The 57,671-nt window shown below is 58.4% G+C and carries 46 protein-coding genes (1 of these 46 running past the window's edge); 15 read left to right on the top strand and 31 right to left on the bottom strand.

What is annotated here, in order from left to right:
- From J2Z75_RS28875 to J2Z75_RS28835, 9 genes are all read right to left on the bottom strand, one after another.
- A protein-coding gene (locus J2Z75_RS28875) for an HlyD family type I secretion periplasmic adaptor subunit (RefSeq protein WP_209857385.1) crosses the window boundary here: on the bottom strand, positions 1 to 1,354 show its 5' portion. 56 nt of this gene lie to the left of the window's left edge; the window shows 1,354 of its 1,410 coding nt (coding positions 1-1,354); its start codon is at positions 1,352 to 1,354; its stop codon lies off the left edge, out of view.
- A complete protein-coding gene (locus J2Z75_RS28870; RefSeq protein WP_209857384.1) occupies positions 1,351 to 3,495 on the bottom strand; it encodes a peptidase domain-containing ABC transporter in 2,145 nt (714 codons plus the stop codon). Before J2Z75_RS28870 ends, J2Z75_RS28875 begins: the two co-directional genes overlap by 4 nt.
- A 31-nt stretch (positions 3,496 to 3,526) precedes the next feature.
- The gene (locus tag J2Z75_RS28865; protein WP_209857383.1) at positions 3,527 to 3,835 is read right to left on the bottom strand and encodes a hypothetical protein; all 309 of its coding nucleotides are present in this window, start codon (positions 3,833 to 3,835) and stop codon (positions 3,527 to 3,529) included.
- Positions 3,836 to 3,866: 31 nt separating this feature from the next.
- Positions 3,867 to 5,081: a GTP-binding protein gene (locus J2Z75_RS28860; RefSeq protein ID WP_209857381.1), complete on the bottom strand. Its 1,215-nt coding sequence runs from the start codon at positions 5,079 to 5,081 to the stop codon at positions 3,867 to 3,869.
- A 22-nt stretch (positions 5,082 to 5,103) separates the two neighbouring features.
- Complete coding sequence (locus J2Z75_RS28855; protein WP_209857379.1) at positions 5,104 to 10,278, bottom strand: DUF4082 domain-containing protein; 5,175 nt, start codon at positions 10,276 to 10,278, stop codon at positions 5,104 to 5,106.
- Positions 10,279 to 11,333: 1,055 nt separating this feature from the next.
- On the bottom strand, positions 11,334 to 12,569 hold the full coding sequence (lhgO, locus tag J2Z75_RS28850; RefSeq protein WP_209857378.1) for an L-2-hydroxyglutarate oxidase: 1,236 nt from the start codon (positions 12,567 to 12,569) through the stop codon (positions 11,334 to 11,336).
- A gap of 89 nt (positions 12,570 to 12,658) precedes the next feature.
- Positions 12,659 to 13,969, bottom strand: coding sequence for a UDP-N-acetyl-D-mannosamine dehydrogenase (gene wecC / locus J2Z75_RS28845; RefSeq protein ID WP_327791312.1), 1,311 nt, complete (start codon positions 13,967 to 13,969; stop codon positions 12,659 to 12,661).
- Complete coding sequence (locus tag J2Z75_RS28840; RefSeq protein ID WP_209857377.1) at positions 13,908 to 14,738, bottom strand: WecB/TagA/CpsF family glycosyltransferase; 831 nt, start codon at positions 14,736 to 14,738, stop codon at positions 13,908 to 13,910. The genes wecC and J2Z75_RS28840 overlap by 62 nt, the downstream gene beginning before the upstream one ends.
- Before the next feature lies 1 nt (position 14,739).
- On the bottom strand, positions 14,740 to 16,029 hold the full coding sequence (locus tag J2Z75_RS28835) for a hypothetical protein (RefSeq protein ID WP_234937647.1): 1,290 nt from the start codon (positions 16,027 to 16,029) through the stop codon (positions 14,740 to 14,742).
- Between the two features lie 455 nt (positions 16,030 to 16,484).
- Here J2Z75_RS28835 and J2Z75_RS28830 point away from each other — a divergent pair, with 455 nt between their 5' ends.
- Both J2Z75_RS28830 and J2Z75_RS29630 read left to right on the top strand, forming a co-directional pair.
- Entirely contained in the window at positions 16,485 to 17,351 is an 867-nt protein-coding gene (locus J2Z75_RS28830) for a glycosyltransferase (RefSeq protein ID WP_407692826.1), read from the top strand.
- A 571-nt stretch (positions 17,352 to 17,922) separates the two neighbouring features.
- Positions 17,923 to 20,055, top strand: a complete 2,133-nt coding sequence (locus tag J2Z75_RS29630) for a calcium-binding protein (protein WP_327791311.1) — start codon at positions 17,923 to 17,925, stop codon at positions 20,053 to 20,055.
- Between the two features lie 272 nt (positions 20,056 to 20,327).
- Here the strand turns inward: J2Z75_RS29630 and J2Z75_RS28820 are convergent, their stop codons facing one another.
- The 7 genes from J2Z75_RS28820 to J2Z75_RS28790 all read right to left on the bottom strand — a co-directional run bounded on the left by J2Z75_RS28820 (position 20,328) and on the right by J2Z75_RS28790 (position 28,467).
- A complete protein-coding gene (locus tag J2Z75_RS28820; RefSeq protein ID WP_209857375.1) occupies positions 20,328 to 21,227 on the bottom strand; it encodes an FkbM family methyltransferase in 900 nt (299 codons plus the stop codon).
- 385 nt (positions 21,228 to 21,612) lie between these two features.
- Positions 21,613 to 22,104, bottom strand: coding sequence for a transglutaminase-like cysteine peptidase (locus J2Z75_RS28815; protein WP_209857374.1), 492 nt, complete (start codon positions 22,102 to 22,104; stop codon positions 21,613 to 21,615).
- A gap of 315 nt (positions 22,105 to 22,419) precedes the next feature.
- The gene (locus J2Z75_RS28810) at positions 22,420 to 23,253 is read right to left on the bottom strand and encodes a Hint domain-containing protein (RefSeq protein WP_234937645.1); all 834 of its coding nucleotides are present in this window, start codon (positions 23,251 to 23,253) and stop codon (positions 22,420 to 22,422) included.
- A gap of 367 nt (positions 23,254 to 23,620) precedes the next feature.
- The gene (locus tag J2Z75_RS28805; protein WP_209857372.1) at positions 23,621 to 23,977 is read right to left on the bottom strand and encodes a hypothetical protein; all 357 of its coding nucleotides are present in this window, start codon (positions 23,975 to 23,977) and stop codon (positions 23,621 to 23,623) included.
- A gap of 404 nt (positions 23,978 to 24,381) precedes the next feature.
- Complete coding sequence (wecB, locus tag J2Z75_RS28800; RefSeq protein WP_209857370.1) at positions 24,382 to 25,584, bottom strand: non-hydrolyzing UDP-N-acetylglucosamine 2-epimerase; 1,203 nt, start codon at positions 25,582 to 25,584, stop codon at positions 24,382 to 24,384.
- A gap of 83 nt (positions 25,585 to 25,667) precedes the next feature.
- Positions 25,668 to 26,459, bottom strand: a complete 792-nt coding sequence (locus J2Z75_RS28795) for a CpsD/CapB family tyrosine-protein kinase (RefSeq protein WP_209857368.1) — start codon at positions 26,457 to 26,459, stop codon at positions 25,668 to 25,670.
- Positions 26,446 to 28,467: a GumC family protein gene (locus tag J2Z75_RS28790; RefSeq protein WP_209857366.1), complete on the bottom strand. Its 2,022-nt coding sequence runs from the start codon at positions 28,465 to 28,467 to the stop codon at positions 26,446 to 26,448. Before J2Z75_RS28790 ends, J2Z75_RS28795 begins: the two co-directional genes overlap by 14 nt.
- Before the next feature lie 140 nt (positions 28,468 to 28,607).
- Here J2Z75_RS28790 and J2Z75_RS28785 point away from each other — a divergent pair, with 140 nt between their 5' ends.
- Positions 28,608 to 29,531, top strand: coding sequence for a glycosyltransferase (locus J2Z75_RS28785; RefSeq protein WP_209857364.1), 924 nt, complete (start codon positions 28,608 to 28,610; stop codon positions 29,529 to 29,531).
- A 480-nt stretch (positions 29,532 to 30,011) separates the two neighbouring features.
- Positions 30,012 to 30,692, top strand: coding sequence for a sugar transferase (locus J2Z75_RS28780; RefSeq protein ID WP_209857362.1), 681 nt, complete (start codon positions 30,012 to 30,014; stop codon positions 30,690 to 30,692).
- 152 nt (positions 30,693 to 30,844) lie between these two features.
- Here the strand turns inward: J2Z75_RS28780 and J2Z75_RS28775 are convergent, their stop codons facing one another.
- The 3 genes from J2Z75_RS28775 to J2Z75_RS28765 all read right to left on the bottom strand — a co-directional run bounded on the left by J2Z75_RS28775 (position 30,845) and on the right by J2Z75_RS28765 (position 33,310).
- Positions 30,845 to 31,645, bottom strand: coding sequence for a LuxR C-terminal-related transcriptional regulator (locus J2Z75_RS28775; protein WP_209857360.1), 801 nt, complete (start codon positions 31,643 to 31,645; stop codon positions 30,845 to 30,847).
- 202 nt (positions 31,646 to 31,847) lie between these two features.
- Positions 31,848 to 32,108: a hypothetical protein gene (locus J2Z75_RS28770; RefSeq protein WP_209857358.1), complete on the bottom strand. Its 261-nt coding sequence runs from the start codon at positions 32,106 to 32,108 to the stop codon at positions 31,848 to 31,850.
- 290 nt (positions 32,109 to 32,398) lie between these two features.
- Complete coding sequence (locus tag J2Z75_RS28765; protein ID WP_209857356.1) at positions 32,399 to 33,310, bottom strand: right-handed parallel beta-helix repeat-containing protein; 912 nt, start codon at positions 33,308 to 33,310, stop codon at positions 32,399 to 32,401.
- Positions 33,311 to 33,768: 458 nt separating this feature from the next.
- Between J2Z75_RS28765 and J2Z75_RS28760 the strand changes: the two genes are divergently transcribed.
- Positions 33,769 to 34,689, top strand: coding sequence for a glycosyltransferase family 2 protein (locus J2Z75_RS28760; RefSeq protein ID WP_234937644.1), 921 nt, complete (start codon positions 33,769 to 33,771; stop codon positions 34,687 to 34,689).
- A gap of 45 nt (positions 34,690 to 34,734) precedes the next feature.
- On the opposite strand, the gene J2Z75_RS28755 is transcribed toward J2Z75_RS28760, so the two are convergent.
- Positions 34,735 to 35,991 (bottom strand): glycosyltransferase family 4 protein, encoded by a 1,257-nt coding sequence (locus J2Z75_RS28755; protein WP_209857352.1) that lies wholly within the window; start codon positions 35,989 to 35,991, stop codon positions 34,735 to 34,737.
- A gap of 376 nt (positions 35,992 to 36,367) precedes the next feature.
- On the opposite strand from J2Z75_RS28755, the gene J2Z75_RS28750 reads away from it, so the two are divergent.
- Genes J2Z75_RS28750 through J2Z75_RS28725 form a run of 6 tightly spaced genes read left to right on the top strand, consistent with a single transcriptional unit; the run spans position 36,368 to position 41,883 of the window.
- Entirely contained in the window at positions 36,368 to 36,871 is a 504-nt protein-coding gene (locus J2Z75_RS28750; protein WP_209857350.1) for an acyltransferase, read from the top strand.
- Positions 36,871 to 37,908: a Gfo/Idh/MocA family protein gene (locus tag J2Z75_RS28745; protein WP_209857349.1), complete on the top strand. Its 1,038-nt coding sequence runs from the start codon at positions 36,871 to 36,873 to the stop codon at positions 37,906 to 37,908. The genes J2Z75_RS28750 and J2Z75_RS28745 overlap by 1 nt, the downstream gene beginning before the upstream one ends.
- Positions 37,905 to 39,011, top strand: a complete 1,107-nt coding sequence (locus J2Z75_RS28740; protein ID WP_209857348.1) for a DegT/DnrJ/EryC1/StrS family aminotransferase — start codon at positions 37,905 to 37,907, stop codon at positions 39,009 to 39,011. The genes J2Z75_RS28745 and J2Z75_RS28740 overlap by 4 nt, the downstream gene beginning before the upstream one ends.
- Entirely contained in the window at positions 39,001 to 39,705 is a 705-nt protein-coding gene (locus J2Z75_RS28735; protein WP_209857347.1) for an acyltransferase, read from the top strand. The genes J2Z75_RS28740 and J2Z75_RS28735 overlap by 11 nt, the downstream gene beginning before the upstream one ends.
- 16 nt (positions 39,706 to 39,721) lie before the next feature.
- A complete protein-coding gene (locus tag J2Z75_RS28730) occupies positions 39,722 to 40,699 on the top strand; it encodes an NAD-dependent epimerase/dehydratase family protein (RefSeq protein ID WP_209857346.1) in 978 nt (325 codons plus the stop codon).
- Positions 40,696 to 41,883: a DegT/DnrJ/EryC1/StrS family aminotransferase gene (locus J2Z75_RS28725; protein ID WP_209857345.1), complete on the top strand. Its 1,188-nt coding sequence runs from the start codon at positions 40,696 to 40,698 to the stop codon at positions 41,881 to 41,883. Before J2Z75_RS28730 ends, J2Z75_RS28725 begins: the two co-directional genes overlap by 4 nt.
- Positions 41,884 to 42,017: 134 nt before the next feature.
- On the opposite strand, the gene J2Z75_RS28720 is transcribed toward J2Z75_RS28725, so the two are convergent.
- The 6 genes from J2Z75_RS28720 to J2Z75_RS28695 all read right to left on the bottom strand — a co-directional run bounded on the left by J2Z75_RS28720 (position 42,018) and on the right by J2Z75_RS28695 (position 48,297).
- Entirely contained in the window at positions 42,018 to 43,526 is a 1,509-nt protein-coding gene (locus tag J2Z75_RS28720) for an O-antigen translocase (protein WP_209857344.1), read from the bottom strand.
- A gap of 7 nt (positions 43,527 to 43,533) precedes the next feature.
- Positions 43,534 to 44,451 carry a dTDP-4-dehydrorhamnose reductase gene (gene rfbD / locus J2Z75_RS28715; protein ID WP_209857343.1) on the bottom strand — a complete coding sequence of 306 codons (918 nt, stop codon included), beginning with the start codon at positions 44,449 to 44,451 and terminating at the stop codon, positions 43,534 to 43,536.
- Positions 44,448 to 45,512 (bottom strand): dTDP-glucose 4,6-dehydratase, encoded by a 1,065-nt coding sequence (gene rfbB, locus J2Z75_RS28710; RefSeq protein WP_209857342.1) that lies wholly within the window; start codon positions 45,510 to 45,512, stop codon positions 44,448 to 44,450. The genes rfbD and rfbB overlap by 4 nt, the downstream gene beginning before the upstream one ends.
- Positions 45,509 to 46,087, bottom strand: coding sequence for a dTDP-4-dehydrorhamnose 3,5-epimerase (gene rfbC / locus J2Z75_RS28705; RefSeq protein WP_209857340.1), 579 nt, complete (start codon positions 46,085 to 46,087; stop codon positions 45,509 to 45,511). The genes rfbB and rfbC overlap by 4 nt, the downstream gene beginning before the upstream one ends.
- Positions 46,084 to 46,962 (bottom strand): glucose-1-phosphate thymidylyltransferase RfbA, encoded by an 879-nt coding sequence (rfbA, locus tag J2Z75_RS28700; protein WP_209857338.1) that lies wholly within the window; start codon positions 46,960 to 46,962, stop codon positions 46,084 to 46,086. The genes rfbC and rfbA overlap by 4 nt, the downstream gene beginning before the upstream one ends.
- An 87-nt stretch (positions 46,963 to 47,049) precedes the next feature.
- Positions 47,050 to 48,297, bottom strand: a complete 1,248-nt coding sequence (locus J2Z75_RS28695) for a polysaccharide biosynthesis/export family protein (protein ID WP_327791310.1) — start codon at positions 48,295 to 48,297, stop codon at positions 47,050 to 47,052.
- A gap of 507 nt (positions 48,298 to 48,804) precedes the next feature.
- Here J2Z75_RS28695 and J2Z75_RS28690 point away from each other — a divergent pair.
- On the top strand, positions 48,805 to 49,560 hold the full coding sequence (locus J2Z75_RS28690) for a helix-turn-helix domain-containing protein (RefSeq protein WP_234937642.1): 756 nt from the start codon (positions 48,805 to 48,807) through the stop codon (positions 49,558 to 49,560).
- 62 nt (positions 49,561 to 49,622) lie between these two features.
- Here J2Z75_RS28690 and J2Z75_RS28685 read toward each other — a convergent pair whose 3' ends face one another.
- Positions 49,623 to 49,892, bottom strand: coding sequence for a hypothetical protein (locus tag J2Z75_RS28685; protein ID WP_209857334.1), 270 nt, complete (start codon positions 49,890 to 49,892; stop codon positions 49,623 to 49,625).
- 242 nt (positions 49,893 to 50,134) lie between these two features.
- On the opposite strand from J2Z75_RS28685, the gene J2Z75_RS28680 reads away from it, so the two are divergent.
- Entirely contained in the window at positions 50,135 to 50,725 is a 591-nt protein-coding gene (locus J2Z75_RS28680; RefSeq protein ID WP_209857388.1) for an ankyrin repeat domain-containing protein, read from the top strand.
- A gap of 46 nt (positions 50,726 to 50,771) precedes the next feature.
- Positions 50,772 to 51,299, top strand: coding sequence for a YHS domain-containing (seleno)protein (locus tag J2Z75_RS28675; protein ID WP_209857332.1), 528 nt, complete (start codon positions 50,772 to 50,774; stop codon positions 51,297 to 51,299).
- 30 nt (positions 51,300 to 51,329) lie between these two features.
- Here J2Z75_RS28675 and J2Z75_RS28670 read toward each other — a convergent pair whose 3' ends face one another.
- From J2Z75_RS28670 to J2Z75_RS28655, 4 genes are all read right to left on the bottom strand, one after another.
- Positions 51,330 to 53,546 carry an adenylate/guanylate cyclase domain-containing protein gene (locus J2Z75_RS28670; RefSeq protein WP_209857331.1) on the bottom strand — a complete coding sequence of 739 codons (2,217 nt, stop codon included), beginning with the start codon at positions 53,544 to 53,546 and terminating at the stop codon, positions 51,330 to 51,332.
- A 669-nt stretch (positions 53,547 to 54,215) separates the two neighbouring features.
- On the bottom strand, positions 54,216 to 54,815 hold the full coding sequence (locus J2Z75_RS28665) for a Crp/Fnr family transcriptional regulator (RefSeq protein WP_234937641.1): 600 nt from the start codon (positions 54,813 to 54,815) through the stop codon (positions 54,216 to 54,218).
- Between the two features lie 379 nt (positions 54,816 to 55,194).
- Positions 55,195 to 55,482: a hypothetical protein gene (locus J2Z75_RS28660; protein WP_209857330.1), complete on the bottom strand. Its 288-nt coding sequence runs from the start codon at positions 55,480 to 55,482 to the stop codon at positions 55,195 to 55,197.
- A gap of 420 nt (positions 55,483 to 55,902) precedes the next feature.
- Complete coding sequence (locus J2Z75_RS28655) at positions 55,903 to 56,103, bottom strand: hypothetical protein (protein ID WP_209857329.1); 201 nt, start codon at positions 56,101 to 56,103, stop codon at positions 55,903 to 55,905.
- 543 nt (positions 56,104 to 56,646) lie between these two features.
- Between J2Z75_RS28655 and J2Z75_RS28650 the strand changes: the two genes are divergently transcribed.
- Positions 56,647 to 57,671 (top strand): calcium-binding protein (locus tag J2Z75_RS28650; protein ID WP_234937640.1); only part of this gene is annotated, 1,025 nt, incomplete at its 3' end.

Below are 57,671 nucleotides of genomic sequence, written 5' to 3'. Positions count from 1 at the left end.
AAATCACCGTCCGACGCCCGACCTTGATTTCCGCGGAAACCGTCATCCCTGGAAGCAGCCGTATGGGCTCTTTGGAGGCGCCAAGCCGAGTATCGGCGATCAAGATGCGCGCCTTGAAGAACGGAACCGCAGGCTGGCCAGCCGCCATACCCTCCTGAGTGGGAGTGAAAGCGTCGCGACTGATGGTTCTGAGCGTGCCGGAGGCGGTACCGAATTTCTGGAACGGGTAGGCATCGAACTTGATCCGCGCTTCCTTGCCAACCGCGAGGCGACCGATATCGCTTGAGCCGATCGAGACCTCCGCTTCCAGCGGGACATTGAGGGGCACCAGCGTGACCACAGGCTCCGCCTCGCGCACCACCGAGCCGATGGAACGCTGGGCGAGATCCAGAACGACAGCATCGGCAGGCGCGGTCAGCGTGACCATGTTGCGGCGCAATTGCATCTTCTTCAGCTCTTCGCCAGCCGTGTCGCGCTGATTGCGCAGTTCGACGAGTTGCTCCATCGATGCGCGCCGGAAGTCCTCGATGAAAGCCTGCCGGTCGGCGGTCAGCTTGGCGAGAGAATGTTTTGCTTCCGCCGCCTTGCCATGCAGCGCCGAGAGGTCCGAATCGACATCCAGGCGCGCATCGCGCGAACCGAGGAAAGCGACCAGCGAACCGGTATCGTTCTTGTAGAGGGTCTCGCGGGCGTTTTCGATCAGGATCAGGTTTTCGCGCCGACTGGTCAGCACCGCTTCCTGATCCTTGCCGGCCGTGATCGCCGCGGCCTGACCCGCGATCTGCTGCCCGAAATTCTGAAGCTGGGCCAGGTAGAAGGCGCGACGCTGTCCAAAGAGCCGCACCTGCAGCAACTCGTCCGAGGAATTGCCGGCCAGCTTTGCGTAGTCGGCGCCGGCGAGCTCCGCCTCAATCCGCTTCACCTGCGCGTCCAGCGCCACAAATTTCGTGTGCTGCTGATCGACATCCGACTGGCTGAATGTGGCATCGAGCGTCGCAAGCGTCTGCCCTGCACGAACCTCCTGGCCGACGGCAACATCGATCGTGCGGACAATCGAGGTTTCGAGCGGTTGAACGACAATGGTCGGCTGGGTTGTGATCAGCTTGCCCGGTGCAATGACGACCTCGTCGATCTTGGAGACCGAGGCCCAGAAAATCGCGATACCGATGAGCGCCGTCACGCCATAGAGCGTCAACCGGGCGATCTTCGGAGGCACGCGTTCTTCCAACTCCACCGCGTCGGACTGGAATTCGGCGATGACGGGCGGTAGAACGCGTTTGACGACAAGCGCGGTCCCGGCCTTTGCGATCGGAACAGGCAGATTCTCGTGAACTATTTCCGGGCGGGCGTTCATGCGGATTGCCTTGTTTGCTGCGACCACAGGTGGCGATACGTAATGCAGCGCGAGACGAGCTGATCGTGACGGCCGATATCGGCGATCTTGCCGCGGTCCACCACGAGGATCACATCGGCATCGACCAGCGTGGACAGGCGGTGGGAAACGATAATGACTGTGCGCCCCGCGGCGATCTTGCTCAAATTCTGCCGCAGGATGGCCTCGCTGTCGGGGTCGAGCGCGCTGGTGGCCTCGTCGAGAATGAGCAGTTTCGGATCGGTGATCAGCGCGCGGGCGATGGCGAGACGCTGCTTCTGGCCGCCGGAAAGGTTGGAGGCATTCTCCTCCAGCATGGATTCAAAACCGCGTGGCAGCCGCTCGATGAATTCTTCGGCGCCGGCAATACGCGCGGCCTCGATAACCTCCTCGATGCTGGCATCGGGCTTTGCTGCTGCAATATTCTCGCGAACCGAGCCCCGGAACAGGAAGTTGTCCTGCAGCACGACGCCGATGCTCGTCCGAAGATGGGCGAGGTCGATTTCTCGGCTGTCATACCCGTCGATCCGCACAAGCCCCTGTTGGTTCTGATAGAGCCCCTGGATCAGCCGGGTCACGGTGGTTTTGCCCGATCCGCTTTTGCCGACGATGCCGAAGACGGATCCTGCGGGAACCGTGAAGGAGACGTCATCAAGCGCCGGCGCGCCGTCAGGCCCGTAGCGGAACGTGACTTTGTCGAATTCGATGCGCCCCTTCAGCTGTGGCCTGATGCCTCGTCCGCGCCCGAACTGCTCAGGGCGCTGGTTCATGATCTCGCCGAGCATGCGAACGGAAAGCGCCACTTCCTGATATTCATGCACCATGGTGACGATCTGGACGAGCGGCCCGGAGACCCTTCCAGCCAGCATGTTGAACGCAACAAGCGCGCCGATCGTCATGGAGCCGCTGAACACGTCAAGCGCGCCGAGGCCGATGATGGCAACGCTCATCAGTTTCTCCAGAAGCCCGGTCAGTGCCTGTGCGACGGTGGAGATCTTATCGACGCGGAATCGCACGGAAATCGCCTGGGCGGAGCGATCGTCCCAGACCTGGCGCTGACGGGGTTCGAGAGCGAGCGACTTGACGGTACGCATTCCATGGACGGTTTCGACCAGCAGAGCCTGCCGCTCGCCTTCCGCCTGATAGAGAGCGTGGAGCCGCCTCTGGAAGGGGCCGACCAGCACCATGACGACGAGGCCGACGAGCGCGGCAAAGCCCAGCACCACGCAAGTGAGCTTGACGCTGTAGAGAACCAGGATCGGGATGAAGACCAGAAGCGACAGGGCATCCAGAAGGGTGAGGAAGAGCCGGCCCGTCAGAAATTCGCGAATGCGCCCCGTTTGCTGCATGTGTTTCACGAGAACGCCGGCGGAGGCCTGCTCGAACAGCGCGATCGGCAGATTGAGCAGGTGCCCGAAGGTGCGCGTCGCCACCCTGATATCGATCTTGTTGGTCGCGTATAGCAGGAGATAGCGTCGCAGGAAGGTGAAGGCAGCGTCGAAGATGAGCGCGATGCCGATGCCGATGGTCAGAACTGCGAGCGTCGCGTAACTCTGGTGAACCAGGACCTTGTCGATCACGAGCTGGAAAAAGATCGGCGTGGCAAGTCCAAGCCCGTAGAGAACGAAGGCGGCCAGCGCGACGTCGCGAAGGAGGCCGCGCTGGCGCACGATTTCCGGTACGAACCAGCGAAAGCCGAACGGTTGATCATCGTCGGCAAGACGATAGCTGCGCTTTATCAGCACCACCGACCCGCGCCAACATCTGGAAAATTGCTCTTCGTTCAGAAGGATGAATTCCGGGCGCTGTGCCAGCGGGTCGAGAATCCGGATTATCTCGTCCTCGCCGCTGCCCGTGGCGCCGGCGATAACGACCCAGTTGCCGTTTTCAAGCTCGGCAAGCACCGGGTAGGCCTCGCCCATCTGAAACAGCGACCGCCACGTGAGGTTCAGGCTCCGGGCACGCAGCCCGGCGTCCTTTGCCATGCGGAGGAGTTGCCGGGTGGGGACCGGTTCATCGCCGATGGCATAGTCGTGCAGCAGCCTCTCGGGTGACAGATCGACACCATGATGGCGGCCCACCAGAGTCAGGCATTGCAGGTTTGTATGCGGAAATGCGCTCATCGCCCCACCTGAGACATTGCAGCCCTTTCACTCAGTTGAAATTCGGCGATACGTTCGCCGATACCTGAGCCTGCGGCGCCGCATCCGCGGCCTGAATTGGCTGGATATCGCCAATGCGGCGCACAGCACCTGCTTCGACCAGGCCGCCGAGCGCCTTTTGCATCAGGTCCACGGCATTGGCGAATGCGTCCACCGGCATGATGATCCGCTGGCGAAACACCGGTCTCGGATTGTTGCTCGCGTCGCGCTCGGTGGCGGAGAGAGACATGAGGTCGATCCGGACGATCGTTCCGGTGACGGTAATTTCGCCGATGCCGTCGGCATAGAGTTCATTGGTCATTGTCTTCTCCATGGTTGATGATCGAGGTTGGTCATGCGGCGTGCACGTGCTCCCAGGGCGGGAATGGATCGTACAGATCGCGGGCAATCCGCGGATCGAAGCCGCTTTCGTGCCCGATGAGACAGGCGTCGAGCGCTTCGCGGATGGCATCTTCGGCAAGGCCTGCACCGATGAAGACCAGTTCCTGCCTGCGGTCACCCCAGACGGCGCTCCAATTGCGATCAAGCAGTGAAAGGAATTGCGGGTGACGTGGCCAATGTGCCCGTGGAACCGTAACCCACCACAGGCCTTTTGCTTCGGTGCGGCGCTGCACGCCGGCAATCGAAAGCAGCCCGATCCAGTCTGGCCGGGTGGCCAGCCAGAAATGACCTTTCGCGCGGATGAGGCCGGGCCATTCCCTCGCAAGGAAATCCTCGAGTTTGGAGGGGTCGAAAGGGCGGCGCGCCCGATAGACAAAGCTCGATATGCCGTATTCCCCGGTTTCGGGCACGTGGTCTCCCCACCCGTACAGTTCCTTGTACCAGAGCGGATGCTTGGCCGATTTCGCCTCGCTGAAAAGGCCGGTATCGAGAATGTCGGAGAGCGGCAGCTGGCCGAAGTTCGTTTCGATGACGCGCGCATCGGGATTGAGCGCGGCGACGATGCGGCGCAGCGTTTCCCGTGTTTCGATCGTCACTTCGGATATCTTGTTGATGACGACGACGTCGGCGAATTCGATCTGCTCGACCAGAAGATCGACCAGCGTGCGCTTGTCGTCATCGTCGCGTGTCTCGCCACGGTCGCGCAGCAGGTCGCTGCTGGAATAGTCTGAAAGCAGATTGGCCGCATCGACAACCGAGACCATCGTGTCGAGCCTGGCGATATCGCAGAGCGCGGCACCCGCTTCATCCCGGAAAGAAAATGTCGCGGCAATCGGCAATGGTTCGGCAATGCCGGTCGCTTCTATCAACAGGTAATCGAACCGTTTCTCCGCCGCGAGCCGGCGGACTTCGCCAAGCAGATCGTCACGCAACGTGCAGCATATGCATCCGTTGCTAAGCTCGACCAGGGTTTCAGTCGTGCGGGACAGATCGGCGCCGCCATCGCGCACGAGATCCGCATCGATGTTGATCTCGCTCATGTCATTGACAAGGACAGCGACACGAAGGCCATCGCGATTGCACAGGACATGGTTCAGTATCGTTGTCTTGCCTGCGCCGAGAAACCCTGCCAGCACCGTTACAGGGAGCCGTGTATCGCTTGTCATCCGCGCCCCTCATGTCCCATTTTCACGCTGCCAGTTGTCTGAACGCCACGTCCACATAGTAGTTCGTGCTGTTGTAGGTGTTCGTCGGAAACAGCCCGCTCGATCCGTATGCGTAGACGCCGTTGCCGCCGCTGAGCGCCGACGAAAGCGCGTGCAGGTTGCCGTTCGTCAGTTCGGAATTGAAGAAGTTGCTTGTCGCCGAATAGTTTCCATTGGTGCTGTAGGAGACGACGTAGGTGGTGTTCGCCTGGATCGCGACGTCCTGGGCGAGATTGACCGATTGCCAGCCGCTGGCGCTCTCGCCACCGAAGGTCGCGCTTGCGAGCAGCGTGCCGGTCGATGACCAGAGATATCCGGTATGCGAACCGGTGTTGCCGGCGCCCTTGTAGAAACGGATTCCGGAGATCCAGCCTGCTGCGTCCGCCTGGAACTTCATGCCGAGGTTGACCGGATTGTTATCGTTGACCGAGATGATCGTCGGCGTGCTGCCAGCACTAAAGACGTTCTGTGTGGCTGCTGGCGATGCAACGGTGAGGGAAACCTGTGCCGAAGCCGTGCCGCCCCTTCCGTCGGAGATGGAATAGGTAAAGCTCGCCGCTCCGGTATAGCCCGTTGTCGGAGTGAACGTGACCGTGTTGGTCTGGCTGTTGAAGGACGCCGAACCGTTGACCCCGCCGCTCACACCCGTGATCGTGAGCGTATCGCCATCCGGATCGCTGTCATTGGCAAGCAGTGCGGAGGCCTGGATGGTAAGTGGCGTATTGAGGATTGCGGAATAGCCCGGGTCGGCAACGGCGACCGGCACGGTGTTCTGGGTCGATTGCTGGTAGAGTACATCGACCCAGTAGTTCGACGCATTGTAGGTTGACGATGGAAACAGGCTGTTCGCCCCGTAGGCGTAGACGCCGTTGCCGCCGCTGGTGCTGCTGGACGGGGCAGTGAGCCCGCCATTGGTGCGGCTGCTGGCGAAATAATTCGCGGTTACCGCGTAGTTGCCGTTGGAATGATAGCTGGCCACGTAGGTCGTGCCGGCTGCGATGGTGAGCGGCTGGGAGAAGGTCACAGTTTGCCAGCCGCTGGTGCTTTCGTTGGTGAAGGTCGCGGTGGCAAGCCGGGTGCCGGTGCTGCTCCAGATGGAGCCAGTATGGGTCCCGGTATCCTGGGCGCCCTTGTAGTAGCGCATGCCGGTGATCGTGCCGCCGGCGGAGGCGACGAACTTCATGCCGAGTTCAACGGCGTTCGGGTCGTTCACGGATGTGACGGCCGGCGTATCCGACAGGCTGAACAGGCTCGTTGCCGTCGATGGTGGCGTGACCGTCAGGTTGACGGTGGCCGAAGCCGTGCCGCCCCTTCCGTCGGAGATGGAATAGGTAAAGCTCGCTGCTCCGGTATAGCCCGTTGTCGGGGTAAACGTGACCGTATTGGTCTGGCTGTTGAAGGAGGCCAAACCGTTGACCCCGCCGCTCACGCCCGTGATCGTGAGCGTATCGCCATCCGGATCCGTGTCATTGGCGAGCAGCGCGGAGGCCTGGATGGTAAGTGGCGTATTGAGGGTTGCGGAATAGCCGGGATCGGCAACCGCGACCGGCGCGGCATTCTGCGTTGACCGCTCGTAGAGAACATCGACCCAGTAGTTCGACGCATTGTAGCTGGATGCCGGGAACAGGCTGTTCGTTCCGTAGGCGTAGACGCCGTTGCCGCCGCTGGTGCTGCTGGATGGCGCGGTGAGCCCGCCATTGGTGCGGCTGCTGGCGAAATAATTCGCGGTTACCACATAATTGCCGTTGGAATGGTAGCTGGCCACGTAGGTCGTGCCGGCTGCGATGGTGAGCGGCTGGGAGAAGATCACCGTTTGCCAGCCACTGGCGCTTTCGCTGGCGAAGGTGGCAGTGGCAAGCCGGGTGCCGGTGCTGCTCCAGATGGAACCCGTGTGGGTGCCGGTATCCTGGGCACCCTTGTAGTAGCGCATGCCGGTGATCGTGCCGCCGGCTGAAGCGACGAACTTCATGCCGAGTTCAACGGCGTTCGGGTCGTTGGAAGTGGCTGCCGGCGTATCCGACAGGCTGAACAGGCTCGTTGCCGTCGACGGTGGCGTGACCGTCAGGTTGACGGTGGCCGAAGCCGTGCCGCCCCTTCCGTCGGAGATGGAATAGGTGAAGCTCGCGGTGCCGGTATAGCCGGCCGTAGGGGTGAAGGTAATTGTGTTGGTCTGGTTGTTGAAAGAAACCGAACCGTTTACCGCGCCACTGGCTCCTGTGACCGCGAGCGCGTCGCCGTTAGGATCCGTGTCATTGGCAAGAAGGGTGGCAGCGGCGATATTCAAGGCCGTATTCTGCACCGTTGCGTAGCCGTTGTCGTTGACGGCGACAGGCACGCCATTCACCGTGGAGGGGTTGAATACGACGTCCACCCAGTAGTTGGCGCCGTTGAAACTGTTGCCGGGGAAGGTCCCGGCATTACCATAGGCATAAACGCCGCCGCCCTGAGCAACGTTCAGCGGGCCTTTGGTGTAGGCGGAATTGAAATATCCATCGGTGGATGAATAATAGCCATTGGTGTGGTAGGAGGCGACATAGGTCGTCCCAGCCGTGATCTGGATCGCACTGGAGAACGTCACCGTCTGCCACCCCGAAATCGACTCTCCTGTCGATATACCGGTCGCAAGAAGCGTCCCGTCGGCCCTCCACAGGCTGACCTTGTGTTCGCCGATATTGTAGAAACCCTTGTAGAAGCGAATTCCTTGCACCGAGCCGGCGGTGCTCGCCTGGAAGCGGACGCCCAGTTCCACGCCATCCCGGTCGATCGTGGTTTCCTCGGCCGGTTTGGTGACCATCGTCCAGAGGCTGGATGTCGATGGCAGGTTGATTGTCACCTGTTTTCCGGTCGAAGGTGTCTCCAGGTTGACGCTGTCATCGACCGCGCGCGACATGATCGTATAGTTTCCGCTTGCCTGCACGACCCAGTTATAGCTCCAGTTTTCCCGACCGGTCGCCTTGAACCAGGACTGGCCGCCGTCAGTGGAGACTTCGATGCCGGCGATGATGCCGCCGCCGGAATCCTGTGCCGTGCCGGTGACGGTGACATGTTGGCCCTCAATGAAGCTTGCGCCGAACGATGGAGACGTAATCGTCGATGTCGGCTTGACGTGGTCGGGCGATTGCGTCGCAAGGATCAGGCTGGCGTCGATCGTCGTGGGTTGAATGCCCATGTCGGCGAACATATTGATCATCGCCTGCTGGACATTGCGGTCGGTCGGGGTTGCTGCGCCATCATGCTGCGCGTTCAGCCCCCACGACCAGAATACCGTGCCGGCTCCGAAGACCAGTGCCCCGCTCTCGGCCCGGTACATGGTCAGGCTGTGGGTTGCATCGGCGCTTCCGATGGTAGTGCCGTAGTCGCGGAGATAAGTATCCACCGAGACGTTCGACAGTGAAAGATTGACGAGTCCGGCCGGCCTGAAACCGTTCTCGACGTCGGAATCCCATTCATAGCCGAGAAGGTTTTTGACAAGCTCGAAGCTTTGGCCCGGCAGGATGTTCGCGACATCCGTGTTGCGCCAGAAGCGAAGATTGGAAAAGTCGTAAGGGATCGAAATCGAGTCTTCGCGGTAGCTATCGACCGTGAACATGGTGCCCGTCAGCGCATTTTCCGGCTTTTGCCCGGGATCCGCATAGCGCGGGTCGCGCCAGGTGCCCGTGCCGATATTGCTCGGATCGGTGCTTGTGCCCCACGTTTCCTTATAGCAGACCATGGTGCGATACGGCGTGCCACTGCCGTCGATGCTGTTTTCCCAGCGCACCTTCCAGTAACATTCGTTGCCACTCCAGAAAGCGAGGTTGACCCCCGCGTCACGCGCCGCCTCGACATTGGTTCGCTGCTCGGCCGACCAGTACTCATCATGCCCGACGGAAAGAAAGGCCTGGTGATTGAGCAATTGGCTGCCGTTTCGGGTGGCGTCGACGCCGGAGATATAGGAGACGTCGTAGCCGTTCTGCTCCAGCCACTGGATCGCGGAATGCTCGACGCCGAAGACGTAATCGTGCGTGCCGCCGTAGGAGCTGGTGTTGGTGACGATGGGGCGATTGTAGCTGATCGCCGAGGCACGACCGATCGCGTTGACGGCGCAACTGCAATTTGGCGGTAGCCAGCCGATCAGGTCATTGGGATCGACTGGGACCTCGCCGACATAAAGGCTGGCGCCGCCCCAGGCGTTATAGGCCTGCCAAGTCGTGTCGGACGTCTGGAACACGATGTCGCTGGTGGAGCCGTCATCGCGAACGATGAAGGGAACGATGCTCTGCCCGTCGGTACCGTCCTCGCGGACCAGCTTTGCGAAGTAGACGCCCGAAACGGCGTCCTGCGGAATTGTCCAGCTGGCCGAGACCGACCAGTTGCCGGCATCGATCAGCCCGAGGGACATGTCGACGATGGGGTGAGGCTGAATCTGCGCGGTGGTGAGCGACTTGTCGATCGTCGCGACCTTGCGGGCGCCATCACCGCCGTAATAACCCATCCGGTAGATGTCCAGACGGTAATGCGTCGAATCCGTCGCTATCTTGAAGTCTACCGTCTGCCCTATGTTCGAGCTGATTTGCGTGGCGAAACCCTGGATATTACCGTCGCCGTCGCCGTCAATGCCCCATTCGCTGCGCGGATTGCCCTGCTTCATATTTTCAAGGGCGATCTTGTTGGGAACCGCGTTAGCCGGAGCTGCGTCCGTTGCCGTGATATCGGGCGCTTCAGAAATGGTTCTGGCGACGACCGGCGGGGCTGCAAAGCCCGATGACAGGGAGGATAGGGAATCGGATTGAAAACTCATCACACGGCCATTCGGCGAAAGCGGCAGGGTGCCGCTTTCGATGGAGGATGTGTTTGCCGAAAGTACCAGCGAAGCATCCTTGCCGTCGACCGTGTCGGTCTTTTCCGAGGGGGCGAGATCGAGGGGCGACGATCGCTCGTCGAGCGAGGAGCCGGCCTTCGTAAGGCCGGGCAAAGCATCCCCGGAAATTGCCGCGCCATTACTCGTACTCGGCGACAAATCCGTCGACGGACGGTATGCGACCGTTACGACATGGTGGGACGGCGCAGTGACCGCCTTTGATGACACCGAGGTCCACGCAGCCAGCGGGCTGTACACGCTGCTCGCTCCACCGGACACGCTCAAATATTGATCGCTCTTGATATGAATTCTTAGCATGCGGCACCGCCCCGTTTGAGACTGATTGACGAAGTCCCCAGACTTGCATCTTGCCAATTTTCTCACCTCAGCGAACCACACCAATCGGTGGTATGCTTCGCGGTGGCCCCATCCTCCTATGTGATTAGGCCGGTCGACTCACAAAGAAGGTCGAGATTGGTCGGTGCGGACGGAGCTCATAGCCTGGGCGAAAATAGCGCGCCGCCAAGCCTGAGGTCACGTTGTGCCGAGCTCGGCGGCTCGAAGCTAAATCGTCAAGGTTGAATAAGCCCGTCAGCCAGAGCGTTTGAAGATGAAGCGCTCTAGATCATGTTAAATCTGGAACGGCAAAACGTCATGGGCTGCTTCGCTACGAATGCGCTCTTGCCCATTATGACCGGAAGACGAAAAGGCTGTTTTTCATGGGTGGCGTGAAGTTAATCACCCTACCTAAAGAACCAAGCCCCTTACTCCATTTGTCGCAATATCCATCGTCGCCGGACGCGATATGCTCAAGCCTCATCCCGCCCGGGATGAAGTGGAGCCAAAGTCCCTGGACGCCTTTCTTCGCGTAATTGAAGAGAGGCGTCTTTTTCACTCATGGCTGTTGAACTCCGCTTCCAAACTTTGGCCCCAGTCGCCGGAGTTTGCAGGCAATACAGCACTGCCCTATGCCGACCGGCGAGCCCGGTCTCAAATCGGTTATTTCAGTTGAGAGAGGATTTGCTGCGGGGCTTTACCAGGTGAAGCAGGCGTAGCCAACTGCGGCAATCGCCAGCAAGGACGCAATGACCCGCCAGCGCGGGCGGGATCTGTGCGTGTTTGGATCACCGATGTTGCCCTGGTATCCGAACGCACGGTGATCCTCGGCAAGCGCGGAATTCAGGTAGTCATCACTGAAGGCGTTGATGGCAGTCTCCTCCCACAATTGCAATCTGGCGTCAGCGATGCGGTTCCAGATGGATGGCGATTGGCGACAAGGGTATTCCAAAACATCGATCGATCCAGATATCACTTCGGTGGTGGTAGAGGGGTACTCCACATCCCCGCAGCGTCGACGAGGCTGGCTCCATCGCTCAGTTCAGCGATTGCAAACGGCCGAAATGCGCATCGGCGATATCCGCGATATATCTGCCGATCGGCAGCGCCGAGGTGGCCGCAGGTGACGGTGCGTTGAGCACATGGATCGTGCGTGCCGTGCGTTCGATCAGGAAATCATGGAGGAGGCGACCATCGCGGCTGACCGCCTGGGCGCGGATGCCTGCCGGATGTGAATGCAGGTCCGACAATTCCAACTCCGGGCAATAGCGTCGGCACAAGGCGAGGTAGCGGCGGCGACTGAGCGAATTGGCCATTTCGCTCAGTCCATAGCGTATGTTGTCTGCCACGACGCGGCGAAATCCGGGAAAGCGAACCATCTCCCAGAGATCCTTGGGGTCGAGGTCACCGAAGCTATATCCATTGCGGGAAAATGCGAGCACGGCATTGGGCCCGACCGTTACGAACCCGCCGACCATCGGCGTCAGATGCACACCGAGGAATGGCAGCGACGGTTCCGGAATGGGATAGATGAGATGTTCAACGATGCGGTCCTTGTCGGCGCCAAGGCGAAAATATTCGCCGCGGAACGGGATGATGGCAATATCCTTTGCAAGGCCGCACATCCGTGCAAGTCTGTCTGCGTTGACGCCGGCGCAAGCGACGACATGCCGGGCGCTGAGCAGCATACCGGTGTCGAGGGTGATCTCGACACCATCGGCCTGTTCGTTGATGTGGGAAGCTTCAGCATCGGTCATGATCGTGCCGCCGGCTTCGATAAGGAGCGCGCCCATGCACCGCGTTATCTCGCCATAGTCGACGATTCCCGAGGCTGGAATGAAGAGAGCCGCGAGACCTGCAATATGCGGTTCGCGTTCAGTCAATTCATCCTTGCTGATCCGGTGAACCTCAAGCCCGTTGGCGACGGCACGCTCGTGGAGCTTTTCCATGCGCGGCAGCTCTTCCGAACTGGTGGCGACAAGCATTTTTCCACGCCGTTCGAAGCGGATGCCGTGCTCTTTGCAGAACTGCATCGTCGCGGTGCTGCCGTCGCGGCAGAACTTTGCCTTCAGGCTACCGGGTTCATAATAGACGCCGGCATGGATGACGCCGCTGTTGCGCCCAGTCTGGTGGCTGGCAAGCATCGGCTCCTTTTCCAGAACTGCGATGGCGAGACCCGGAAAACGCTGCGATAGTTGCATGGCTGTCGACAGTCCGACAATACCACCGCCGATCACCACGATATCGAAGTCCGCTGCCCGCCCGAAATTCATGCTGCCCGGTTCCCATCGCGTGAACCGGTCCGGCATGGGCCGGCCAGTCATATCCGCAGAAAGCGATATCTCGCCACGCGCCGTTGACTTTAATGCCAGGCGCCGCGCGTGTCGTAGATAACTTTGCCTCCGAGGCGCGTGTGCCTCATCGCTTTGAATGGTTCGTGCTCGACGAGAAGAACCACGATGTCGGCGCGCTCCACTGCCTGATATGCGCCCTCAAGGTGGAGATTGCCATATTTGGCCAGCAGTGCTGGCATCACGCTGACATAGGGGTCCGCCACAAGAATTTCGACATCCGGCAGCGCTTTGGCGATGAGCCCGACAACTTCTATCGCGGGGCTTTCTCGCACGTCATCGACATTGGCCTTGAAGGTCAATCCGAGGCAGGCGACCGTCGGAGTGCGGAACCTTTTTGCCTTCTCGACAACCTGCTCTGCAACGTGATGCGGCCGATGATCGTTGACCTCACGCGCTGTACGGATCAAACGCGAGAGCCGCGGCGCTGCGGAAACGATGAACCAGGGGTCTACCGGAATGCAATGCCCGCCGACCCCCGGCCCCGGACTGAGGATGTTGACACGTGGATGCCGGTTGGCAAGGCGGATCACTTCCCAGACGTCGATGTGAAGAGATTCACTGATCAAGGAAATCTCATTGGCGAAGGCAATGTTGACATCGCGATAGGCATTTTCAACGAGCTTCGCCATTTCGGCGCTTGCCGCATCGGTCAGCAGAATTTCGCCCTGAGCGAACAAGCGATAAATGGACGCCGCCTTTTCCGCGCATCTCGGCGTCAAGCCGCCGACAACGCGGTCGTTGGTAATCATCTCGATCATGATGCGGCCGGGAAGAACGCGCTCAGGGCAGTGGGCAACGAATATATCCGCGCCGGTTTCGCCGTCCCGTGGCATCCTCAGATCCGGTCTCAGAGCTCCGATCCAGTCTCCCACCTTTTGCGTTGTGCCGGGAGGGGAGGTTGACTCGAGAACCACAATGTTCCCGGACTTCAGCATTGGAGCAATCTGCTCGGCAGCCGCTTTCACATAGGACAAATCCGCCGTTCGATCTTCATTGAAGGGTGTCGGAACGGCGATGATGAAGGCGTCTGCCGCCGGAGTCTCGGTCGTCGCCGTCAGTCGCCCCATGGCAACGGCACCGCTGACCCCCACGGCAAGATCGGGCTCGACGAACGGCACCTCGCCGCGCGACAAGGCTGCGACGGTGGCCGGATTGATATCAACGCCTATCACGTCGATTCCGCGCGTCGCGATTGCCACAGCTGTGGGCAAACCGATATATCCCATGCCCAGTATGGCCAGTCTGCCCTTGAAAACTTCAGTCATCGGCAATGCTCCGAAGTTGCGTGCCCGGGATCCGGACTCTGGTGGGCGCCACATTTCTGTTTGCACCAACCCTGAAGGCACGCGCGGGATGAAGCATTTCGCGGATGGTGAGTTGGAGGAAGCTGGTGTTGGTCTTCAGATAGCGCCACCAGAGCCGTCTGGGCTCCTGCAGCAGTCTGTAGGCCCATTCCATTCCAGCTCTCTGCCAGGCGATTGGTGCACGCTTCGTGAGACCGGCCATGATGTCGAAGGAGCCGCCGACGCCATGCAGCACGGGAACGTCAAGGGACGAACCATAAGATCCCAGAAATATTTCCTTTTTGGGCGAGGTCATTCCAAGAAAGAGCATATCGGCGCCGGATTCTCGAATGTCGGCCGCGATCTGACCTGCTTCTGCGGCCTCATAGTATCCGTGATGGCTATAGGCGATCCTCAGACCGGGAAAGCGCTGGGCGATAACGCGCTGCATTTCCGCCAAAACATCGGGTTTGGCGCCCAGCAGAGCAATAGACCGGTCATCGCGATGCGCGAGAAAAAGAAGACGCGTGAATATATCGATGCCTGCCACGCGCTCCGGCAAGGGCCGACCGAGCAACTTGCTCGCCCAAACGATGGACTGACCATCCGCCAGCAAAAGATCGCATTCCATTAACGATTCGCGCAGGAGTGCATCCCTGTGAAGCTCGACAACCTTTGCGGCATTGAGCACGCCCAAAAGGATTGGTCGGCGCGTGGCGAGGGCCGTGCGGCACCGCTCGATGACATCATCCATGCACATGGCATCCATATACATGCCGAATAGAAGCTGACGTTGCCTTTGCATATCAAATCTCCTTAAAGGATGCGGGCATGTCCCCCACCGGGCTGGAGGTCAGCCTTGCGACCACTCCTCCAGAACACCATGCGTAAATGAGCCATCCGAGTTCATAGGGCCGACATTCGTAGTCCACCCGGATCGGTGGAAAGAGCATATCAAGTCCCGGGATATGCAGCCCCGGCATCAGTGCTGTCGTCACAGCCGATATTGCTCTCACAGCCTTGCGGGGTTCGCGGCGCGCCACCTTGCGCCAGATCACACCTTTTTCTGAGGCGACGAGCGGCGCCGAGGTCTCGGGATGTTCGTCGAGCCACCGCATGCCTTTGATGATCGCTTGTGAATGGTCGCGGCCGCCGGCTTCCCGAAGGTCGAGCAACGCCATCGGAGCCATCGCATGCTGATGAACGCTGTAGACCGGGTAGCCCTCGACCACACCCCCGTTGCGCGTATCGTAGTGCCACCACCATTGGCCGGACGGTCCCTGCAATGCGCAAATGCGTTCGGCACAGGCTTCGGCTGCCGACAGGGCCATGGCGTTGGGCTGAGCAGCGTGAAGACGGGACAGCGCCTGTATCGGGTAAACCTGGTCGGCAAAGCATCCGATATGCGCGCGCAAGCGCCCGCTCGCCGATGCCGGCAGCATATGCGGAAACAGGCCTGATGAAGACAGTCCCGACATCAGCCGTTTCGTCGCCAGAGAGACCACATCCCCTGTGTCGCCGAATTGTTGCGCTGCCAGACCGGCGCTGAGCGCCCACGCGCAGTGAACCGTGGCGATAGGCGCATCCGAAGCGAGCAGCTGAGCAAGCTGGCGAAAGAGCGGAACGGCATGAAAGCGTCCCGCCTCCGCGGCAGCCCAGGCGGCAAGCGCGATCGCGCCCATGTCTGCGGATGTCGCTGCACGGGCGGCGCATGTATGCGCCAGATCAAAGGCCGTGTCGCCGCTCAGTATCCGTTGCTGCGTTGCCTTGTCGACATAGGATAAGCCGAGAGCGACGATCGACGCATAACGAAGGCTGTCTCCTTCGAGCCGTTCCGTCCAATGCGAATTCTCTTTGACCGCACGCAGCGTATGACCGAATGCGCAGCTTTGGTGCATGCGCGGCAAGCCTCGCTTTGCAATGTCCAGGAAGCGATCGGCCTGAGTTCGTGTCGCGCGCGAAATCGATTCAATGGTCTCCAGCCTGTCGAACGTGCCCGTGCGGCCTTGCTCAGGAGGATGTCTCCGATGTTCGCTGCTGCCCGATGGTGTATTTTGCGTTCGTGATGACAATGAATGCTGAAAATCAATCGGCATGAAAGCTCCTGATACGTTGCCGTTTCAAGGGAAATGGCGGTTGACCAAGGGTTGGGGCAAACGCGTCCTTGAGAGGTGCAGAATTAAGGTCGTCGATTTCTGCCGACATGCTAGAAAATCCCCACAGATATTCCAGCGCACTCAAAGACTTACAGAATCGACATCCGGCATGTCGGCAATGGTAGCGGCATGCGCCGATTGGATTACTTGAATTGCACTTCACTCAGCTTTCCGGATTAGCGGTCGATCCGAACTGGGCGCGGTCTACCTCTCTCTGCAGTCTTTCGGCGCGGGCGCTTTTGCGACAAGGATTGCCGAAGTCCCGTTCACGGGTGTGGCCGGATAGAGAGCGCGAAATGGACACATCGATAAAACAAGCTTCAAATCGGCGAAGAGAGCCTTTGAACGACAACGCCACTGCGGTCCGACCGTCAGGGGCGCGAAGACTTGCGATTGTGACCGTCGCCTACAACAGCGCTTCCGTTTTATCGGGCTTGCTCGATTCTCTGCGTGCGGGTCTCGAGGGAATCGAACACTATGAAGTCATTGTCGTCGACAACGACTCGCACGATCACTCCGTCGATCTGGCGCTGGCCCATCCCATAGGAGCGAGGGTTATTCGAACGGGCCGCAACGGTGGCTATTCTGCCGGTATCAATGCGGCGACCGCAACGATCGCCCCCTCTGCCGATGTGCTTGTTCTCAATCCTGACATTCGCCTGCTGCCCGGCTCAATCCGCAACCTTTATGCTGGCCTGAGCAGTTCTTCGGTCGGGGTGGTGGTGCCGCAGGTCCGGGGCGAGAATGGCGCCGTTTCCAAGTCGATCCGCCGGGAGCCATCGATAATGACCGCGTGGACGGAGGCGCTACTGGGCGGCACGCTGGCTGCGCGCATGGGGCTCGGCGAAATCGTCCACAATCCGGCGCTCTATAAGGACGGGGGGCCGATCGAATGGGCCACCGGTGCGATATTGCTGATTTCTGCCGAAGCGCGCCAGATGATCGGTGATTGGGATGAAAGCTTCTTTCTCTACAGCGAAGAGGTCGACTATCTCCAGCGCGTTCGCGCCGCCGGTCTTGAGGTGCTGTACGCTCCCAAATCCCAGGCGGTCCATATTGGCGGCGATTATCACAGCAGCGACTTTCTTACCGCACTCATGACTGCCAATCGCATCGAATATCACCGCCGGCACCACGGTGCTTTGGCATCTGCCCTGTTCCGATCGGGCATCATTGTCGGAGAGGCGATGCGGCTGGCCATCGGATCAGGCCGTCGCTCAGCGCTTGGCGCCGCGCTCGGCCTTTGGCACCGCCACCAATAAACCATTCCCCCATCTACCGATCGTCATCTCAAACCCGTTGTGCGCTCCTGTTTGCGAATCACACGGGTGGAGAAGTGCCGCGTCCTGCTGACGATTCCCCGCCCAATATCCCTGAAAAACGGTTGAACCAAGTATTCTCAAGGCCTTACGGTTGCGCAGAATAAATTTTAAGAAAAAAAGATGCACGTGCTGCTCTTTTTCTGATTTCGCGGCGAATTGAACACTCCTTCAAAAATTTTTGTAAATCTTTTCAGGGTCCTAGTGGAACTTCAGGTTGCAATTTTGTGCGGGAGTTTAAAAATTTTACGAAAATTTAGTTTCCATTGAATCGCTGAAAATTCGTCAAATATTTCAGAATGAAGCAAGCGATTAAGTATTTTGTGGCAACAGTAAGACCGAAATGGGGCGGCGTGCCCAAATATAATTCACTGTTCTTGCTGCATTGCACCATGTCGGAAGTTGCATTACTGCTCCCTATTGTAGGTCTGGCTCATCTAAAAGAGGTAGCCAGATTTGGTAGTAGGACATTCTTGAAACGGGGTTCAAGGCTGAGGAGAAAGGCAATAGTACAGTGGCACGAACATTACTGAATGCAACCGAAAGTGGTTTTCTGGCGAACGATTACCTGGAGGTCAATCCTCTTGGCATCATCGACCAGGACAAAGCAAACGAGTCTCATGAGGCAACGGTTCCAACCAAAGGTACGCTGAATAGTTCCTTCGACACCGCCGATCACGATTTTCATATCATGGAAGGGTTTGGCGCACGCGACGTCCGCCACGAGGACCGCGTGTCCGACGACAGGCTCGTCAAGCTCGCCTCCACTTCATCGATATCGACTGACGACAGCGCAACTATCGACGCTGCGCGTGCCGGCATCTCCCAGGCGGGCAACGAGCAGAGCGCATCCGGAACGACTCTTGCCAAAACGGCTCTGAGCGCGGAAGGCACCGAAGGTTTTCAGGCGGCTGCGAAATCCGCCAATGCCACCAGCACGCTGAGCACAGCCGTAGCGGCCGATGCCGTGGCCGCCAGCGCGGTGAGCGCCGAAGCGGCAGGCTTTCCCGATGCAACCAACACAGGCCTCAAGGCCGGGGTAGCCCTGACCAAGTATAACGGCACGCTGCACATCACGCAGGACAACGCCGTCATCAGCAACATGGACATCACGGGCGATGTCATCATCGATGCCAAGAACGTCACGATGAGCAACGTCAAGGTGTCGTCCAATGGAGCATGGACAGCCATCAAAGTCATGGACGGCGCGACCGGTTTCACGCTGCAGGACAGTGAAATTGACGGCGGCGCGGGTGGTAACGGCATCTACGGCCATGGGACCTTCCTGCGCAACGATATCCACGACGTCGAAAACGGTATCAATGTCAGCGGTCCGTCGGAAATCGGCGACAACTACATTCATGATTTCCGCGGCAGCAGCGAAGCTCACTATGACGGTATCGAGGTCAATGCCGGTCACGACATCCACATCTTCCACAACACCGTTATCGTCGATCAGAGCCAGACCTCGGCGGTGATGCTCGACAACTACTTTGGCGGTCTGTCGAACATCACGGTCGAAAACAACCGTCTGGCCGGCGGTGGTTACACCGTCTATCTCGACGGCCGTTTCGGCGGCGGCCCGGTGGACGATTCGACGATCAAGATCATCAACAACCAGATCGGCGATGGCGCTTACGGTGATTTCGCCTTCTTTGACAATAAGCCGGTCGTCTACGGGAATACCGATCTCGACACGCTCCCGACGATGCCGACTGTCTATACGGGCACCGCGGGCGATGACGTGTTGCCCGTTTCCGGAATGGCCAATACCGCCAGCGAGACCTATAAGGGGCTCGCCGGCGATGATCTGCTCAAGGGCGGTGCCGGTGCGGATGTCCTCGAGGGGGGCGCCGGAACGGATACGGCAAGCTATGCAGGATCGACGGCCGTCAAGATCAATCTTCAGACGGGGGTTGTATCTGGGGGGCATGCGGCAGGCGACAAGCTGACCAGCATCGAAAATCTGCTCGGCTCCAGTTCAGCCGATACCCTGACAGGGAGCTCCAGCAACAATGTCCTGAACGGAGGGGCCGGCGCCGACAAACTCGACGGTGGGGCAGGAACGGACACTGCCGCCTATGCGAGCGCCTCCGCTGGAGTGACCGCAAGTCTCGCCGACGCTTCCGTCAACACCGGCGATGCCAAGGGCGATGCCTATGTTTCGATCGAGCGGCTGACAGGTTCGACCCACGCCGACAAACTCTACGGCAATAGCGCTGCCAATCTTCTTAGCGGCAGCTCAGGCAACGATCTCCTGAACGGCGGTAGCGGCAATGACACGCTTTATGGCGGCAGCGGCGCTGACGATCTGACGGGCGGCGCGGGCGCAGACACCTTCGTCTTCAAGGCGGCGTCACAGACCACCGTCGCCTTGGCTGGTCGTGACTCGATCTTCGATTTCTCGGGCACCGGCGGCGACCGGATCGATTTGTCGGCCATCGACGCCAATACGACGGCCTCCGGCAATCAGGCATTCACGTACCTGGGCACCGGAGTCTTCACCGGCAAGGCCGGGGAACTGCGCTATATCAAGGACACCTCCGACACCTATGTCTACGGCGACACCAACGGTGACAAGAAGGTCGATTTCGCCATTCATCTGGATGATGCGATCTCGCTTTCGAAGGGATATTTCCTACTGTAACACGAAAAGGCCGCTCGATGCGGCTTCCAGCCAAAGGCGACCATCGGCCGCCTTTGGCTTCCCGCTCTAGCATTGTCGGAATGGCACCGGTCGATGAAGAGCTTGTCGGCCTACGCCGCAAGGTTCCCTCCCGCGACGCGACATCTCGATCCGTTACCGAAATGAGATCGAGCAACTGGCCGTAGCAGTCGGACGCAAAACGCTCTGCCCATCGGCTCAACGCGACCGTTATGGGAACACAGATCCGGGCGGGTCTCTCCGGAAAAAACGCGCTAAATCCCGCGAACAGGAAATCTCGTGCCGAGGATCGGTTCCACGGCCGCCTGGTGAATGGCAATGATATTGCGGGCAGGCCAGGGGCGGTGGGCAAGCACCGAGTCCGCGTCGAAGGCCGTGACCTCGTAGAGTACATTCTCAATTGGATGGAAATAGAAGAATCGATAACCGTAAGTGGCAAGCTTCGCATACCACGGCAGTGATGCCAGCCCGAGTAACAATATCAATATGTCGGCGCCGCCTTTGGCCAGAAAAACGTCGGCTCCCTCGATGACCTGAGGCTCGAATCCCGCGACATTAATCTTGAGGATTGAGACGTGATCCAATCCCCGTCTCTGAAAGTCATCGGTCAATTTGCGAACCGATACAAGCTCGGTCCCGGTTTCACTGATCCCGCTCAACCACGTGCTTGCCGTGGTCTCGAAATACGCTTCGGACTCAGCGTTTGAGAAAGCGAGCCTATGGACCTCTACCCTGTCGCTTACGCCGTTTCGGAGGATGTTTCTCGACAGAGCGGCGACATTTGCAGAACTCGGCTCGAAGGCGTGGACCTTGGCAGCCGGCAACGTCGCGGCAAATATAGCAAACTGTCCAATCGCAGCGCCAACGTCTGCAACGATCCACCCGGGGTGATAGATCTTGCGGAGCAATGCGAATTCCGGATCGATGAAATCCCCGAATGCCAGGAGTGCGCGGGGAACCTGGCTCGGGAAGGCGAATTCGAGAATCTGCCCGGACCGCAATCGAATTTCGCTTCTGCTCGGTCGGCGCACGTATAAATAGCCTATTCTCATTGCGCCTCTCGCGGCCGCTCTCGCGCCCACCACGCGCCCGCCCCAGAGCATCTTGTCGCCGAAATTGCGCGCCTTGCGGAGAAGTGACGGAACCGAGTTCATTTTGAGGATCTGTCCACCGAATGAGGATTGCTCGAAAGAGCAGAATAGCAATTGTCCCGGCGTTGCAAAACTCGGGAGCAAGGCGTAGCAGGCCTGCCCCTAACCAGTGCGACATACATCTTTCAGCTTAGCTCTCCTGGTGACCGGGCACCCCAATCGATCCAATGCGCAACGGTATGGGGCATTCGATCCATATGGACGGACCTGGCGTCTCAATGACGCGAGTCCAATGGCCGAACAGTTTGAAGTGCAACGGTTCATGGGAGCTTCGGCCAGAGACGGTTGACCGGATCGACGGCATTGAAGTGCCACATTCCGCCTCGGGGGCTTGGCGACATCGACCATCGGATTGCCGCCGAGCCGCTGCCAAGACGCCGTGGAGCGATCAACGAAGATGGGCGGCACGACGCAAGTTATCGAGAACGATCTCCCCCTTGTCGGTATTGACGATGAGGACGACGTGACCCTCGCCGAAGCGGCGGCTAACTGCTACTCGCATTGCTGTCGCAGGAATACCGGCCCGAATAAGCCTACGACGTTTTGTCATGACGTAGTCGTCGCAGTCCCCGCTGGAGACATCGGCCGACCATACATCGACCGTTTCCCGCCTGGGGGTTATTTCGCTGTTGACCTGAGTTTGAACCTTGCTCACGAGCTGCATCAGCGTCGCGGAATAGCGCACGGATCGAGGCCCTTTAGTGGGGCACTCATCGATATGTTCCATGCAATAAAGACTAAATGCGATCGGCTCGGCAGCCTTTACCAGGGACAGGAGAGCCGATGCCAACCAAAAAAGACTCGCCAAGACGGCGATCGCTATCGATCCGAAAATCAATAACAAAGACCAGTTGCGGCCGCCGCGTCGTTCGCAGTTCATTGTGTGCCTGCCGATTTGGTCGGAGCCGGTGTTCGGACGTCCGAACACCGTGGCTGGGCCGGGCGTCCTCACTGTTAAAATCCCTCGGTGATTTCAGCGCGCACTTGACCGCCGCCCTTGTGGGGCGGAGCGTTGTTGTCATGAATCGCTGGAACGTTTCGCCTATCTCTCCGAACGCGGAGGGCAGCCGTCCCCAACGGCGATTGCTGGCGTTGGAGACGCAATTTGTGCATCCAGACATCAGGTGCCGGGATCGTGAAGCCCGCTATCGCCATCTGATGCGCATCGGGCACAATCAAGCACCGTTGTCGGACCTCAGCTGACCAGTTGCTCGGCGCGTGTGGCAATTTTCCGGCGCGTCTCGCGTGCCGGTTGACGCACCTGCAGGATGCGGCGGACTCCAGCCGGCAGCAGGGCCTTCAACTGCTCGCGGCCTGAGTCAATGCTGACGATGGGCGCGAAGGGCGTCATGACAGGACGCTGGTCGACAGGATAGAGGCGTGCGAATTCAACGAAGTTCGAGAAACCTTCGTGGTTGTTGTCGGTGACAAGGAAGGTCTCGGCAGCAGCACCCTCGGCCAAGATCACTTCATGGGTGTCGAGTACAATGTGGAAATACTCGATCATCTCCTGATGGGCCGGAAGGACGGGTGCAATGGAAATACCATTGACGAGATCCTTCGCTCTGATGAGGACGCCATCGATGAGCAGAGCATGGCCGGGAGAGACGTAAAGATCCCTGTGCGGCGTCCGCTCATCTATGGCGTGTCGCGCAATGCGGATCGGGATCACGCTGCCATTCCAGGATGGGCCGCTTCGCTTGTAAAGATGGCGACCGATCCATTTGACAGCCATGGGCTTGCCCCGCGCCGTTTCAACGAGATCACCGATTTGAAGGTTCTCGATGCAAATCTCGCCGGTGGGGGTCATGATAGAGGTACCGCGGAGAAAGCACATGGGATCTCCTTCGGGACCGCCTTCCTTTTTCCACCATGGTTTCCCCATGGCTTGGGCTATCGAGGCAGGAAAGATCGTCGTTGCTGCCAGAGCGCCCACCGCGGCAACTTTCGCACCCGTTTCCGCAGCCAGACCGAGGAAGTGACGCCGCGCACGATTGAGCTGCACGTGCCGTTCGTTGTTTAACAACATGGTATTCTCCCTTTTCAATTCGGCCGGTCTTCAGCGAGCTACAGCAAATCAAACTGCCTCAATCTGCCAATTAGGAAACCAGCATATTCTGTCCTCTAAAAAGCAGCCACTTCTGCAAGAGGTGAAGGCGACCCGTCCTTTTGGGGTAGGATGTACGTCCAAGTGCGCCGGGCACGGCGGGACATCGTGTGCCGGCCAGCCGAAGGCCAAGCATCGACCCATGCCGCGGCCAGTGGCAAGGTTTTTTCAAAAGGCGCGTGTTTTGGAACGATGCGCTGAAGCGGGGGGACGTTGGTGGCACGCTGGGCAGGAGCCAGGATGCATCGTGCCACTCGAATTCAACCTGTCAGCCTCGCCTCGGCTGGTGTCAATTCTGTTCGTCCTTCGAGGGAACGTGGTTTTCTATTTCTTTTGCGTAAAGGATTAGAAGAGCGCCCAGCTCCTTGGCCGCGGTCGGCGACATGGCCGTTTGAAACTGGTGCGGCGAGTGATCCGTGTCCTTGTATGCGTCCCATTCCGACTTGGAAGCAGCGTATCCAATCCGCAGAACGACATGATAAGGCTCGCCGACGGCTACGCCCCATTCCAAGAGGGTGTATGCCTTCAGCTTGTTTTCGACGTCGACCTCCCATTTCGACATGTCGCTTTCGTTCACGGCGAGGACCTTCTCAATGAATGGTTGTTCAAACGTTTTGCCGCGAATATTAGAATGAAACTCTTCCAAATCGCGCTTACCTTTAAGGCGTAGTTCCCTATCCCCCGGGCATCTCAAAATGCGAGGCCGCCGCGCTCGCAGCCCCGCGATCGATCGAACGGCGGCCTCTGACCCCGCGAGGGGCTGATATTGTGACGAACCGGCGTGGAGAATTATTCATAGCTCTCTCTTGGGGAAATTGCGGTAACGGGCAGGCTGCCCTGTGTCAAAAAATGTTACTTGTGAGCATGGTCTAATTTAATAGAATTCGAAGCGCGGGGACGGGGACCCTGCTTTCATTTCATAACGTAGGCATTTGGCTCCTCTCCACATGGAGAGGGGCCGTTGGCTATCGGCTGCAGGTCGCGTTGGAACGAGAGGTAACCGTTGTCCCCGTCGCCCCGACCCGGCAAAGGTTGAGGAACCGTTTCTGCCTAGGCGGCAAAACCGCTTACCACGCGTTCCGGGCGGGATGCCGATGGCTCCTGGGGGGGACTCAGCCCCGCGTCGAACTCAATTGGCCTGTCGCCGAGCGCGAAAAAATGCTCGATAGCCTGGACTGACCGCATCGCGGCTTGTCCATCTCCGTAGGGGTTCACGGCGTGCGCCATTTCCTGGTACGCGCGCCGGTCCGTCAGCAGTTCCGTCACTTCGCTGACGATACGATCCTCATTCGTCCCGACGAGCCGCACGGTGCCGGCCGCGACGGCTTCGGGACGTTCCGTCGTTTCGCGCATGACGAGGACCGGCTTGCCAAAAGTGGGGGCCTCCTCCTGCACGCCGCCGCTATCGGTCAGCACGATCGAGCAGTCGCGCATGGCCTTGACGAAGTCGCCATAATCGAGCGGTTGCGTAATTACTACATTTTCGAGCCCAGCAAGCGGGGGGAGCAGAACGTCGCGGACCGCCGGATTGAGATGGGCTGGAAGCAGAAAGACAATTTCGGGAAATTTCCGGGCAAGCCGTGCAATGGCACGAGCGGTCTGCGCCATCGGCTCGCCCCAGGATTCGCGCCGGTGTGCGGTCACCAAAACGCTTCTCCTGCCCATGATCCGGTGAAGATCCTGATTTTCGGTCACAGTGTTGCGGCCTGATACATGCAGCAAGGCATCAATGACGGTATTGCCCGTGACGACAATATCGCTTTCAGCCACGCCGTCTTTCAAGAGATTGGATTTCGAGGTCAGAGTAGGCGCCAGATGCAGGGCGGCAAGCTGGGTGGTCAGGCGACGGTTTATCTCCTCCGGAAAGGGGTTGTTGCGCTCGCCCGTTCTCAGTCCCGCCTCAAGGTGGATAAGCGGAATCCTTCGGTAGAAGGCGGCCAAAGCCGCGGCAAAACAGGTCGTCGTGTCGCCTTGGACCACAAGCGCATCAGGGCTTTCAGCGTCGATGACGCTGGAGACACCGGCGAGGACGCGGGCGGTGACATTTTCCAGGGTTTGCGATTGGGTGATGATATTGAGATCATGGTCGGGTTGGATTCTGAACAACAGATTGACCTGATCGAGCATTTCACGGTGTTGACCGGTTACGGCGACGACAGGCGTGCAATGGCGTGAGCGAGCGAGCGCATGGACCAGGGGGGCCATCTTGATCGCTTCAGGGCGTGTGCCATAGACAACTAGCAACTTGCGCATGGCAATTTCCTTTTGATCCAGCGTTGCGTTTATGTATGAGCGGGCAGGCAGCAGATTGTTTTTGCGGCATCAATTTCGGCGCATCAGTAATCAGTGCAGTATCGACATTTGTTCAAAACGACCCCGAGCATGTTTGTTCGCTCTGACAGGTACCGCTCACAGTTATCCACGTCTTCGAAGGTGCTGTGTTCCGCCGCGGCGACCAGGATCGCGCAGTCGACATTTGGCAGGAATGCCGTCACGTCGTCGTGGGAGAGCATCGGAGGCATGTCGAACAGAATAACGTCTGGCCCCATCCTCAACCGCAGGTCCTCCAATACCCTTGCCGTTTCCAGGCTCTGCAGCAATTCCGCTGAAAACTGCACCGGCTGATGGTTTGTGCCCACCGCCAGGTTGTCGCCGTATCGCAGGAAAACATCGTGTATCGGCGCGTCACCCTTCAGGAAGTCCTGCATGGAGGCAGGAGCATTGACGCCAAGCATCTCGCCAATTCGCGGTTGTTTCAGATTGAGATCGACCAACAGCGTGCGGCAGTCCTGCTGGTGCGCCAGACTGAATGCCAGGTTGAGAGCGACAAGCGATTTTCCGCAGGATGCTGTCGGGGAGGTTATCGCAATGGAGGTCCAGTTGTTCTGGCGCAGACTCTGCAGGACCCTTGTCCGCATCATGTCGAATGGGACATGAGCAGGGTCAGACCGGTCTATCGTGACGATACGATTTTCAATGATTTTATCAGGGGCGAGATCCAGTGGGGGCAAATTCCCCCAGGCGATCTCAAATCCGAGCCGTGTGCATGCCTGCATTGCCTGCTCCGCCAGCTGATCACTGCTTTGCAATCTCAGACTGTCCTGTAGGGATGCCCTAATTTGATCCATGATTGAAACTCTGATCCTGACGAACTGTTGCTGTTGACGCAGAGAAATTCGGCATTGCCGCCACCTGGCCGATACCGGGGATCACGCCTTGAATGAGGGAAGGCAGCAGTACGGAGGTTTCCCCGCCCCCAATGAACGAGATCGGCACCAGCCCGGCGGCAAGCATTGCCGCCATACGACGCTTGGGGTTTGTGAAGCGAACCTTGTCTGACGTTCCGATGTTCGGAATCGTGGCCAACGGTTGCGATTGCAGCAATCGTGCCAGCTCGACGGGGCGGCGGATCGTCTTGTTGAGCACTTCCAGCAACACGACGAAGGCTAGTCCCAACCCCACTCCTGCAAAGGCGCCAAGACCGACTATGCGGGTACGTTTGGGGCTGATCGCGCTGACGGGCGGCGTTGCGGCTTCCAGAAGCGAAAACCGACCGCCATCCGACCGCCTTTCTATCTGTTCGCCGGTCAATGCTTCCGCGCGCCTTGCGATGGCGGCATTGTACTGCACTTGGATGTTCTGGCGGTTTCGCTCAAGGGAATTCAGGACGGTTTCGCTGGCTGGTGTGCCAGCTATCGACCGGGTCAGATCCTCAATGCGCTGTGCTACGGAAGTCTTCTCCACCGCCACGGCCTGAAGGCGATTATCGATATCCGACAGCTGCAGATTGAGCCCGAAAGGTGCGCTCCGCTCCCCCGGGGGGCCGTTCTCGTTCTTGGATTTCTCTGGCGGACTCGACAGCAGGTTGTTCTGGAGCGATGCGATTCTGGAGCGAAGCGCTGTAATGTTGGGGCTGGCTTCAGAAAAGATCGCGAGTTGCTCGGCCAATGCGCGGTTGAGATCCGCGAGGATCTGTTGCTCCGGCGTGAGTGAAACGGCCCCCTCGAGCTGTCCGGCGTTCGTATAGGTCGCGATCAGACTGCCGCGTTTGGTGTGGAGATCGGACTCCTCGCGTTCAAGCGAAATCAACCTCTCCTGCAGACGGCTTTGCTGGCTGCGACGAAAATCAAGGCTTTCTGGAAGAGTGTCTCTGTTTCCGGTCTTGAATTTGAGGATATCGGCTTCAAGCCGGTTCAGATCGGAGGACAGTCTTGCGACCTCCTGATTGAAGAATTGCAGTGTGCTTCCCGCACGATCAGTCCGCTGGCGCTGGTTCCTTCCCAGAATCATCGCCGCGAGCTCATTTGCTACTTTGGCGGCCATATCCGGCTTGCCTGCCAGGAAGGATACGCTGAAGACCGTCGCCCCCTGATCGCGGCCCTGTGTATCAAACTGCAATTGCTCGAACTTTATGCGGGACCGCATGTCCTTCACGGCGTCTTCGCCATAGCGCTTCATTTTGGTCTCGTCATAGACCTTAAGCTTCTTTGCCAGAGCAAGGAGATCGTCCCGTGTGGTGATTTGCTGCTGAAGAATCTGGAGCTGTTCGACGGCACCCAGAGGGACGGTCGAACGGGCAAGCTCAACCGGAATCTGTGGCGCTTCGATCAAAATTTTGGCGCTTGAGCTGTATACCGAGGGGATAACGCGCGCCGCCGCGATTGCGGACAGCAATGTCATGACGGCAATCGCCAACAGATATGGCAACCTGCGCCGCAGGATAGAAAGATAGAAGCCCAAGTCTATGTTGCCCATTACGCAGACACCCAACTTCTGAACCGGATTGGCATCGTGGCCAAAATCATTGTTCAGTGGTTCGGAATCGCGGCATAGATAGTCAATGTAAGGTGAGAAGAGCAGGGTGGTCTGCTGATCTAGTACATTCGGGCGTGGTAGCTCGTCCGATGCCTTAGCGATGTTTAACTTCGCGTAATCGCTTACAGTCTGCAACGCTGTGCGCTGCGGGCTGATGATGCTTTTTGAAAACATGCCCGATGTTGCGCCGGATAGGCCAAAGTGCGTGATCGCTAGCTTGCAATCCATCGAAAGGCGTATTCGGTGTTCGAGCGCCGCGCCAAACCTCCCCAAGTTGTTTAGCAAGGCCTTACCTGGCTTCAACGGAAGGCGAGGACTCAATCATCTTCCTAAGCTCGGGCGATCCGTTCATGTTGTGGAAAGAACAAGACCCGATCCACCACGGTGGAATGGTCAATGGTTGCCTTTGGGACGCACACCAACGGCATCGCAACACCACTTCGATCCACTAGGACAGACAGATGAATCCTCCCTGGCAGCTCAGCGTGATCATTCCGCACCTCAACGAGCCAGACGATCTGCGTCGCTGCCTTCTTGCCCTGGACGCGCAGCGCGCGGACGGCATTCCGTTCGAGATCATCGTGGTAGATAATGGCTCGCGTGAGATGCCCGAAGCGGCATGCTCAGGCATTCCGGATGTCCGGCTGGTGCGCGAGACTATACCTGGTCCAGGGCCGGCACGTAATCTGGGTGCCAGTATGGCCCGGGCGGACTTGCTGGCATTCATCGATTGCGATTGCATCGCGCAGCCTGGATGGGTTCGGTCGATCGTCGGCCTGATGGCAAGAACCCCGGATATCGACCTTGTCGGCGGCGACATTGGAATTTTGATTACCGACCCCCGACATCCAAGTGCGATCGAATCCTATGAGAGCATCTACAGCTATCGCGCCCGCGCTTATGTCGAACGCTATGGGTTTGCTGCCACGGGAAATATGGCAGTGAGAAAGCAGGTTTTTCACTCTGTTGGTCCTTTCGGCGGAATTGCGACGATGGAGGACACGGAGTGGGGCCAGCGGGCGACGGCAAGGGGGCATCGAATTGCCTTTCTGCCCGAAGCAAGAGTGCTTACACCCTCCTGCAAATCCTTTGCGGATCTTGCGCGCCGATGGGACCGGCACGTGGCTCATGAATTCCGCAAAGTCGTCGGCCGTCCCGCGGCAATGCTGCGATGGCTTGTCGGTGGGTTGGTTGTTGTTGGCTCACCATTGGCCGAAAGTTTCAAGATTTTCACGACGGATCGTGTCTCAGGCGCCCGAAATCGTGTTCTCGCGCTGGCTTGCCTAACCCGCATTCGGCTCCACAGAGGCCGTCGGATGTTCGATCTGGCGCTTCATGGCGACGCGCGTCGATTTGTCGAAAGCTGGAATCGCGACGCATCCTGATCCGGGCCCAGGGCGTAGGAGCTCGTGCTTCCTGCAGATCATGTTCGGCGGGCCGTCACGGACGGCGATCATCGTCGGTGCATTCCGCCCCAATCTGCAATTTTAAAGCAACATGGCGTTATGCGTTGAGGTCATGGCCTTTCGGTGAAGTAAAAATATGAATTCACTGATCATATTTCAGTAAATCTCTCCAAATCCCTTCCTTTTCCTTCAATAATATAGCCGCGATCCGATTTGTTTTGGAGGGGGCTCAATCCATAAAAATACGACTCGTCCTGCTGGTCGTCATGGCCTACATCGAATTGTTTATATTCGATTTATTGTGATTTCCCCTCGTATGGTTAATATCAAATTAATCGCGGTCACAGGGGCAATCCTAAAAAACATGAGGAAGTAAATAATCCTCTTCGCGCAAATTTATATTTTATATTTGCACGCCCCCGTCGCCGCTTTCTTAGAAATGACCATTTTGGAGGCGTCATGTCGGAAGGCGATCTACGATATCCTTCGAGGTTTATCACTCACAACCCGCCGGCTCACAGGGCGATCAAATCAAGATCCCTGTATTTTGCGACCAAACGCTGCTTTGACGTCGCGGTGACATTGCTGGTTGCGCCATTCGCACTGGCGATCGTGGCAGCAGCTGCTGTCCTGATCTGGATCGATGGCGGGCAGGCTTTTTTCTCGCAGCCAAGAGTTGGGAAAAGGGGGGAGATATTTAATCTATGGAAGCTTCGAACCATGGCCCCCGATGCAGAAAGGAAGCTGCAGGAGTATCTGGCTGCCGATCCCCTGGCTAGGGTCGAGTGGGAGACCCAGCAGAAGCTGAGAAACGATCCCCGCATTACAAGGCTGGGCAGGTATCTGCGCAAATATTCCATCGACGAACTTCCGCAATTGCTGAACGTGCTCGTTGGAGACATGAGCCTCGTCGGTCCGCGTCCGATGCTTCCAGAGCAGCGGCAGCACTATCCCGGGACAGCCTACTTCGATATGCGTCCTGGCCTGACGGGGCTTTGGCAGATTAGCGAGCGCAATGGCTGCACTTTTGTCGAACGCGCGCTGCACGATACACGCTACTCCGGCATGATGTGCTTCAGTGCCGATTTGTGGATTCTGTTGCAGACACCCATGGTGGTCCTGAGAGGCACAGGTCTTTGAGGCGGGGGTACAGAACGAAAAAAGCAAGCGCCAGACTATCTGGCGCTTGCCGACTTGATGACCCCATGACTGGGGAACGATATTGTTTCGAGCAGTCTAATGTACAAACAGTCGCATTGGAATTCTCGGCATTCTACATCGACAACTATCCGTTAGTGTTCGCTTCCCTTCATTCCGTCAGTCGACGAAGTCGAAGCAAGCGGGAAGAGATCTTTGATCTTGTATGCCACCTCAGTCCTGTTGGTGGCCTTCACCTTCTTCATGATGTTGCGGATGTGGACCTTTACGGTGCTCTCCCGCAAATTGAGTTCGTAGGCGATGATCTTGTTGGCTTTCCCGCGCCTGAGCGCCTCCACCACTTCAGCCTGCCGTTCCGTGAACATGCCGGCCAAGGGGCGCGCAGCGGGATTTCCCGACTCAAGCGCCTGGCGCATTGCAAACACGCTGCTGGCCGGCACGAAGATGCCGCCTGCCATTGAAAGGGCTATCGCTTCAATACAGACATCAATGCTGACTGAAGATGGAATATAGCCCTTTGCCCCGCATTCGAGTGCCTTCATTATCTGCGGAAGGTCGTCCGTATCGGCGAGTACGATGATCGGAGCTTCCAATGTGGAAGAAAGCCTCTTGATTTCCTCAGCTACGGCTGGCTCGGCAATTTTTTTGCCACCGACATTCAGCAGGATGGCAGCCAGCGGCGGGTAGTCGTGACGCTTGCGCTCCCATTCATCCATCGATCCGAATGCGAGAACATCCATATCCATCTTGTGAGCAGAGATGCAATAAGCAAGGCATTGGCGGTCAAGCGCTCGATCGTCAATGATTAAAAGCGAACGTCCTCGCGGAAGCTCACCAGGGTTTCTATCGTTTTCAGTGTGAAAGGGATCGGTTGCCATGGAATGAAAGAGATTATTCGAGATGTCTTTCCCATTCGTCATTGTTAGCGAATTCATAGGTGGTTACTCCCAAAACGCACATGCGACTTACCCGAACGCAACTACGGGTATCAAAAAAATGCATGCGCTAGCCCCATTCTCTTACTTCTCAGGATATTAACCTGATTTATACATGCTTAATAAATTCCAAATTATATGCGTATATTCTTTTATTACACGATACTGGTGGCGTTGCATAGCATTCGAATGAATTCGCAAACTATTTGGTTTCTTTGATCGGAAAGGCCCGCTCGTCAATTTGAGGTACGCAACCTCCACCAAGTATTAATACCCCTACTTTCTTGGGGGATTGTACGCCCAAATTTGCGGTTTGTAACCTGCGGAGATTGACTTTACGAGCTCCGAGGAGCTGGCGCTGTGGCGGAAAGCGTAGCGAAATCATACCAAAAAGGTTGAGTGCGGACTTCTCCAAAGTGTAAGACAGCCAATTTGTAGGAAAGCCATGAATAGCTAAAGTCATGTCTTATCCTTGTTTTGGTGCTGGTCCCTTGCGTGCCGATGTGATGTTCGATTTCATTCTCGTCTATATTTAAACGGCAAACTTCATTTATGTAATGACCTCCTTACGTTTTCCAGATGACTGCATCGCCTGCCAACGCCCAGAATGGCCAAGGGCTGCCTGCGGCGATCCGCGAGCTGGTCGCGGCTCGATGACTTGACACTACCCTCGATCGGCTCTGTTTCGGCTAGCCGCGAGATCCTTCATGCCCTCTGCACCGGTGAAGTCGCGGATGCATCGTCACCATATTTTTATCTATCGATATTTTCTCCAATTACATCATCGATATTTCCATTCCATTTTGGAGAGTTTCCTACGATGGACACGTATCCATAGTGGCCGCGCCCCATCCTGTTGTTTGAGAATGATACATCGGATATTTCGCCACCATTGAATTGACCGTCGGCGTAAACCGTATACCCGCCGCCGACCAGCCGATTTCCTTCAACACGGACACCGGAGACAGGGCCGAAGTAGTTGCTGAGCATGATCGATGATGTTTGCGGGTGGGGGTTGATGACTGTATTCCCCCTGATGAGAACATCGGATGTTCCGCCATCCGTGGCTATTCCGTCAAAATGGGGATCCTCCCACTGCGATTGCAGATCGTGTATATAATTGTTTTCAATGTCTATTCTGGATGAGCCGGTGAGATAAATTCCATCTTCCACGTGATGGATGTCGCAGCGGCGGATGGTGACGTTGTTGCCGGAAACGCTGATCCCCCGAATGCCGGGTGCCGCCTGGCCGTCGATCTCGCAATTTTCCAGGGTGACACCGTCGGCGCGGATGTCCAATGCCGCCCAGCCCTTGGCCGTTATCCTGCAATTCCTGAGCGTCACGTTGGGTGCGGTGATCGTGACGGTGCCTTGAAAATCCAGGCCGCTAATCGTTGCCCCGGCAACATCAAGCGTGAACGCCGCAGCCGGGGTGAGGGTTGAGCCGGCGAGAACGCCCGTCGTCTTCTCATCCGGATAGGTGACGGCGGCGCTTTTGCTCGTGGCTGGTTCGTTGGAGATTTCCAGTCCCCGAGCGAACGCGCAAGGCCCGCTCGGCGCCTCGACCGCGGCAAGGAGCCAACAAATGGCAAGCCATTCACGTTTGATGAAATACCTCATGGCAACCGGGGCATTGTTCGCACCGATAGGTCCGCTACCCGCCATTGCCGCGAGCGATTCCTATGCGCAAGCAATGAGCACGCCATGACAAGGAGGTCCGACACATATTTCTCCGCAGTTCCGAAGATCAGCTTGGAACATGCGGCAGCCTGTCGGATTCTCCGCCTGAGATGAACATGGACCTTGGTCGAGCAGAGACGTGGCTTTGAACGGTGGAATACGCCTTATGCCTGCTCCAGGCCTGCAGCGGGACGCCGGCGACTGCCTATCGCCGGATGCTGGGTCAACCAAATGGAGAAGCCCTGCTGCTGAAGCACAGCCCAGCCTAACCTGATGGCGCCACCATAGCGAATAAAGATAAATTGTTTCGCGGCGTGTCGTCCCGTACCGACGAAGGGCTGGATGTCTGCGTCACTTTCGGGAAGGAAAGTTGAATTCCCAATTCCCTGCGGCGGTGCTTTCCCGGTCGAACGACGTCTTTGAATATGGGGAATTTCATTCTGATGACGATATCGGTCATTTTGCCCACCTATAACAGGAGCGGCTCACTTGTCGCTGCAATGAACAGCGTGCTCAGCCAGTCGCACAAGGATCTGGAGCTCATCGTTGTCGACGATGCTTCCACGGAAGACATTGAGAGCGTGGTGCGCAGTGTGGAAGATCGCCGCGTACGCTATGTAAGGCGCCCGCGAAACGGCGGTGCCGCAGCCGCGCGAAATACCGGCCTCGGCCATGCCAAAGGCGACTACATCGCCTTTCAGGACAGCGACGACATATGGTTGCCTGGCAAGCTGCAAAAGCAGTTTGCACGGTTCTCCTCGCTCCCCAGCCATGTGGGAGCCGTCACCGGCGCAAAAATCGTTTATGGGCGCGACAATCAACTTCACTATGGACCCGGCCGTGTCGGTTATGCGCCAAACCCCGACGGTTGCCTGCGCCTGGGTGAAGACCAGCTCGGACGCCTGCTGGTCGAGAACCGGATCAGCCTGCAGAATGCTTTGTTTCGCAGGAACTGCATCCCGGATGCAGTCTGGTTCGATGTTTGCGCCAAGGCCAATGAAGACTGGGACTTTGCAATCAGGCTGGCCCGGCACACGTCGATCTACGAAGACATCGAACCGGTCGTGCTGGGATTTATCTCGCCCGACAGCATCTCGAGAAATCGCCGCAAGGAAATCATCGGCGTGCTGCGCATCCTGAAAAAAAACAGGGACGTGCTTCGCAGTCGAAAGAAGCAGAGATCCCTGATGCTGCTTGATGTCTGCCGGTATTTTTACAATGTGGGAAAGAAAAAGAGTGCGTTGCGGTTTCTGGCCGCTGGCCTCGGTGACTATCCGCTTCATATGGAATTGTTGGGCTCGATTTTTGTCGGCAAATTGTTCAAGCGGCGCGCTCAGCGACCGGCTGCTTTCCTGCCGACATAACGGTGAGGCGAGCTGGATTTTGACGGCCGGCTTCGAGGCGTTGCCCTACGGCCCGCATTCCACAGCTTCCGGCGGCCAGCGACCCGAGCGCGCGGCGGCAAGGACCGCCAGCTCTCGGGCCTTTCTCCGTTGCTTTCGAGTTGGGTCATGGTTTGCAAATTCCAGCATCAGAGCCAGACGTGCCGAGCGCGCAGCGTCGGCCAGTCTTCTGCGTGGAGGATTGGCCAAAACTTGCTGGTAGATCCCCAGTTGCAGATCGATGGCGCGTTCAAGGCTGAAACGTTCCGTGACCACTTCGCGCCCCAAGGCACGAAGCTCGGTCCGGCGGGCGGGATCGACAACCAGTTCCTCGATCTGTCGCGCAAGCCGCTGTGCTCCAGGCCATCCGTCCCCCAACCCATAAAAGCCCTGCTTTAAAAACAGCCCTAATGTTCTGGGTTCGAATATCTCGGAAAAAGCCTCCTCGCCCTGGACGATCAGCGGGCGGCCGATCGCCAGGGCGCGCAGCGCTGAACTTCCCATCCCAACCACAAGATCGGCGGCCGCATAGGCTGCCCTTGGATCCATTTCCGCCCCCGGAAGAAGGACGACGTCGCGCCCGTGCCGGAGATTGACTGCCTTTGCCCGCGTTTCCAATGCCTCGCGGGCAGGGCCGTCGCCGACCAGGACAAGTTTCAGCGGATGCGAGCCGGCAAGGAGGTCGACGGCATCAATGGCCCTTACCAGGGCATCAAGCTTGAGGTCGAGTGCGAGACGCGAAACACTGACGATGAGAAAGTCCTTCGCTGACACGCTGTGCCTGCGGCGAAACTCGCTTCCGTCAATGTTTGGATTGTCCCGTTCGACATCGATGGGCGGCTCTATCACCCAGACGTCGCTCCGCTGGACCTTGCGCGCTTGCGCACCGAGATCTTCCGTTCCCATGATCAGCGGCACGGACGCGGGAACGTAAGGCATCACGTCCATGCTCAATACCGTGCAGAGCAACGGCACGTTGAGGAAAAGCGAGGCACCGTAATAGGCGTCGAGACAGCTGGGCCACTCGTATGCGTGGATAAGGTCGATGCGGTTTTGACGGGCAATGGTGGCGATTTGCGCGATCCGAGACGGCGCGGGGCGGTAGGGGAGAGGCCGGGCCGGAATGAACCGCAGTTTGCGTTCGGCGACGTATTCGACAAGCGGGCCTGGGATGCCATAGACGATCACCTCATGACCTGACGCTGCTGCCCCGGCTGCGAGATCGATGGCGTTGATCTGACTGCCGCCGATCGAAAGGTCATGCGGGTATACAAGAAGACGCATCGTTTCCCTCTGCCTCTGGGCCTCTCCATGCCGACCAATTTCGCTGAGGGCCCTGGGAGAGCACGCACGGAGTTATTGTCAGAGTTGCGTGGATGGTATGATCCAGCAACCTCTCCCTTTGATTGAAGTGCATATGAGGCGGCGTGGAAGGCAGCCAGCATCCGCCGTAGAGGGCATCGATGTCCCCCGCGCAGCTACGCCTTTCGATGTGCGAATTACCGCATTTTGTTTCCTTTACTCGTTGATCGAAAGGAACTCTTCTGAATGCGGAAGAATTCAAAAACAGCGCGGCAATCGACGATGTTTTAGCGAGAGAAATCGCCGCATCGAGCCCATTTGAATTCAGCGTCAATCGGGGATTTGGGGTCTTCGCGGCATGATCGCATCGAGTGTTACCTTGGACGAGGGGGTGGTGATCCATCACCCCGATCTGGTCAATCTTTACGGATGCAAAGTGGGGTCTGGCTCCCGCATCGGAACTTTCGTGGAAATCCAGAAAAACGCCGTCATAGGCCGAAACTGCAAGGTCTCCAGTCACTCCTTTATCTGCGAAGGCGTCACGATCGAAGACGGCGTCTTCATCGGCCACGGCGTCATGTTCACCAACGACCCATATCCGCGCGCCGTCAATCCTGATGGAGAACTCGTGTCCGACGGAGAGTGGGAGGTCGTTCCCACCCTGGTCAAGCGCCATGCCGCAATCGGCAGCAATGCCACGGTCCTTCCGGGGGTGACGATCGGCGTGAATGCCATCGTCGGTGCCGGAGCCGTGGTGACGAAAGACGTGCCCGACTGGGCAATCGTTGCAGGTGTTCCCGCCAAAATTGTCGGTCGTGCGCAGGATGCGCCGGCCAGCGTCCCTTTGTTCAGGAGAGTATGATGATCGGTATAGCGGTGATCGGTTACGGTTATTGGGGACCAAACCTTGTCAGAAACATAGCCGAAGTTCCCGGCGCGCGCCTTCTGTATGTCTGCGATCTGATGCCGGAACGGTTGACGACGGTCAAGGCGCGCTATCCAGCCGTGGAAATCACGAGCGATTTCGAGGAGGTCCTGCGCGATCCCCGTGTCGATGCGATTGCGATCGCCACTCCGGTTTCGACCCATTTCAAACTTGCAATGAAGGCAATGATGGCCGGCAAGCATGTCTTCGTCGAAAAGCCGATGGCCTCGACCGTCGATGAAGCGCGCCGCATGGTCGATGAAGCCGCCCGCCGGCGCCTGATCCTCGCCGTCGACCATACGTTCGTGCATACCGGCGCGGTCCGCAAGATGCGCGAAATCGTCGAAAACGGGCTTGGCGACATGTATTACTACGACTCCGTCAGGGTCAATCTGGGCCTGTTCCAGCATGATGTCAGCGTCATCTGGGATCTTGCCGTCCACGATCTCTCCATCATGGACTATGTGCTGCAGGAAAAGCCCGTGGCTGTTTCCGCGACCGGCATGAGCCATGTCGCCGGCGAGCCGGAGAACATTGCCTATCTCAATCTCTTTTTCGAAAGCAAGCTGATCGCTCATATCCATGTCAACTGGCTCGCGCCCGTCAAGGTGCGCCGCACGCTGATCGGCGGCAGCAACAAGATGATCGTCTATGACGACCTGGAGCCCAGCGAAAAGATCAAGATCTACGACAAGGGCATCACGCTGAACGGCAATCCGCAGCGCAATGGCGAGAAAGTCTATCAGATGCTGGTCGGCTACCGCACCGGCGACATGCACGCTCCGCAGCTGGATATGACCGAGGCCTTGGGGCGCGAGCTCAGCCAGTTCGTCGAGTGCGTTGAAAAAAACCAGCAGCCCATCGTCGATGGCCACGCCGGTTTGCGCGTTGTTCGCATTCTTGAAGCGGCAACCCAGTCTCTGGCGCAGCGCGGCCGCGTCGTCGAGCTGGAACAGGCGAGGCGAATTGCATGATCCCCTTCCTTGACCTGAAAGCTCAATATGCATCGCTCAAGAACGAGATCGATGCCGCAGTTCTTGGCGTGCTCGCGTCGGCACAATATGTGCTGGGTCCTGAAGTTGCCCAATTTGAAGAGGAGTTTGCGGCTTACTGCGACGCGAAACATGCCGTCGCCGTCAACACTGGAACAAGTGCGCTTCATCTGTCGCTGCTCGCCGCAGGCGTAGGCCCGGGCGATGAAGTCATTACCGTTCCATTCACCTTTGTCGCGACTGTATCGGCGATCTGCTACGCCGGCGCGGTTCCGGTTTTCGTCGATGTCGAACCGGTCACGCTGACCATGGACCCGGCCAAACTCGAGGCAGCGATCACGCCGCGCACCAAGGCGATCATGCCGGTCCACCTCTACGGACAGATGGCCGACATGGACGCGATCATGGCGACTGCCGGCCGCCATGGCATTCCTGTCATCGAAGATGCCTGCCAGGCCCATGGCGCCGAGTACAAGGGTCGCCGCGCGGGCAGCATCGGTGTTTCCGGTTGCTTCAGCTTCTATCCGGGCAAGAACCTCGGTGCCTGCGGCGAGGGCGGTATCGTTGTCACCAACAATGATGCACATGCCAAGACCATGCGGATGCTGCGCGACTGGGGACAGGAACGGCGCTACCATCATGTGCTGAAAGGGTTCAACTACCGTATGGATGGCATTCAGGGTGCAATCCTGCGCGTAAAGCTGCGGTATCTGGACGTCTGGACCGCCGCGCGCCGCACCCACGCGATGCGCTATTCGTCGCTGCTTTCCAACCTCGACACCGTGGAGACGCCCGTCGAAGTTGCCTATCGTCGGCACGTCTATCATGTCTATGCCGTCCGCTGCCGGGACAGGGACGCTCTCCACCGCGCTTTGGAAGCCGAGGGCATCCAGTCAGGTCTGCATTACCCAGTCCCGGTGCACCTTCAGAAGGCGCATGAAGACCTTGGATACCGGCCGGGCGACTTTCCGGTATCGGAGGCCGCCGCCCGCACGGTTCTTTCGCTGCCGATCTATCCCGAAATGACGGCAAGGCAGGTCGAACAGGTGGTGGCAGCCATGGAGCACGACGCCTATGTCAGCTGATATCACCTCCATTGCACGGATCGTTCAAGCGGTTCACGGCCGCCGTGAAATCCCGGAAGATCCGGACTTCCAGCGTGAACTCTGCGCCGAACTCAAACGCTCGTACGGTGCCGCTGGCCTCATCGAGCTTTATGGCCGCTTTTCCTCCGGTGACGGATATGTCGATGCGTTGATGCGCAAGGTGATCTGGCAAGCCGCCACGCGCCGCTGCGGGGCCGGCCTCCAAATCGGTAGCGCCGCCGGCTTCAAACATCCCGAAACATTCGAGATCGGCAGCGGCGTTTTCATCGGCGCGCAGGCCTACATTCAGGGCCGGTACGATGGAACATGCGTGATCGGCGACAATGTCTGGATCGGTCCGCAAGCCTACATGGACGCGCGCGACCTGGTGATCGAGGAATGCGTCGGCTGGGGGCCTGGCGCCAAGATTCTTGGCTCCAGCCATACGGCCATTCCGATCGACGTACCCATCATCCGCACGGATCTCGAAATCAAGCCCGTCCGCATAGGCGCGTGGGCGGATATCGGAACGAATGCGACGATCCTTCCCGGCGTGACGATCGGCAAGGGCGCGATCGTCGGCGCGGGGGCGGTTGTCGTTTCCGATGTCGCTCCATTCTCGGTGGTCGCGGGGGTCCCGGCGAAATTCCTGCGCTGGCGAAGCGATACCGATACGACGTCGGTCACATCCTGAACTTTGGGGGAGTATTATGAAAGACAAGCGGATACTGATTACTGGCGGCGCCGGTCTCGTTGGATCGCACATCGCCGATCTCGTTGCTCTCGAGCAACCGCGCGAAATCCTGATCCTTGACAATTTCGTGCGTGGTCGACGGGAAAATCTCGCGCAGGCGTCGGCTACCTTTCCGCTGACCATCATCGAGGGAGACATTCGCGACCGTGCCTTGCTTGCGAAGCACTTCGACGGTGTCGACATCGTCTTCCACCAGGCGGCGATCCGGATCACGCAATGCGCCGAGGAGCCTCGTCTTGCGTTCGACGTTCTGGCAGGCGGAACATTCAATGTTCTCGAAGCGGCCGTTAAAGCCAAGGTGGAAAAGGTAATCGCCGCATCCTCGGCGTCCGTTCTCGGGCTCGCCGACAGTTTTCCGACAACCGAAGAGCATCATCCGTACAACAACCGGACGATCTACGGCGCCGCGAAGGCCTTCAATGAAGGATTGCTCCGCAGCTTTGCCGAAATGTACGACTTGAAGTATGTCGGCCTGCGCTACTTCAACGTCTACGGTCCGCGCATGGACGTTTACGGCGCCTATACCGAAGTGCTTATCCGCTGGATGGAACGGATAGCCGGTGGCCTGCCGCCAATCATCAACGGTGACGGCAGCCAGACCATGGATTTCGTCCACATTCGCGATATCGCGCGGGCAAACATGCTTGCCGCGAAAGCCGACGTGACGGACGAGGTCTTCAACGTCGCCAGCGGTACCGAGACCAGTCTTCTGGAACTTGCACAGCTTTTGACCGGTGTCATGAACTCGTCGCTGGAGCCGCAGCATCAGGAGGCACGCAAGGTGAACGCCGTGACGCGCCGGCTGGCCGACACGAGCAAGGCCGAACGTCTCCTGGGCTTCAAGGCGCAGGTGAGCCTTGAGGACGGCCTTCGCGATCTCGTCGACTGGTGGCGCCAGGAGAGGGTGCTCGAGGCCGGGGGGAGAGCCGCATGACCGCGACGCTTCCCCAGATTCCGGTTGCCAAGCCTCTCCTTGATGAAATGGAGGTCGAGGCGGTCCGCCGGGTCGTGTTGTCCGGCTGGGTCACGCAAGGCCCGGAGGTCGCCGCTTTCGAAAACGAATTCGCCGCTTTCGTCGAGGCCGATCACGCCTGCGCGGTGTCAAATTGCACGACCGCGCTGCATCTGGCACTGAAGGCTATTGGCGTCGGCCCAGGGGACGAGGTGATAACCGTCAGCCACACGTTCGTCGCCACGGCGAATGCCATCCGATACTGCGGGGGCATACCGGTGTTCGTCGACATCGAAGTCGACGGATTCAACATCGATCCGGACCTGATCCTGGCAGAAATCACGCCGCGAACGAAAGCGATCCTGTGCGTGCATCAACTCGGCATGCCCTGCGATCTGGCAAAGATCGTCGAGATCGGCCGCAACAGTGGGATTCCAGTCATCGAGGATGCAGCCTGTGCAACGGGAAGCGAGATCCTCTGGGAGGGGCAATGGCAAAAGATCGGCCGGCCGCGCGGGGATATCGCCTGTTTCTCATTTCACCCGCGCAAGGTGGTCACCACCGGTGACGGCGGCATGCTGACCACGGCCAACGCCGAGTACGACCGCAAGTTCCGCCTTTGGCGGCAACACGGCATGAGCGTTCCTGATACGGTCCGGCATGGCTCGCGGCAGGTCATCTATGAGGGATATCCTGAACTCGGCTATAATTATCGGATGACCGACCTCCAGGCTGCCATGGGCCGAGTGCAACTGACGCGGCTGCCGGCCCTCGTGTCGAGGCGGCGTCATCTGGCCGAACTGTATCGTCAGGAGTTGCGCGATATTCCCTGGCTCGACGTGCCCATCGAGCCTGTCTGGGCACGCAGCAACTGGCAGAGCTATTGCGTCAAGCTTCCGCCATGGCTCGACCAGCGGGGCACCATGCAGGCGTTGCTCGACAGGGGAATCTCCACCCGGCGCGGCATCATGAACATCCACCGCGAGGGCGCCTATGCTGACAAGGCGTCGCATCGCGTCGCCGTAGGCCAGCTGCACCGAAGCGAGGCGGCGCAGGAAGGCGCGATCATCCTGCCGTTGTTTGCGCAGATGACCGACGATGAAGTGTTGTTTGTCGCCGAGGCGCTCCGCGACATGTGTGTCGACAGGCAAGCAGCGATCGCATAGCTGCTCCGGCTGCTGAGTGCAGTCCGAAAATGACAGGCTGCCGCTGAAGAAGTGGCGGCCTGTTTGCCGTATTCCCATTACAAGCCGACCCGTTACCGTCACAGCCAGGCGGCTTTTCGCTCGACCGCAGCGGTTCAGGCCAACGCCAACATCCATCTTCTAAGAGGCTGCGGCAGTTTTTCCGGCGGCAGGAGTTCGATCAGCATTTTCAGCGAATACAGTCCGCTTGTCAGGACTGCCAGCGACCCCAGCGCGGTGGCTTGCCAGAACGGCAGAAACAGCGTCGCACAGAAAATCAGCCCGGACGAAACGAGAAAGATACAGCCGACCTTGAGATTGGCCGCGGACCAACGGAAGCCGGTGAGCTTTCGGGCGAAAAAGTAGATGAACATGCCGTGCCAAAGATACAGCCCGAAAAATGCAGCCGCAGAGCCGACCAGTCCGAATTTCGATACGAGCAACCAGGCCAGGCCGATGTGCACCACGGTTGCTGCGACTTCCGTCCAGAAGAAGATCGCCTGCTCGCCCTTCGCCAGCACGATGAAGCCCATCGGCCAGGCTATGATGCGAAGCAGCATGCCCAGGCAGATCCAGCGCAGGAGATCTGCCGCGCCATAGAATTCGGGCGAATAGAACAACCGCATGACGAGCGGCGCAAATGTCAGTGTCGCGAGTACCCCGGGGCCGGCCAGCAGGATACTGACCCGCGCCTGCTCGTTGACCATGCGGTTGCATGCGACATGATCGCCCGAAATCGCGGTGAGGCGCGGGTAGAAGTCGGTGCCCATCGCCTGCAGGATGAAGCCCGCATAGAGACTGCCGAGCGCCCAGGCGGACTGATACAGTCCGGCAGCGGCAATGCCGCCGTGCTGCAGAACGATGATGCGGACGACATAGGCGCTTGCAAGGGTGAGCAAACCGCTGACCATGAAAACGAGGCCCAGTTTCATCAGGCCGCCCAGTTCCTGCCTGAACTGCGGCGTCGTCAGGTTGGTGGCGTCTTTGGGGATTTTCCGACTGTACCACCAGGAGGTGAGAAGCGTAACCGCGGCGACGGCGACGAGAGACGGCGCAATCCCCTCGGCGCCGAAAATGTAGACGAGGGGGATGGTGATCGCTGTAGCAAAAAATGCGGCAAGCACGTTGATGCGCGCAAGAGTTGAGATTTCCCGCATTCCCTGGATCAGCGCAGTCTGTCCTGCCGAGGCGAGCCGAAAGACAATTGCCAGTGAGAGGAATGCGACGCCGGCGGCGTGCTGGTGATCGCCGAAGGTGAAGCGCGCCACAGGAAACGCCAGCGCTGCCAGCAGGAAAGTGCCGGCAAGGCCGAGCACGACGGATATTCGTTGAAGAACGAAGGCGGTCCGCGCAATCCTGCCGGCGTCCCCCGTTCCGACCGCTTCGGCAATTTGACGAACACCGCTGGACTGAATGCCGAGCCCCGCAACCGTCTGGGCAATGTCGGCGATCGAACTGTAAATGCCCATCAGTCCGACGCCTTCCGGGCCAAGGATGACAGCCATCGCCTTGTTGCGGATGATCGAAAAGCCCACGGTCACCAGCGACGAGCCGCCGATCAGAACCGTCGACTTGAGGATCTGCGTGTAGCTTTGCCCTTCCGTCGGGATTTCGCGCACGGTCATGGATTGTTCAAACCTCTTGCCCGTCGCGCGGCTGCGGGGAGTAATTCGGGTAGTCCCTGTCGATGATGCGCCGGACGACCGTTTCTACGCTCGCTTGCCAGCTTGGCGCACGCCAGCCGAAAACTCTTTCGAACTTGTCGGTCGACAGGCAGGAGTTCGCCGGACGTTTGGCCCTGGTGCGGTAGTCGGATGAACGAATGTCCTCGACGTCCGCAAAAGGACCGCCCAGGGCCCGGCTCACATCAAAAATATGCCGGGCGAAGCCCGACCAGTTGGTCTCACCCGTGCCGGCCAAATGATAGATCCCGGAATAATGTCTTGCCGGGTGGGTCGCAACGAGAAGGATCGCCGCCGCCAGATCCAAAGCGGATGTGGGGTTCCCCCACTGATCGGAAACGACACCGATGCTGTCCCGCTCGGCGGCGATGCGCAGCATGGTTCTGACGAAATTGGCGCCGAAGGGACTATAAACCCAGCTTGTCCGGAGAATGATGTGACGGGGGTTGACGCTGGCCACCGCGCGTTCGCTGCGCAGCTTGGTGTAGCCGTACACGGTTTTCGGTTCGGCTTCGTCATCTTCCAGATAGGGATAAGGATCGGTGCCGGAGAAGACGTAGTCGGTGGACAGGTGAATGATCGGCACACGCAGCACCGCGGCGGCTTCGGCAACCGCAGCTGCTCCTGTCACATTCACCGCATAGGCGAGGTTCCGTTCGTCCTCTGCCCGATCGACGGCGGTATAGGCGGCAGCCGAAACGACGATCTCAGGTTTTACTGCCAGAATCGTCTGGCGCACGGAAGGGGGATCGGCGAGGTCGAAATCCGGTCGACCGACGGCGATCAACTCGATGTCGTCCATATAGGCTGCGGCCTCGACAAGACTGGTGACCACTTGACCATTCTTGCCGGTCACCAGGATTTTCATTGCCCTGCTGCCAATCTGCCAAGGCGGCTGCCGCCGTAAGTGCCTTCACGGATCGGCTTCCACCACCATTCATTGTCGAGATACCATGCAATGGTTTGCGCCAGTCCGGTTTCAAAGCTCTCCTGTGGTTTCCAGCCCAGATGGCTTTCTATTTTCGCGGTGTTCATGGCGTAGCGGCGGTCGTGTCCCGGCCGATCGTCCACGAAAGTGATAAGGTCGCGGTAGCTTCGGGAGTGATTGCGCGGCTTCATACGGTCGAGAATGTCGCAGATCGCCTGCACCACTGCGAGGTTGGTGCGCTCGCAGCCTCCTCCGATATTGTAACTTTCGCCGATCGCACCCTTGCTGGCGATCAGGGCCAGCGCGCGCGCATGGTCCTCGACAAAGAGCCAGTCGCGGACATTCGTTCCGGCCCCATAGATCGGCAAGGGCTTCTCGTCGAGGGCATTCAAAATCACCAGCGGTATCAGCTTTTCGGGAAAGTGATACGGACCGTAGTTGTTCGAACAGTTGGACATCACGATCGGCAGGCCGAAGGTCTGGTGCCAGGCGCGAACCAGATGATCCGACGCCGCCTTCGACGCGGAATAGGGCGATGACGGCGCGTAGGGTGTCTGCTCGTTGAAGGTGCTGTCGTCGAAGGGAAGGTCGCCGAAGACCTCGTCCGTGGAGACGTGATGGAAGCGGAATTGCCGTGCTTTCCGGTCGGGCAGTTCGCGCCAGTATTTCAGGGTTGCCTGAAGAAGCCGGAAGGTGCCGACGATGTTGGTTTCGATGAACTGGGCCGGTCCGTCGATCGACCGATCCACATGGGTTTCCGCGGCCAAATGGATGACGCGATCGATCTCTTCCCGTCTCATCAACTCGATCAACGCGGCCTCGTTGCAAATATCCGCATTGACGAAGCGATAGTTCGAGCAGTTCTCGATCGACCAGAGCGAGGCCAGATTGCCGGCATAGGTCAGCTTGTCGACGTTGAGAACGTTTTCTCCGACGGCGACGAGATGCCGGCAGAGTGCTGAACCGATAAAGCCGGCGCCACCTGTCACAAGAATGTTCATGGGCCGCACCCCTCAAGCATGTCGAAGATTTCGGCTTCCTCGAGCGAGGGCGCCAGACGGTCGTTGTCGGACAGTTGAAATGTAGAGGCATTCATCGGCCAGATGATGCCGATGTCGGGATCATCGAAGCGTATGGAGCGGTTGTGGCTGGCCGAATAGGGGTTGGTGACCTTGTAGATCACCTCCGTGTCCGGCTCGAGCGTGAGAAAGCCGTGCGCGAAACCCCTTGGTATCAACACCTGGTTCCATTTGTCGGCGGAAATCCGAACTGCGGTCCAATGGGCGAAGCTGGTCGACCCTCTTCGGATATCAACGGCGACGTCGAAGACGGACCCCTTCACGACCCGGACCAGCTTGTCTTGCGCATAGGGGGGCAACTGGTAGTGCAGCCCCCGCAGCACTCCTGTCGCCGTGGAGCGGGAGTGATTGTCCTGGACGAAGTCGAGCGTCACGCCGTTTTCGGAAAGCCGTTGCGCATTCCATGTTTCCGAGAAGAAACCCCGGTCGTCCTCGAATTTCGGCGGCAGGATTTCCAGCACGCCGTCCAGCCCGAGCGATTTGATTTGGAGGCTCATGCTGCATATTCCTCCACACGACGGCGGAGATAGGCGGCATAGGCCGTCTTTCCGAGGAGGCAGGCGCGGCGGAGAACGTCCTGCGGCCGGAGCCAACCCATTTCCAGGGCAATTTCCTCCGGGCATGCGATCTGGATGCCTTGCCGGCGCTCGACGGTACGGACGAAGGAGGAGGCATCCTGCAGGCTCTCATAGGTGCCGGTATCAAGCCAGGCATAGCCACGCCCGAGCTGGCAGACATGCAGGTCTCCCCGTTCGAGATAGATATTGTTGACGGTCGTGATCTCGAGTTCGCCCCGTTCCGACGGCTTGATGGACGAGGCAATGTCCACGACATCGTTGTCGTAGAAGTAAAGTCCGGTCACCGCCCAGTTGGACTTTGGCACGATGGGCTTCTCTTCGATCGTCATCGCCTTGCCCGTGGCCTTGTCGAAGCTGACGACGCCGTATCGTTCCGGATCCTCGACATGATAGGCAAAGACGGAGGCGCCCTTTTGCCGGGCGGTGGCCTGCCGGCAGATATTCGGGAGCCCGTGTCCGAAGAAGATATTGTCGCCGAGGATCATCGCGACATTATCCTTGCCGATGAAATCCCGGCCGATGATGAAGGCTTCGGCCAGTCCGTTGGGATGGGGCTGTTCCGCGTAGGAAAGGCTGAGGCCGAAATCGGAACCGTCGCCGAAAAGCTCCCGAAAACAGGGTAGATCGCGCGGCGTGGAAATGATGAGTATCTCGCGAATCCCCGCGAGCATCAAAACGCTCAGGGGGTAATAGATCATCGGCTTGTCGTAGATTGGCAGCATCTGCTTCGACACCGCGATCGTGAGGGGATAAAGGCGCGTGCCGCTCCCCCCCGCGAGTATGATCCCCTTCATCTTAGATGCCCCTGGTTTCTGTTTCTCGTTGCCCCTGATGGTTCAATCCGCGGCACCACCCTGCCGTCATGCAAAGCGTTCGGCCACTCATTGACTGGCCTGTTCTGATTGGGTTTTCTGCCCAGCCGAAAGTTCCGTTGTGTCAGGAGATGCAGGAGAAACCTTGCGAAGAACCCGCACGACATCGCCTGGCTGGAGGACGGTTGAATCCGATGCCGAGACTTCCCTGGCCGATCCGCCGCTCTGCCGCGTGACGGTAAAGGCCAGCATCATGCCGCCGCGGGTTTCCGAGCCCGTGTCTCCGGACAACGCTTCAAGGAGAAGTTTCTGCGTCGTGGCCCGCTTCAGCGTCTGCTGGTCGAGACTGGCCTGTTCCGATTGGAGCTCGGAGGCAACCTCGGTTCGCTGCTTGTCGTAGAGCCCATCGAGGTTGCGCGTCGTTTCGGCGATATTCTGGCGAGCGCGCATGATTGCGGTCACAAGGTCGAGCCGGTTTCCATAGTAACTGCGCAATGTACGCTCAAGGTCGGACTGGCGTGTCGGAAGGGCGATGCCGCGCTCGACCATGCCTTTGACGTTGGTCAACTCCTTTCGGATCGACTCGATATCCTCATCCGTGCTGACGATTTTCTTTTCGATGATGGCGATCTCGGACGTCAGCAGATCGCGAAGCTCCGCGTAGGATTTCGACTGCCGGTCCATGTCATTCATGCGAGCGGCATGAATGACCTTTTCCTGCTGGAAGATTGCCGCGGCGAGGCCGCTATCGTCCTGCGCCTCCTGTTCAAAGCGCATTTCCTTTGCGCCCGACATCTCGGCCTGAAGCCGGACAATTCTGATCTTGCTGCGCAGGATCGAGTTGCCGATCTCCTGCAACTGGCCGACATAGCCTGTTTTATCGATGGAACCCTGGGCGCCGTTCAACGGCCGGAATTCTCCACCGCTCATCGCCAGCGATTGCAGGACTGTCAGTCCCGGATGAAACTTGTACTCGCCAGGCTTGTTCACGTCTCCCACGACGTAGATCGGCGGCTGTTCGAGAATCTCGACGGTCGCGTCGGGCGTCTCCACCAACCCCATCCTGGTTTTCAGTCTTTTGGCGATTTCCGTCGCCAGCGTCGTGCTGTCCAGCTCGCCCACCGGCAGGGTGCCGATTATCGGCAGGGACACCGTTCTCGTTTGCGAAATCAGGAATTCGCCGCCGAGTGCCTCCCATTTCTCGTAAACGCCTTTCGTGGGCATCCACTGGACGACCGTTAGGCGAATTCTTGTCTGTGGCACGAGTTGATAGCCATCCGCCAGAACGGGCGAAAAACCACCCCCGAAAACACTCATCGTGACCACAACGAACGCCGCACGGAGTGAACTACCGTATCGCCAGGAAGAGACGTTCAATGTATTTCTCCAAACTGAAAATATACCCGGCCGTTCCATGGCCGAGAGGCAATAAACAGCTTCCAGTGTGCCTATTCGACAAAGATTGAGAAGGGGAAGAGCGGCGGTTCTGCTTCATCAATATGGCTGAGATCGGGAAGCGACACCTGTCGAGAATATGACGGCGGCTATATCGATTGATCTAGACCGATCTAAAGGCGGGCCGGGGTGAAGGAGGGGTAAGAGAGAAAACGAGGGTATACCGTCGCTTGGAGGTCACGCATGCTACTCTCCTCGTCCGTTTGGATGAGAGACGGCCTGGCGATATCGCCAGACGCATTGAACATCGATCCTGTCTCAGCCCTTTTGCGTCGTCGCCGTCGTTCGCAACCTAAGCTACAGTCCTGCGGATAGTGCGTGGATTCCGTTCGCCCTGTCGCTGTGGCAAGCGCAGACGAGCTTAGAGTGATGGGTACGGATATGATGCTGTTGGACGGGAATGAGCATGACGCTGCCGGGGCCAGAAGGCGGCTTGAGCCACAACGCGTCATATTGATCTTGACGAACAGCGGGAGCATATCGGATCGCCTGATCGACGCCGTCGAGCGTGAGTTCCCGTGGATCCGGGTCGAACAGGTCGACGCGGTCGGCGCTGCCTGCAGAGCCTTTGCTCATCCCGTCGCACTCATTCTGGTCGATACAGCCCTGATGAGGACGGCGGAAGCTGCATCGGCAGAACTCCTGCGCATGCATCCACATGCACTGACCGCCGTCATTGAGCCTTATGACAAGGTCTCGGTCACATCCCTGAGCGATGTCCTTGTATCTCCGCTCATTCGAAGCGTTCTGCCAATGGACCTCAGGCTCGATGTCTGGCTGTCGATCATACGTCTGCTGCTCTGCGGCGGTGAGTACTTTCCGCCCGGATTCGTTACTCAGGCAAAACCGCGCGACCAGAGACCGGCCTCATCTGAAAACAACGGTGGTGCACAAAGCCGAGCGATCAATATGGCCGAACTGACCACACGAGAATCGCAGATCCTTGGGATGGTTTCCCACGGTCTCCAAAACAAGCTGATTGCCGCGGAATGCGGGCTTTCGGAGCATACCGTGAAGATTCATCTGCACCACATCATCCGGAAATTGGGTGTCCACAACAGGACGGAGGCCGCTGCGAGGTTTCGCAGCCTCCACGACAACGGGCGATTGATGAATGAGAATTGATCCGGAAGAACCGTCGATCGAGTGTCCTTGGCTTTCCGGATTTCCTCTGTTTGCAGCAGTTGTCATGGCTCAGCCGCGGGCCAGTCGTTGGACGGCTCGGGTTCGGTGGATAGGCCGGTACCGGTCTCGTCTTTGGCCAGATCGAAATCCTCCGCGTAGGCAAGCCGCAGATTTCTCAGCACCTCCTCCATCGCGTTGATCGTTTCAATCGTGCCCCAGCCTTTCGTGTTCGCGTCCGCGATGATGTCCTGCAGGGCGCTTTCAACTGTCTCCTGGCATGCAAGGTCCCGATCGGGATGGCTTACTCTGTGTTTTGCTGCTTCGATTGTCATGGTGCCCTCTATCGCCATAGAACTTAAGGGAGGCCTAATTTGTTCCCTGCCCATGTGTTTAGCGCATCCATGCAATACAACCCGAGCCACCGTGTCGGTTGCTTCTCGCGGGGCCGGTTCTTTGCAGGTTCTCCAATCAAGTCGGCAAACGGCTATGGCAATTCTTGTTCCCATCACCCATTCGTGATAGCTTATATACCGTTCAGCTCTTGCGAGACCAAAGCGGGATCGGTGGGTCTGTGATGAAATATCTTTGCATTTCCGTCCTTGGAACAGTGCTCTGGGCTTCGGTGACGTTCGCCGGCCCGCTGCACGATGCGTCCAGAAATGGAGATGTCGAGGGCGCCAAACGTCTGCTCGATCAGGGTATCGATTTGACCGAGCCTGACAGCGCGGGCGATCCGCCCCTCATCCTCGCATCACTTGCCGGACATGCCGGGGTGGTCGCCGTTTTGTTGGAACGGGGCGCCAACCTTGAGGTTCGCAACAAAAGTGGACTGACCGCCTTGCACGCAGCCGCCTATGGCGGAAATCTCGACGTCGTAAAGTTGCTTGTCGCCAAGGGCGCGGCGGTGAACGACAACAGGAATTTCTACCATATGACGCCGCTCCATGCTGCCGCCGAAGAAGGCCACGCGGACGTCGTGGCGTTTCTGCTGGCCAGCAAGGCGGATATCGAAGCAAAGGAAAGAAACGGCGTTACGCCTTTGACCCAAGCCGGGTGGCGCGAGCATTGGGATACGGCGGACCTGCTTTTGAAAGCAGGCGCTGTCTGCCAGCAAGCCGGAATCGTTGGCGAGTGGCTCTACACCGAATGCACGAAACGGAAATGATTCGAATTGAGGCAACAGGCCACGCCGGCAAAAACGGAGTATGCTTATGTCAGACAATAAACGAAGCCGCCAGGTAGGCATCGCAGCCGCCATAGGAGCCGCTGGTATCGTTCTCCTGTTCGCCCAGATCGCGGTGGCCGAGGATCCCCTGGTCAACACGGGTTATTTCGGCGATGTCGCCATCAAGGGTTACGATCCGGTCGCCTATTTCACGCAGAACGAGGCCGTGCAAGGTTCGGGGAAATATTCCTACCACTGGCTGGGCGCGACCTGGCATTTCTCAAGCTCGAGAAACCGGGATATTTTCATGCGCGATCCGGCCAAATACGCGCCGCAGTACGGTGGATACTGTGCTGACGGGGTTTCCTTGGGAACCGTCACCACCAATATCGATCCAAAGGCCTGGCGGATCATCGAGGGCAAGCTCTACATCAGTTATGATCCGGGTGCTGCCGAGGGCTTTGAAAAGAATCCGACCAAGGTCGTCAATTCGCAGAAGCATTGGGCCGAAGTGCAGCAGACCCTCGTCACGGAAAAACTGCAGAAGGATTGGCGGCAGTATACTGCCAATTGACCTGCCGGGCGTTGTCTTTCCTGCGTTTTTTCATGGGGCAAGAGAAAAGAATTTCAGGGCCTGCGGCGTGACATGGACGTATTGCGCGGTCGGGTCCTGCTTGGCGGTATTGCGATAAACGTATCCGCACACTATGCGGTCCAGGAAATAGCCAGCAAACGTCTCGCACAGGCGATCGTCGCGGATTTCGGTCACCCCTGTAATGCTGGTATTGGCGCTGCGGTACGCGGTGTTTCCCGACTTGTCGAAATACTGGATGAAGTCGGTGCCGTTCTTGTGTTTGCCGACCCATGTCTTGTCGGTGACAAGATTGCGCAATTCCGACCCTGAAACCCGGTCGGCCTCTGCTCCTTCAAAGCCGAAAGGCCATTCTGGAATGCCGGCTGCCCGGAGACCGTCCAGATGGTACTGAAGGTCTTCATCATGCCAATAGTCATAGAGATAGCCGTAGTAAGTCAGATTGCTATCCGGAAAGAGCTTGAGCAATTTTGCCGCTTCGTCGCCGCCGCGCACCCGATCTCCCCTGATCGTATAGGCGGCGGTCAGGTATTCGTGCACGGGTTCCGCGTTTGGCAGCGCGTCGCGCGCCGCCTCCATCAGCGGGATCGCCCGTTCGTTGTCGCGCGCGGTATAAAAAACGATGCCGGCCAGCAACTGAAAACTCGGCGGGGGCGATGGATCAAGCCGCAGGGCTTTCTCCATTTCGACGATCGCCTGTTCATGGTTTCCGGTGTGAGCCAGAATGAGTGCGAGGTTTCCAAAGGCCTCGGCATCGCTTGGCTGGGCCTGAACGGCTTTGTTGGCGGAATCCATCGCCTCCGTCTCCCGACCGTCGACCAGCTGAAGCAGAGCCAGGACAGCGAGTGCCCGCGCATTGTTGGCGTCCAGCTTCAAAGCCTGTCCCGCCGCGTCATAGGCTATTTTCCGGGCCACCGCCGCCGACCAGAGGTAGGTATAATCATTGCGCCAGACATCGACGGCCACGCGGGCGATGCCTGCGTGCGCATTGGCAAAATTCGGATCGAGATCGATTGCCTTCTGGTAAAACGACAAGGTCCTGCGATAGGTCTCGACATCGCTGTAGGTAATACCTTCCTGTTCCGCTCTCAGATAATAGTCATAGGCCTCCAGATTGCCGGTGGGGATCCGCGCCAACTGATCCCGCTCGCCCTCGCTCAGCTTGACGGCCAGGGCCGAAATGATCTTGCCGATGACATCGTCCTGCACTGCAAAGAGGTCGGCATATTGACGATCGTAGCGCTCGGCCCAGAGGGAAAGCCCGGAGACTGCGTCGATAAGCTTGACGTTGATCCGCAGCCGTGGCCCCGCCCGCTGCAATGTGCCTTCCAGGACGTAGTGGACTCCAAGTTCCGCGGCTACGTCCTGAATCTTGCCGGGCGTGTCCCCGATCGCGAAAACCGAATGGCGCGCGATCACGAACAGGCCGGAGACCTTCGACAGTTCGGTGATGAGGTCGTCTGTCAAACCCTCCGCAAGATGATCATGTTCCTTGTCGCCGCTGACATTGATGAAAGGCAGCACTGCGACCGATGGCTTGTCCGGCAGAGGATAAGCCAACCGGGTCACTGCCGCCGGCGTGTGGATAAGGGTCCACGGTTGCCACCAGAGCGCCGCACCGGCCAACAGGAGCGTCATGACTGCGGCCGTTGCGGCTGGGACCCGCCAGGAGCGCCGCTTTTTTCGCACCCCGATCGTCTTGCCAGCCGCCGCGGGGTCAAGCACGATACGGTACACCCGTATCGGCTCGCCAATGCTTTTGACCGTTTGCTCGCCGAGCGAGGCGTAACCGACTGCGAGTTTCGATTTCACCTGGTCATAGGCAGGCCCTGAAATGGCAATGCCTCCCGGTTCTGCCAGCGCCTGTATGCGGTCGGCTATGTTGACGCTGTCGCCGTGGATGTCCTCGCCCTCGACGATAATGTCGCCGAGATTGACGCCAACCCGGAACTCGAGCCGCTGTTCGGACGGAGCCGAGGCGTTTTGCTTGGCCTTTTGCTGCTGCACTTCTATCGCGCAGCGCAAGGCGTCGACGACGCTATGAAACTCGACCAACAGGCCGTCGCCCATGGTCTTGACCAGGCGGCCGCTGTATTCGGCGATCCGCGGTCCGAAAATATCCTTCATATCCGCCTGGAAACGGATGCGCGTACCTTCCTCGTCGATCTGGCTCAAGCGACTGTAACCAACGACATCGGCGATAAGGATTGCTGCGAGATGACGCTCCATGTTCGGGCTTTCTCGGCGTGCGCTGGGCAATATTCTACAGTAGGTCTGTTGCCGACGCTATCGCGGCTGTCCAAATCCAAAAGTGCCGCCACCCGGAACAGGCCGATGGCCATTGCCGAGCGCATGCCTCTTGTGCCGAGCCCCGAGTTGATGCCTGCGGGCATCCCCATCATAAGTCATTGCCGCCCCAAGGGCCAACCGATCAAAAAATGCGAGGCCTGGGCAGTGTGCGAGACTCGCCACCCAGGCCTCTGGTCGCTCCTGTCCACATATGGTGGCGGCGACCTGTAGAGGCTTGGCCTTGGGGAAGACAAAACCTCCAGCCGACGGGAGATGGGGCCTCTCGATCGACCGGTTTAAGTTTAGCAACACTTAATACGCTCGCAATATGAAAGGTCATCATCATCATGATCGTTCGCGAGCCAACGTCGCTTGGTATCGTCGATATCGATACTACGCCTCCCGGGTAGGACGGGCGCGCTACTGGCATCAAGGCCATCCATAAGGCGCAGGGTTGGTCCGAAATCGGCTATAGCCGGATCATCAATCCGGACGGGCGAGCCAAGACCCCACCTTGGCGAGATGTTCGGTGGAGTCAACGCAATGAGACGGCCGGACTTTCAAGCATTGTCAAGGATGCGCGGCTCACCATGCTGCCGCAACTGCGCCTTAAATATTGACGCCAATAAGGCGCTGATATTCCCTTTCAGCCTGCCCATAGGTGTCGCCGGCAAAATCCTGAAGACCCTTCCTGTCGCGAACCCTGACAAGGCCTCGCTCGGCTTCGATCATATGCTTGCCTTCCAATACATGCAAAGCAGTGGTGACGCTTTGGCGCCTGACCGCCAGCATGATCGAAAGGAAATCATGGGTCAGCCCGATCGTATCGCCGTCGGTCCGATCATGGCACATCAAGATCCAGCGTGCGAGCCGCTCCTCGATGTGCTGTGTGGCATTTGCAAGCGCGGTAAAGGCCGTCTGGACGGATACTGTTTGGACATAGCGCGTCAGGAGATTGCGAATCAGGTAGCTCTCGCTCAGCGCGTGGGAGAGTTGAACACTCTCAATACGAAAACCGTTGCCTGCGACCTGCATGAAGATTGAATAGGGAGCAGACCCGGCATTCAGGATGAGCGCAGTCGGCGACATGCCCTCGCGACCGAAGATGCCGATTTCCGCGCTTTGACCGTTGGCCACGGACGCGACGATGGAGCCGATACCGGATTCGATGAAGTAGCTATAGTCCGAAAGCTGGTTCGGCGAAGACAAAGCAAACGTCCGGGGAAGGTCCACTGCCTCAAGGTGAGGCGCAAGACGCTGAAAGTCCTGACCTGAAAGCGAAGCCAGGAGGCGATTTCGGACTGCTTGTTGGACAGGTGACCCCATCGCTCTCTCCTCACAAGGGCAAGAGCAATTGAATCTCCTAGCCGTCCGCTGCAAAAAAGTTGCGGACGATGTAGGCAACTTATCCTTTAACGGTGTTCCCTTTATGGTCAGGAAAAAAATCCGCACAAGCCAGCGAAAGACCTGTGTCCGATAGCGGACGAAGGCGATATGATGTTTCCGGTTGCCACTGGTTCGCAAAGGTCGCGATCAGCGCGGTCTGCTTTGTTCGAATGAGAATATTTCTCGCGCTTGACCGTAGTCGTCAACCGGCGTTCGGCGTGGTGTCTGTGGCGAGTTCTGCCCATTCCGCATAGAGAACCAGTTGGGCGGCCAGCTCCTTGGCTGCGGTCGGGGACATCACGGCTTGTATCTGATGCGGAGCGCGATCCGTCTTTTGATATTCATCCCACTCTTGCCTGGAAATTGCGTAGCCCACGCGCATGACGACGTGGTGTGAGGGGACCGAGGCCACGCCCCACTCGAGGAGAGTCTGCGTTTCCAGTTGATCGTGCTTCTTGAAGCGCCATTTGGAGCGGTCAGTTGGGGTCACGAGGTAGTTCCTCCTGATAATCGAATAGTTTGCAGTGAACTATGCTCAAATCTCTTTTCATGACTTAAAGCCGACATGCCGCCGTGGCGATATCGTTTTTGCCCGTCGTTATGGCCGACTATCGATGTAAACGTGGTAACCGCCTCGTTGTTCCGGCAATTCGCCAGGCGCAGCGAAACGACAGTTTCGACCGCGCGCGGTCAGGGGCGAACTTACGTTTCCTGGAGGTTTGGGATGCGGTGCGCGCTGGGAATGACAGAATGGCGCCGCTTGTCCGGACAATGGAAAAGCCCGCTCGTTTTTTCCCCGTGCGGGCGTTTTCAGGTGGCGTACATTATGCAGTGTAATGGCGCCAATTACGTTTTACCGCTCGTATCCGGATTTTCTAAAAGCGCCAGTGCGGCACATTTCCAACAATCCTCACCGAGACAGATTACGGACGAGCGTGACCAGTTCGGCATCATCCACCGTACCGTGCTGAAATGCGTGCATGATGACCAAAGCCAAATCCAGGGCTTCAAGCCCGTCGGAATGGATATTGCGATGTTTGCATTCGTCGGCAAGAACGCCCTGCATCATTGCAACCGTTTTGCCGCTTATGGGTTCTTCGTAAAGAGACATGTCTTTACCCTCCCATGGGGCGAAGGCCTAACGGCCTTCCAAGCACCAACGCCGTTGGTGGCCGGTGACACGGCATAATGCGCTTTTGGAGTCGAAATTAAAAGTTAATTTGTCCGGTACCGGACATTCTGGTCGAGTGCCTTTTATAGCACCGGCAATTGATCATCAAAACGCCTGTCTCTTGGCATTGCCATCTTGCACGCGGCTGTGAGGAACGCCTTGTGATGTGGCCGATGCCGGGTGCTATCCCGCACCGGTGCATCCAGATTGTGCGGGCCTCAACGACCAAAGAAGGGTGCTCGGATAAGGAGGAATAGGTAGGCGGGGTGAAGATCGATCCGACCGCGATGTGTTATTCTCCAGGGTATCGAAGGCAAACCCGGTGCTCTGCCAATCAAGTCAGGCCTGCGGGATTGTACCGTCATCAACGACAGGAAATGCGAGATCGGACGACGCCGTCGCGATAAGCGCGAAAACGCGTCAGTTGTACAATTGCCTGGGTTTTTGAAGGCCATGTGAATCCGTGTAACGCTTGGGGGCGATATGGCGAACATCACCGTAAATAGTGGCTTTGGTTTCGATATCCGCGACCTCGATTTTAGTGGAATTACGCATGCGGTATCTTACACCCGCAGCAGTACCCGTTTTGTCGCTCAATACGCGATGGGCAAGGACGAGTTCCGTGGCGCCAACTTTACCTATGACAGAATGGGTGCGCCGACTGGCGGTACAGTCACGAGCTACGGCATCTGGTTTCAGGCAACTCGGGCATACCTCATTGACGAGGTCAGCCTGTCAATGAAGAGCATCATGGCGGCTGCACGGACGCCTGGCACCAGCGATGACGTCAACTTGGTTGCCGGCGCGCTCAAGGGAGCCGACAACTTCAATGGCGGCGACGGCGCTGACTACGTGAAGCTCTACGCCGGCAATGACACTGCCAGCGGCGACGGCGGCAACGACATCATTTCCGGTGGAGACGGTAACGACACGCTCAAGGGCGGCGATGGAAACGACAAGCTCTACGGTGAGGCTGGCGCCGACAAGCTGGATGGCGGCGCCGGGACGGACACTGCCTCCTACGCCGCCGCTGCGGTCGGTGTAACGGCAAGCCTCTCCAATGCTGCGGTCAACACCGGCGAAGCCAAGGGCGACGTCTATGTGTCGATAGAGTGGCTGGCGGGTTCGACCTTCGGCGACAAGCTCTACGGCAACGGCAGCGCCAATCTGCTCGCTGGTGGCTCGGGCAATGACCTTCTGAATGGAGGCGCCGGCGCCGACAAGCTCGACGGTGGTACAGGGACGGACACCGCCTCCTATTCCGGCGCATCCGCAGGCGTGACGGCCAGTCTCGCCAATGCGTCCATCAATACCGGCGATGCCAAGGGCGACACCTATGTGTCGATAGAGTGGCTGGCGGGCTCGACCTTCGGCGACAAGCTCTATGGCAACGGCAGCGCCAATCTGCTCGCCGGTGGCTCGGGCAATGACCTTCTGAATGGAGGCGCCGGCGCCGACAAGCTCGACGGTGGTACAGGGACGGACACCGCCGCCTATTACGGCGCATC

It is taken from the genome of Rhizobium herbae (genome assembly GCF_017873135.1).
Taxonomy (GTDB): domain Bacteria; phylum Pseudomonadota; class Alphaproteobacteria; order Rhizobiales; family Rhizobiaceae; genus Pararhizobium; species Pararhizobium herbae.
This window is presented reverse-complemented; position numbering and strand designations above follow the sequence as displayed.

Bases quoted from the DNA above. Each gene is read 5' to 3' on its own strand.
- J2Z75_RS28870 (WP_209857384.1), bottom strand. From the start codon at position 3,495: ATGAGCGCATTTCCGCATACAAACCTGCAATGCCTGACTCTGGTGGGC.
- J2Z75_RS28865 (WP_209857383.1), bottom strand. From the start codon at position 3,835: ATGACCAATGAACTCTATGCCGACGGCATCGGCGAAATTACCGTCACC.
- J2Z75_RS28860 (WP_209857381.1), bottom strand. From the start codon at position 5,081: ATGACAAGCGATACACGGCTCCCTGTAACGGTGCTGGCAGGGTTTCTC.
- J2Z75_RS28855 (WP_209857379.1), bottom strand. From the start codon at position 10,278: ATGCTAAGAATTCATATCAAGAGCGATCAATATTTGAGCGTGTCCGGT.
- lhgO (WP_209857378.1), bottom strand. From the start codon at position 12,569: ATGAATTTCGGGCGGGCAGCGGACTTCGATATCGTGGTGATCGGCGGT.
- wecC (WP_327791312.1), bottom strand. From the start codon at position 13,969: ATGTGGCGCCCACCAGAGTCCGGATCCCGGGCACGCAACTTCGGAGCA.
- J2Z75_RS28840 (WP_209857377.1), bottom strand. From the start codon at position 14,738: ATGCAAAGGCAACGTCAGCTTCTATTCGGCATGTATATGGATGCCATG.
- J2Z75_RS28835 (WP_234937647.1), bottom strand. From the start codon at position 16,029: ATGCCGATTGATTTTCAGCATTCATTGTCATCACGAACGCAAAATACA.
- J2Z75_RS28820 (WP_209857375.1), bottom strand. From the start codon at position 21,227: ATGAACTCGGTTCCGTCACTTCTCCGCAAGGCGCGCAATTTCGGCGAC.
- J2Z75_RS28815 (WP_209857374.1), bottom strand. From the start codon at position 22,104: ATGAACTGCGAACGACGCGGCGGCCGCAACTGGTCTTTGTTATTGATT.
- J2Z75_RS28810 (WP_234937645.1), bottom strand. From the start codon at position 23,253: ATGTTGTTAAACAACGAACGGCACGTGCAGCTCAATCGTGCGCGGCGT.
- wecB (WP_209857370.1), bottom strand. From the start codon at position 25,584: ATGCGCAAGTTGCTAGTTGTCTATGGCACACGCCCTGAAGCGATCAAG.
- J2Z75_RS28795 (WP_209857368.1), bottom strand. From the start codon at position 26,459: ATGGATCAAATTAGGGCATCCCTACAGGACAGTCTGAGATTGCAAAGC.
- J2Z75_RS28785 (WP_209857364.1), top strand. From the start codon at position 28,608: ATGAATCCTCCCTGGCAGCTCAGCGTGATCATTCCGCACCTCAACGAG.
- J2Z75_RS28780 (WP_209857362.1), top strand. From the start codon at position 30,012: ATGTCGGAAGGCGATCTACGATATCCTTCGAGGTTTATCACTCACAAC.
- J2Z75_RS28775 (WP_209857360.1), bottom strand. From the start codon at position 31,645: ATGAATTCGCTAACAATGACGAATGGGAAAGACATCTCGAATAATCTC.
- J2Z75_RS28770 (WP_209857358.1), bottom strand. From the start codon at position 32,108: ATGACTTTAGCTATTCATGGCTTTCCTACAAATTGGCTGTCTTACACT.
- J2Z75_RS28765 (WP_209857356.1), bottom strand. From the start codon at position 33,310: ATGGCGGGTAGCGGACCTATCGGTGCGAACAATGCCCCGGTTGCCATG.
- J2Z75_RS28760 (WP_234937644.1), top strand. From the start codon at position 33,769: ATGACGATATCGGTCATTTTGCCCACCTATAACAGGAGCGGCTCACTT.
- J2Z75_RS28755 (WP_209857352.1), bottom strand. From the start codon at position 35,991: ATGCGTCTTCTTGTATACCCGCATGACCTTTCGATCGGCGGCAGTCAG.
- J2Z75_RS28750 (WP_209857350.1), top strand. From the start codon at position 36,368: ATGATCGCATCGAGTGTTACCTTGGACGAGGGGGTGGTGATCCATCAC.
- J2Z75_RS28745 (WP_209857349.1), top strand. From the start codon at position 36,871: ATGATCGGTATAGCGGTGATCGGTTACGGTTATTGGGGACCAAACCTT.
- J2Z75_RS28740 (WP_209857348.1), top strand. From the start codon at position 37,905: ATGATCCCCTTCCTTGACCTGAAAGCTCAATATGCATCGCTCAAGAAC.
- J2Z75_RS28735 (WP_209857347.1), top strand. From the start codon at position 39,001: ATGTCAGCTGATATCACCTCCATTGCACGGATCGTTCAAGCGGTTCAC.
- J2Z75_RS28730 (WP_209857346.1), top strand. From the start codon at position 39,722: ATGAAAGACAAGCGGATACTGATTACTGGCGGCGCCGGTCTCGTTGGA.
- J2Z75_RS28725 (WP_209857345.1), top strand. From the start codon at position 40,696: ATGACCGCGACGCTTCCCCAGATTCCGGTTGCCAAGCCTCTCCTTGAT.
- J2Z75_RS28720 (WP_209857344.1), bottom strand. From the start codon at position 43,526: ATGACCGTGCGCGAAATCCCGACGGAAGGGCAAAGCTACACGCAGATC.
- rfbD (WP_209857343.1), bottom strand. From the start codon at position 44,451: ATGAAAATCCTGGTGACCGGCAAGAATGGTCAAGTGGTCACCAGTCTT.
- rfbB (WP_209857342.1), bottom strand. From the start codon at position 45,512: ATGAACATTCTTGTGACAGGTGGCGCCGGCTTTATCGGTTCAGCACTC.
- rfbC (WP_209857340.1), bottom strand. From the start codon at position 46,087: ATGAGCCTCCAAATCAAATCGCTCGGGCTGGACGGCGTGCTGGAAATC.
- rfbA (WP_209857338.1), bottom strand. From the start codon at position 46,962: ATGAAGGGGATCATACTCGCGGGGGGGAGCGGCACGCGCCTTTATCCC.
- J2Z75_RS28695 (WP_327791310.1), bottom strand. From the start codon at position 48,297: ATGAGTGTTTTCGGGGGTGGTTTTTCGCCCGTTCTGGCGGATGGCTAT.
- J2Z75_RS28690 (WP_234937642.1), top strand. From the start codon at position 48,805: ATGGGTACGGATATGATGCTGTTGGACGGGAATGAGCATGACGCTGCC.
- J2Z75_RS28685 (WP_209857334.1), bottom strand. From the start codon at position 49,892: ATGACAATCGAAGCAGCAAAACACAGAGTAAGCCATCCCGATCGGGAC.
- J2Z75_RS28680 (WP_209857388.1), top strand. From the start codon at position 50,135: ATGAAATATCTTTGCATTTCCGTCCTTGGAACAGTGCTCTGGGCTTCG.
- J2Z75_RS28675 (WP_209857332.1), top strand. From the start codon at position 50,772: ATGTCAGACAATAAACGAAGCCGCCAGGTAGGCATCGCAGCCGCCATA.
- J2Z75_RS28670 (WP_209857331.1), bottom strand. From the start codon at position 53,546: ATGGAGCGTCATCTCGCAGCAATCCTTATCGCCGATGTCGTTGGTTAC.
- J2Z75_RS28655 (WP_209857329.1), bottom strand. From the start codon at position 56,103: ATGTCTCTTTACGAAGAACCCATAAGCGGCAAAACGGTTGCAATGATG.